Origin of the sequence: Mediterraneibacter hominis, assembly GCF_014287475.1 — a bacterium.
Lineage (GTDB): Bacteria > Bacillota > Clostridia > Lachnospirales > Lachnospiraceae > Mediterraneibacter > Mediterraneibacter hominis.
The window spans coordinates 1-57,671 of sequence record NZ_JACOPF010000005.1 but is presented as its reverse complement, the minus strand read 5'-3'; the positions used below and the strand labels follow the sequence as shown (position 1 = coordinate 57,671).

General features: G+C 43.6%; 56 protein-coding genes (1 of these 56 running past the window's edge). 9 read left to right on the top strand and 47 right to left on the bottom strand.

Annotated features, from left to right (window positions below):
* Positions 1–226 carry the end of a DUF975 family protein gene (locus H8S37_RS16135; RefSeq protein WP_186877094.1) on the top strand. It extends 1,322 nt beyond the left edge of the window, so the window shows 226 of its 1,548 coding nt (coding positions 1,323–1,548); its start codon lies off the left edge, out of view; its stop codon occupies positions 224–226.
* Between the two features lie 3 nt (positions 227–229).
* Here the strand turns inward: H8S37_RS16135 and H8S37_RS16130 are convergent, their stop codons facing one another.
* The 19 genes from H8S37_RS16130 to H8S37_RS16040 form a co-directional block, all read right to left on the bottom strand.
* On the bottom strand, positions 230–1,159 hold the full coding sequence (locus H8S37_RS16130; protein WP_243207231.1) for a metallophosphoesterase: 930 nt from the start codon (positions 1,157–1,159) through the stop codon (positions 230–232).
* 459 nt (positions 1,160–1,618) lie between these two features.
* Positions 1,619–2,764: a 1-propanol dehydrogenase PduQ gene (locus tag H8S37_RS16125; protein ID WP_186877092.1), complete on the bottom strand. Its 1,146-nt coding sequence runs from the start codon at positions 2,762–2,764 to the stop codon at positions 1,619–1,621.
* A gap of 13 nt (positions 2,765–2,777) precedes the next feature.
* Positions 2,778–3,548, bottom strand: a complete 771-nt coding sequence (locus tag H8S37_RS16120) for a DeoR/GlpR family DNA-binding transcription regulator (RefSeq protein ID WP_186877091.1) — start codon at positions 3,546–3,548, stop codon at positions 2,778–2,780.
* Positions 3,549–3,568: 20 nt separating this feature from the next.
* Positions 3,569–4,117, bottom strand: coding sequence for a BMC domain-containing protein (locus H8S37_RS16115; protein ID WP_186877090.1), 549 nt, complete (start codon positions 4,115–4,117; stop codon positions 3,569–3,571).
* Positions 4,114–5,457: a 4Fe-4S dicluster domain-containing protein gene (locus tag H8S37_RS16110; RefSeq protein WP_186877211.1), complete on the bottom strand. Its 1,344-nt coding sequence runs from the start codon at positions 5,455–5,457 to the stop codon at positions 4,114–4,116. Before H8S37_RS16110 ends, H8S37_RS16115 begins: the two co-directional genes overlap by 4 nt.
* 7 nt (positions 5,458–5,464) lie before the next feature.
* Complete coding sequence (locus tag H8S37_RS16105) at positions 5,465–5,731, bottom strand: EutN/CcmL family microcompartment protein (protein ID WP_178058519.1); 267 nt, start codon at positions 5,729–5,731, stop codon at positions 5,465–5,467.
* Positions 5,732–5,765: 34 nt separating this feature from the next.
* A complete protein-coding gene (locus H8S37_RS16100; RefSeq protein ID WP_186877089.1) occupies positions 5,766–6,413 on the bottom strand; it encodes a phosphate propanoyltransferase in 648 nt (215 codons plus the stop codon).
* Between the two features lie 88 nt (positions 6,414–6,501).
* Complete coding sequence (locus H8S37_RS16095; protein ID WP_044954962.1) at positions 6,502–6,780, bottom strand: BMC domain-containing protein; 279 nt, start codon at positions 6,778–6,780, stop codon at positions 6,502–6,504.
* A 233-nt stretch (positions 6,781–7,013) separates the two neighbouring features.
* On the bottom strand, positions 7,014–7,298 hold the full coding sequence (locus tag H8S37_RS16090) for a BMC domain-containing protein (RefSeq protein WP_186877088.1): 285 nt from the start codon (positions 7,296–7,298) through the stop codon (positions 7,014–7,016).
* Between the two features lie 56 nt (positions 7,299–7,354).
* Positions 7,355–7,630 carry a BMC domain-containing protein gene (locus tag H8S37_RS16085; RefSeq protein ID WP_009003872.1) on the bottom strand — a complete coding sequence of 92 codons (276 nt, stop codon included), beginning with the start codon at positions 7,628–7,630 and terminating at the stop codon, positions 7,355–7,357.
* An 18-nt stretch (positions 7,631–7,648) separates the two neighbouring features.
* Entirely contained in the window at positions 7,649–8,002 is a 354-nt protein-coding gene (locus tag H8S37_RS16080) for a BMC domain-containing protein (protein ID WP_186877087.1), read from the bottom strand.
* A gap of 30 nt (positions 8,003–8,032) precedes the next feature.
* Positions 8,033–9,244 carry a zinc-binding dehydrogenase gene (locus H8S37_RS16075; protein WP_186877086.1) on the bottom strand — a complete coding sequence of 404 codons (1,212 nt, stop codon included), beginning with the start codon at positions 9,242–9,244 and terminating at the stop codon, positions 8,033–8,035.
* 15 nt (positions 9,245–9,259) lie between these two features.
* Positions 9,260–10,648, bottom strand: a complete 1,389-nt coding sequence (locus H8S37_RS16070; RefSeq protein ID WP_186877085.1) for an aldehyde dehydrogenase family protein — start codon at positions 10,646–10,648, stop codon at positions 9,260–9,262.
* Positions 10,639–11,160 carry a GlcG/HbpS family heme-binding protein gene (locus tag H8S37_RS16065; protein WP_186877084.1) on the bottom strand — a complete coding sequence of 174 codons (522 nt, stop codon included), beginning with the start codon at positions 11,158–11,160 and terminating at the stop codon, positions 10,639–10,641. Before H8S37_RS16065 ends, H8S37_RS16070 begins: the two co-directional genes overlap by 10 nt.
* A 52-nt stretch (positions 11,161–11,212) precedes the next feature.
* On the bottom strand, positions 11,213–12,034 hold the full coding sequence (locus H8S37_RS16060) for a class II aldolase/adducin family protein (RefSeq protein WP_186877083.1): 822 nt from the start codon (positions 12,032–12,034) through the stop codon (positions 11,213–11,215).
* A 114-nt stretch (positions 12,035–12,148) separates the two neighbouring features.
* Positions 12,149–12,610, bottom strand: coding sequence for a EutP/PduV family microcompartment system protein (locus tag H8S37_RS16055; protein ID WP_186877082.1), 462 nt, complete (start codon positions 12,608–12,610; stop codon positions 12,149–12,151).
* 4 nt (positions 12,611–12,614) lie between these two features.
* Positions 12,615–12,977, bottom strand: coding sequence for a BMC domain-containing protein (locus tag H8S37_RS16050; protein ID WP_186877081.1), 363 nt, complete (start codon positions 12,975–12,977; stop codon positions 12,615–12,617).
* A gap of 6 nt (positions 12,978–12,983) precedes the next feature.
* A complete protein-coding gene (locus H8S37_RS16045) occupies positions 12,984–13,778 on the bottom strand; it encodes a glycyl-radical enzyme activating protein (RefSeq protein ID WP_186877080.1) in 795 nt (264 codons plus the stop codon).
* Positions 13,779–13,799: 21 nt separating this feature from the next.
* Complete coding sequence (locus H8S37_RS16040; RefSeq protein WP_186877079.1) at positions 13,800–16,331, bottom strand: glycyl radical protein; 2,532 nt, start codon at positions 16,329–16,331, stop codon at positions 13,800–13,802.
* 305 nt (positions 16,332–16,636) lie between these two features.
* Here H8S37_RS16040 and H8S37_RS16035 point away from each other — a divergent pair, with 305 nt between their 5' ends.
* On the top strand, positions 16,637–17,356 hold the full coding sequence (locus H8S37_RS16035) for a phosphatase (RefSeq protein WP_186877078.1): 720 nt from the start codon (positions 16,637–16,639) through the stop codon (positions 17,354–17,356).
* Positions 17,357–17,424: 68 nt separating this feature from the next.
* Complete coding sequence (locus tag H8S37_RS17755; RefSeq protein ID WP_408631380.1) at positions 17,425–17,928, top strand: DUF6512 family protein; 504 nt, start codon at positions 17,425–17,427, stop codon at positions 17,926–17,928.
* A 78-nt stretch (positions 17,929–18,006) separates the two neighbouring features.
* Here H8S37_RS17755 and H8S37_RS16030 read toward each other — a convergent pair whose 3' ends face one another.
* The 4 genes from H8S37_RS16030 to H8S37_RS16015 form a co-directional block, all read right to left on the bottom strand.
* A complete protein-coding gene (locus H8S37_RS16030) occupies positions 18,007–19,398 on the bottom strand; it encodes an SLC13 family permease (protein WP_186877077.1) in 1,392 nt (463 codons plus the stop codon).
* A complete protein-coding gene (locus tag H8S37_RS16025) occupies positions 19,399–19,956 on the bottom strand; it encodes a chorismate mutase (protein WP_186877076.1) in 558 nt (185 codons plus the stop codon). It abuts the gene before it with no gap.
* 62 nt (positions 19,957–20,018) lie between these two features.
* Complete coding sequence (locus H8S37_RS16020; protein WP_186877075.1) at positions 20,019–21,278, bottom strand: FAD-dependent oxidoreductase; 1,260 nt, start codon at positions 21,276–21,278, stop codon at positions 20,019–20,021.
* 47 nt (positions 21,279–21,325) lie between these two features.
* Positions 21,326–22,792 (bottom strand): SLC13 family permease, encoded by a 1,467-nt coding sequence (locus tag H8S37_RS16015; RefSeq protein WP_186877074.1) that lies wholly within the window; start codon positions 22,790–22,792, stop codon positions 21,326–21,328.
* Positions 22,793–23,024: 232 nt separating this feature from the next.
* Here H8S37_RS16015 and H8S37_RS16010 point away from each other — a divergent pair, with 232 nt between their 5' ends.
* Positions 23,025–23,960, top strand: a complete 936-nt coding sequence (locus H8S37_RS16010) for a LysR family transcriptional regulator (RefSeq protein WP_186877073.1) — start codon at positions 23,025–23,027, stop codon at positions 23,958–23,960.
* Between the two features lie 132 nt (positions 23,961–24,092).
* Here the strand turns inward: H8S37_RS16010 and H8S37_RS16005 are convergent, their stop codons facing one another.
* The 4 genes from H8S37_RS16005 to H8S37_RS15990 all read right to left on the bottom strand — a co-directional run bounded on the left by H8S37_RS16005 (position 24,093) and on the right by H8S37_RS15990 (position 31,144).
* Positions 24,093–25,511, bottom strand: a complete 1,419-nt coding sequence (locus tag H8S37_RS16005; RefSeq protein WP_186877072.1) for an arabinose isomerase — start codon at positions 25,509–25,511, stop codon at positions 24,093–24,095.
* 58 nt (positions 25,512–25,569) lie between these two features.
* A complete protein-coding gene (gene rhaB, locus H8S37_RS16000) occupies positions 25,570–26,964 on the bottom strand; it encodes a rhamnulokinase (protein ID WP_186877071.1) in 1,395 nt (464 codons plus the stop codon).
* A gap of 130 nt (positions 26,965–27,094) precedes the next feature.
* A complete protein-coding gene (locus tag H8S37_RS15995) occupies positions 27,095–29,788 on the bottom strand; it encodes an alpha-L-rhamnosidase (protein ID WP_186877070.1) in 2,694 nt (897 codons plus the stop codon).
* A 12-nt stretch (positions 29,789–29,800) separates the two neighbouring features.
* Positions 29,801–31,144: an MFS transporter gene (locus H8S37_RS15990; RefSeq protein ID WP_186877069.1), complete on the bottom strand. Its 1,344-nt coding sequence runs from the start codon at positions 31,142–31,144 to the stop codon at positions 29,801–29,803.
* A 219-nt stretch (positions 31,145–31,363) separates the two neighbouring features.
* On the opposite strand from H8S37_RS15990, the gene H8S37_RS15985 reads away from it, so the two are divergent.
* A complete protein-coding gene (locus H8S37_RS15985; RefSeq protein ID WP_186877068.1) occupies positions 31,364–32,434 on the top strand; it encodes an AraC family transcriptional regulator in 1,071 nt (356 codons plus the stop codon).
* Here H8S37_RS15985 and H8S37_RS15980 read toward each other — a convergent pair.
* Genes H8S37_RS15980 through H8S37_RS15965 form a run of 4 tightly spaced genes read right to left on the bottom strand, consistent with a single transcriptional unit; the run spans position 32,379 to position 35,094 of the window.
* Complete coding sequence (locus H8S37_RS15980) at positions 32,379–32,717, bottom strand: hypothetical protein (protein WP_186877067.1); 339 nt, start codon at positions 32,715–32,717, stop codon at positions 32,379–32,381. The genes H8S37_RS15985 and H8S37_RS15980 overlap by 56 nt on opposite strands.
* A 42-nt stretch (positions 32,718–32,759) precedes the next feature.
* Positions 32,760–33,719, bottom strand: a complete 960-nt coding sequence (locus H8S37_RS15975; protein ID WP_186877066.1) for an AraC family transcriptional regulator — start codon at positions 33,717–33,719, stop codon at positions 32,760–32,762.
* Positions 33,720–33,727: 8 nt separating this feature from the next.
* Complete coding sequence (locus H8S37_RS15970) at positions 33,728–34,513, bottom strand: ParA family protein (protein WP_186877065.1); 786 nt, start codon at positions 34,511–34,513, stop codon at positions 33,728–33,730.
* Between the two features lie 23 nt (positions 34,514–34,536).
* Positions 34,537–35,094 (bottom strand): HD domain-containing protein, encoded by a 558-nt coding sequence (locus H8S37_RS15965; protein WP_186877064.1) that lies wholly within the window; start codon positions 35,092–35,094, stop codon positions 34,537–34,539.
* A gap of 262 nt (positions 35,095–35,356) precedes the next feature.
* Between H8S37_RS15965 and ymfI the strand changes: the two genes are divergently transcribed.
* The 4 genes from ymfI (at position 35,357) to H8S37_RS15945 (ending at position 39,858) form a co-directional block, all read left to right on the top strand.
* Complete coding sequence (gene ymfI / locus H8S37_RS15960) at positions 35,357–36,088, top strand: elongation factor P 5-aminopentanone reductase (protein WP_186877063.1); 732 nt, start codon at positions 35,357–35,359, stop codon at positions 36,086–36,088.
* Between the two features lie 44 nt (positions 36,089–36,132).
* Positions 36,133–36,858, top strand: coding sequence for a microcompartment protein PduB (gene pduB / locus H8S37_RS15955; protein ID WP_186877062.1), 726 nt, complete (start codon positions 36,133–36,135; stop codon positions 36,856–36,858).
* Positions 36,859–36,956: 98 nt separating this feature from the next.
* Positions 36,957–37,859 (top strand): ABC transporter ATP-binding protein, encoded by a 903-nt coding sequence (locus H8S37_RS15950; protein ID WP_186877061.1) that lies wholly within the window; start codon positions 36,957–36,959, stop codon positions 37,857–37,859.
* Positions 37,834–39,858 (top strand): DUF6449 domain-containing protein, encoded by a 2,025-nt coding sequence (locus tag H8S37_RS15945; RefSeq protein ID WP_186877060.1) that lies wholly within the window; start codon positions 37,834–37,836, stop codon positions 39,856–39,858. Before H8S37_RS15950 ends, H8S37_RS15945 begins: the two co-directional genes overlap by 26 nt.
* Before the next feature lie 360 nt (positions 39,859–40,218).
* Here H8S37_RS15945 and H8S37_RS15940 read toward each other — a convergent pair whose 3' ends face one another.
* The 16 genes from H8S37_RS15940 to H8S37_RS15865 all read right to left on the bottom strand — a co-directional run.
* The gene (locus H8S37_RS15940; RefSeq protein ID WP_243207230.1) at positions 40,219–41,670 is read right to left on the bottom strand and encodes an MATE family efflux transporter; all 1,452 of its coding nucleotides are present in this window, start codon (positions 41,668–41,670) and stop codon (positions 40,219–40,221) included.
* A complete protein-coding gene (hflX, locus tag H8S37_RS15935) occupies positions 41,657–42,898 on the bottom strand; it encodes a GTPase HflX (protein ID WP_186877209.1) in 1,242 nt (413 codons plus the stop codon). Before hflX ends, H8S37_RS15940 begins: the two co-directional genes overlap by 14 nt.
* Positions 42,899–42,945: 47 nt before the next feature.
* Positions 42,946–43,512 carry a tRNA (mnm(5)s(2)U34)-methyltransferase gene (locus H8S37_RS15930; protein ID WP_186877208.1) on the bottom strand — a complete coding sequence of 189 codons (567 nt, stop codon included), beginning with the start codon at positions 43,510–43,512 and terminating at the stop codon, positions 42,946–42,948.
* Positions 43,513–43,694: 182 nt separating this feature from the next.
* Complete coding sequence (locus tag H8S37_RS15925) at positions 43,695–44,237, bottom strand: tetratricopeptide repeat protein (RefSeq protein WP_330605028.1); 543 nt, start codon at positions 44,235–44,237, stop codon at positions 43,695–43,697.
* Between the two features lie 9 nt (positions 44,238–44,246).
* Positions 44,247–46,106 carry a heavy metal translocating P-type ATPase gene (locus H8S37_RS15920; RefSeq protein ID WP_186877059.1) on the bottom strand — a complete coding sequence of 620 codons (1,860 nt, stop codon included), beginning with the start codon at positions 46,104–46,106 and terminating at the stop codon, positions 44,247–44,249.
* Positions 46,107–46,132: 26 nt separating this feature from the next.
* On the bottom strand, positions 46,133–46,492 hold the full coding sequence (locus tag H8S37_RS15915) for an ArsR/SmtB family transcription factor (protein WP_186877058.1): 360 nt from the start codon (positions 46,490–46,492) through the stop codon (positions 46,133–46,135).
* A gap of 189 nt (positions 46,493–46,681) precedes the next feature.
* Positions 46,682–49,045, bottom strand: coding sequence for a heavy metal translocating P-type ATPase (locus H8S37_RS15910; protein WP_186877057.1), 2,364 nt, complete (start codon positions 49,043–49,045; stop codon positions 46,682–46,684).
* Between the two features lie 229 nt (positions 49,046–49,274).
* Entirely contained in the window at positions 49,275–50,024 is a 750-nt protein-coding gene (locus tag H8S37_RS15905; RefSeq protein ID WP_186877056.1) for a GTP pyrophosphokinase, read from the bottom strand.
* A 251-nt stretch (positions 50,025–50,275) separates the two neighbouring features.
* Positions 50,276–51,331: a PTS transporter subunit IIC gene (locus tag H8S37_RS15900; RefSeq protein ID WP_186877055.1), complete on the bottom strand. Its 1,056-nt coding sequence runs from the start codon at positions 51,329–51,331 to the stop codon at positions 50,276–50,278.
* Positions 51,332–51,530: 199 nt separating this feature from the next.
* The gene (locus H8S37_RS15895; RefSeq protein ID WP_186877054.1) at positions 51,531–54,080 is read right to left on the bottom strand and encodes an ABC transporter permease; all 2,550 of its coding nucleotides are present in this window, start codon (positions 54,078–54,080) and stop codon (positions 51,531–51,533) included.
* Positions 54,073–54,753, bottom strand: a complete 681-nt coding sequence (locus H8S37_RS15890) for an ABC transporter ATP-binding protein (protein WP_186877053.1) — start codon at positions 54,751–54,753, stop codon at positions 54,073–54,075. Before H8S37_RS15890 ends, H8S37_RS15895 begins: the two co-directional genes overlap by 8 nt.
* A gap of 172 nt (positions 54,754–54,925) precedes the next feature.
* Positions 54,926–55,774: a sensor histidine kinase gene (locus H8S37_RS15885; protein WP_186877052.1), complete on the bottom strand. Its 849-nt coding sequence runs from the start codon at positions 55,772–55,774 to the stop codon at positions 54,926–54,928.
* Between the two features lie 21 nt (positions 55,775–55,795).
* A complete protein-coding gene (locus tag H8S37_RS15880) occupies positions 55,796–56,488 on the bottom strand; it encodes a response regulator transcription factor (protein ID WP_186877051.1) in 693 nt (230 codons plus the stop codon).
* 199 nt (positions 56,489–56,687) lie between these two features.
* Positions 56,688–57,011, bottom strand: a complete 324-nt coding sequence (locus tag H8S37_RS15875) for a helix-turn-helix domain-containing protein (RefSeq protein ID WP_186877050.1) — start codon at positions 57,009–57,011, stop codon at positions 56,688–56,690.
* A 23-nt stretch (positions 57,012–57,034) separates the two neighbouring features.
* Complete coding sequence (locus tag H8S37_RS15870; RefSeq protein ID WP_186877049.1) at positions 57,035–57,268, bottom strand: hypothetical protein; 234 nt, start codon at positions 57,266–57,268, stop codon at positions 57,035–57,037.
* 15 nt (positions 57,269–57,283) lie between these two features.
* A partial coding sequence (locus H8S37_RS15865; protein ID WP_186877048.1) for an LCP family protein occupies positions 57,284–57,671 on the bottom strand: 388 nt, incomplete at its 5' end.

The following is a 57,671-nucleotide window of genomic DNA, read 5'->3' as shown; positions in this document are numbered from 1 at the left end:
CCTTCATGGAAGAATCTGCGCAGAAGGTCTTCTGATTTTCGGTTTAGGCGGCTGTGCATTTATCTATATTCTAGCCCCGTTTTTTGATGAAATATTTAAAAAAATTCCCAAAAAAATTGCGATTATCATTTGTGCTGTTTTACTGACTGTTTTTGCCGCAGATACGGCATATTCTATGATTCATCCCAATAGTGGTGCCGGTATTACCGATTACGAAACTCATTAGAATTTAGTGGAAATCAATATTGATTTCCACTATTTCACTTTTAGTTCCTACACGCATATAGGGACCAAAAATCCCCACTCCAGAAGTGACAATGTTATGCATCTCACCCTTTTTTAAATACCCATAGGAATTTTCCCACATAAGATCTGTTAAAAGGTTACCGGGAAACATCTGGCCATCATGCGTATGACCACATAAATCCAGATCTACCCCTGCTCTGGAAAGTTCTTCTAGTTCTCTTGGCTGATGATCTATCACAAGAATCGGCTTCCTTTTATCCAGATTTTGAATCAGCTCTTCCGGTGTCTTTCTATAAATACCCGACTTCTTCTTGGAAGAATAATCTTTTCTTCCTACCACATAAAACTGATCATGGATGAGTACTGCCTCATCTTCCAAGGTCTGAATATCCGCATCCTCCAACAGCTTTTTCATCTTGTCTCCCACATAGACATCTTCACCCTGTGAAAAAGTAAAGCCGGCCAGAATTTTTTCTTCATAATCATGATTTCCATAACATGCATAAACACCATAACGCGACTGAATACCTTGCAAAGCGTTCTTAATTCTTTCCGGATTATCCAGCGATTCATAGTGATTATCAAAAATATCCCCTGCAATACACACCAAATCTGGCTCTCGTTCATTGATCTTATCTACCATTTTTTCTATCTGACGATACCCGATACTGTAACCCATATGCAGATCCGCTATGAGTACAACTTTCATCTGTCCATCCGCATAAGACTCTGATTCTATCTCGATATTATAGGTGGTTGTTTTGATATTTCTTGCTTCATATATTCCATAAAAACTGATGAATACAACTAAAGAGACACACAAGGTTCCAACACGAATAAAAGTCTTTTGAGTAACAGGGAAACATCTTTGCAGTGTCTTACTTCTTTTTACCGCTATATGAAACAGCTCCAATATTGCAGCTGTCAAAAATATGTACAGAAAAATTCCCAGCCAGTAATTACTAATTCTTGCTATATGTCTTTGAAAAGAGGAAAGGGGAATAAAAAAGGCTATAAGTGGAGATGTGCATAAAAAGAGATAGCCTGTTCCTGCTATATTTTTCACTATCCTATTATTAAAGCGCCTAAAGCAGGCTGCCAGAAAACGAAAAAGCCAACGTAAAATATAGAAATTCACCAAAAGATAAATAGGGGCCAATAAAAATGCAATCATACTCTTACCTCTGCAAATTATGTTTTGCTTTTACTTAAATAGTATTCTATCATTTTCCCAATGCATCCACAATAAAAAGTAATAGTTATGAAATCATTGTAAAGCAAAACCGGAGTTATGCAACACCTGCCATTGGCATCGCACAACTCCGAATTATCTTTCTTATATCTATTTTTTCTAAATGATTTTTCCGATTATTTACCACAGTTTTTTGTATATCTCGATCACATCTTTTTTTCTCGGCACTCTTGGATTTGTCTCTGTGCAGCCGTCTGCCATGGCGGCATCTGCCATCCTGTCGATTGCTCCGAAATATTCTTCCTCCGTAACTGTCCCCATCTGTGAAACAGAAAGTGGAATATCCATTTCTTTCAGCATAAACTGTACCCAGTTTACCAGAGAGCGCACTGTCATAATCTCATTATAGCTGCTCAAGCCGAGAATCTGTGCGACTGTGGCATATCTTTTTACTGCCGGCAGATATTCTGTACGGCTTTTGCTGTGCTTGTTAATATCACTGTTAAATTCAATGATATGTGGAAGCAGCATTGCATTTGCCCGTCCATGCGGAATATGGAACGTTGCGCCAAGCTGGTGCGCCATGCCATGATTTAATCCCAATGACGCAGAGTTAAAAGCAAGTCCAGCCAGACAAGAAGCAGAATGCATTTTCTGCCGCGCGTGGGTATCGTTTCCATCCAGATATGCGCGAAGCAGGAATACACCGCAGATTTCAATCGCTTTCTCCGCCAACGCCGTAGAAAAGTCATTTCTATTGATACTCACGCATGCCTCCAGGGCATGTGTAAATACGTCCATTCCTGTGTCTGCCGTAATAGAAGGCGGAACACTCTTTACCAGTTCTGCATCTAAAATTGCTTCATCTGGAGTAAGGGAACGTGATACAAGCGGATACTTCATCTGGGCTGCCGGTTCAGAAACTACGGCAAAGGAAGTTACCTCTGACCCAGTCCCGCTTGTCGTAGGGATCGCAATCAACCCGACCTCTGCGTACTGCTCTACCCGGAGAGCAAATTCGCGGATAGATTTAGAAGAATCTATAGCAGAGCCGCCTCCTACCGCAACAATTGCGTCTGGTTTGTATTCCAGCATTTTCCGGACACCCTCGCTGATTTTTTCAATCGGAGGATCCGGCACAACATCTTTAAAAATCTCAAATTCTTTGTTTCCCCGTTTCAGAGGTTCTGTCACCAGGTCAATCATGCTACCTTTCGCCACAAATGGATCTGTGACGATCAATACCCTATTGTAAGGTATTTCGGCAAGGCGATCCAACGCCTGGTCTCCAAAAAATATTTTTGTCTTAATATCAAAGCTCTTCATAAGCGCCCTTCCTCTATTCAGGATAAATACACTCTATCCCCAATTCTTCAAACTTCTGAAGCCAGCTTGCTTCAGGTTTTTCATCCGTAACGACAGTTGCGACGTCCTCCAGAGAACCTATTGCCGTGAATGCTGTTTTATCGAATTTACTGCTGTCCACCGCCAGAATCCTCTGTTTTGCGGATTCCAGCATTGTCTTTTTGTTATTTGCATGCAGTTCATCTGAATCCGTAATTCCGGAAAACAGGTCAATTCCTTTACAGGAAATAATTGCTTTATCCACATGGTATGAACGCAGCATTTTATCTGTCTGCGGCCCTACCAGCGCAAATGTCCCTTCTCTCGAGACACCGCCCGTTGAAAGAACGTTCCACTCCGGCGCATCAAACAATTCAATGATAATCTCAATAGAATTCGTGATAACCGTCAGGTTTTTACGTTCTTTTTCTTTCAACATTTTTGCGATATAGACCGCTGTGGAGCTTGCGTCCAGCATGAGACTGTCTCCATCATGCACGAGCTTTTCAACCTGCTCCGCTATTCTCTGCTTTCCTATTACATTCCGGTTTTTTCTGACATTGAAGGGCAGATCAATATTTACATTCTCATTGATCACTGCTCCCCCATAACTTTTGATGGCATACCCATCATTAACCAGTTTCTCCAAGTCTCTTCGGATCGTCTCTTCAGACACATCATAAATACGACTCAGTTCACTTACAACTACACGTCTTTCAGCCTGCAGTTTATCCAATATTTCATTCCGTCTCTCTATTGCAAGCATCGCACTGCCTCCCGGTAATTTTACAAAATAGCGTCTCGAATCTGAGCATCTGGATGTGCAATAACAGAAGAATCAAGGAACATCCCTCTGTCTGCTATCGACTCCTTCGCTCTTTCGATTGCCGCTTCTACAGCTGCAACTTCTCCTGTCAGCATAAGATAAGATTTTCCACACATACCTCTTGCGATTCTAAGTTCAATCAAATCTACAATCGCCGTCTTTGCAGCTTCATCCGCCGCTACAATAATAGAAGAAGCATCATAAGTTTCTAAGATTCCCAGAGCTGAAACATTTTCAATATTCGCAGCTCCATAGATAGCCGGGAAAATGGACTCGTGTGGGTTACCGAGCACAAAACTGTCAATCAGGTGCAGGCCATGCAGAGCTTTTGCATTATCAACAGCCGCTTTTACCGCGCTTAAGTCACCTGAAATGATTGCGATATATTTTCCCGGACATACTGTCTGTGCTTCGATGATATTGACTTCAGAGGTTTTTACCATAGCGTCCACCGCTGTAACACCCGCTGAAACAGTCTTATATTCTACCATTCCAATTGCCTTACTCATTTACCTGCACGTCCTTCCTGAGTTTCTATGATTATATATTTCTCATTTACTTCACTTACCGTACCATTTACAGAAGCGTGTATTCCTACACTCAATCCCTTCCCTGGTTCAGCAATCATCTGTCCCTTTGTTACCTTATCCCCCTGCTTTACAATCGGCATAGCAGGAGCACCAATATGCTGGCTCAGCAAAATTCTTACTTTCTTTACAGGCACTTCTGATTCATCCAATGGCGCTTCCTTGTTGTATTTTGTCAAATCCAGTCTTGCCATCAAACGTTCCATAGGAACTTTGCGGAACTCTCTTTCCGGCCCTACCGGTTTTGCCTCCACCTTAGGAGGACGGATTCCGTTTGCCCGAAGTCCTGCCTTATATTCTGCCATCAGGCTTCTAGGAGAAAGTCCCTGGAAGCAAGAGTACAATTCACAGACACCACAGGAGGAACAGAACATTGTATTGATGAAAATATTCGGCTCCTGTACGTCCTTGCAGGTAGCTGCCAGCATAAACTTATTCGGTTCAATCGGATGTCCCAGCAGATGTCTTGGACATAGATCCGTACACATCGAACATTGACAGCAACAGGCTGCCGCCCGTTTCATATCAATGGAATTTTTCTTTAACTTTTTCTGAATAATATAATGATCCTCTGGAAGAACCAGAATCGCATTCGTCGTCTTGGTCACCGGCTGTGCTCCGGTTCCGATATTTCCCATCATCGGCCCGCCGACAAAATATACCGGATTCGGTGTCGTCACCCGTCCTGCAAGCGCTACGACTTCATCCAGCGGTGTCCCTATCGGCACACGCACTGTCACCGGATGCTCTACCTCCGCAACAACAGATACCAGTTTATCTTCTACAGGCATCTTATCATTGAGCGCCCTGTATACATTGTATACTGTCTCTACATTGAATACGGCAACGCCGCTTTCTATAGGAAGCCCGCCTGGTCTTACGACCTTGCCTGTGACTTCATAAATTAAAACCACTTCATCACCTGCCGGATATACTTCATCTAAAAGTCCCAGCTTTACTTCCGGATATTCTCCGATTACAGCCTCTAACGCCGCAATTGTCTTTTTGTATGCCTTCTTGATTCCAATAATTACTTCTTTTGCACCGACTGTCTTTCCAATCAGATGGAAAGTGTCTACAATTTCCTGTGCGTATTTTTCCAGAAGCTGTCTATGTAATCTCAGTAGTGGTTCACATTCTGCACAATTTAAGATAATCGTCTCTGCACGTTCATCTAACTTTGCATATGTTGGAAAGCCTGCACCACCTGCACCAACAATACCGTTTTGTTGCAATATGTTGCTTAATTCTTTCATATCCATAATTTCACTACTCCAGTCCTGTTCCATCGTCAATAATTCCAACGATTGCCGCATCGACAGGCGCGTCCGGCATGCCGCTTCCAATCCGCGCCGCACTGCCCTGTGCCACCAGCACAAACTCACCTATTCCCGCACCAATCTTGTCAATCGCAATGAGTTGTTTTGCACCGGACTGCATATGCTCTAAAACATCCACAATCATAAATTTATTGCCGACTAAATTTTCACATTTCCGTGTTGAAACAACACTTCCTACTACTTTTCCTACCAGCATGTCATCCTCCCTATTGCGATTGCTTTCATACCATTTACTTGATAATTGTCACTGTATCCCCAGTCGCAATTTTTGCTGCGTTTGCTTCATCTGTATCGATATGCATTTCCAGAGTAAAGCTGTCGTCCACACGGATTTGTACATGATTGAATATGGTTCCTCTCTCGTTATCTGCCTTTACAGATACAATGTCCCCGTCATGTACGCCTGCTGCCATCGCATCCTTCGGAGCCATATGGATATGTCTCTTTGCAATGATGCAGCCTTCATTTAAATAAATCGCGCCTTTCGGTCCGACTACCGCAACCGCTGCGCTGCCAGCAACATTTCCAGATTCTCTGATTGGTGCTTTCACCCCGAGGCGAATCGCGTCTGTCGCTGAAATTTCTACCTGTGATTTTTTTCTTACAGGCCCTAAAATTCTTACATTTTCTATCGCACGAAGCTTCAGACCTACAATTGTCACCGTCTCATTGGAGGCAAACTGTCCGCCCATCAGCTCTTTTTTCTTAGTCAGTTGATACCCTTTTCCAAACAAAGCTTCCACATGTTCCTGTGTCAAGTGAATATGTCTTGCAGAAACACCGATCGGTACGACAAATCCACCTTCATCCGAAGATTTCTGTTTTTCTACCGCTTCCAGCACAAGCTTTGTAATTAACGCTACGTTATTGTTATCCATATCAATTCTCCTCATTAAGTATTCACAAGCCTTACGGCCGCCTGCGGCGGACGTAAGGCCGTAAATATTGTGTCAAACAAATGTTTTATTATTTGATTGCCGGAAGAATTTTCTCTACATCTGTGTGTGGTCTTGGGATTACATGTGTTGCAACTAATTCCCCAAGTCTTCCTGCTGCCTCTGCACCAGATTCTACTGCGGATTTTACTGCTCCGACATCTCCGCGTACCATTACAGTTACCAGTCCGGAACCAATCTTCTCTGTTCCTACCAATACTACGTTTGCAGCCTTTAACATTGTATCTGCTGCTTCAATAGATGCTACTAAACCTCTTGTTTCCACCATACCTAATGCTTCCTGTGACATTCTTCGTTCCTCCTTTTGAATTGTTGGTTGCTCTTGTTCTGCCTGATGTGCCGCCTGTTTCACTCTCTGTACTGTCTTTGACGGCGCTTTGGCTGTTGTTGTTTTTGTTGTCTTCTTAGCGGATGCAGCTTTTGCAGTACTGGTTGTCTTTTTTGCCGCACCTGCATTCTTGGATGTGCCAGTGCTCTTTGAAGCTCCGGCCGTCTTTTTTTCCTCTGCCATCACACTGCCTCCTAATTTACCCTGTTCACGCTCTTTGCGATAATCTTCAGTATCTCTTCATGAGGACTTGGAATTACCACGTGGCAGGCAGGTTCTTTGATTCCATTTGCTGCGGCAGTTTCAATGGCCTGCGTGACCGCGGATACATCCCCTCGGATGATAATCGTGACAAGTCTTCCGCCTAATTTTTTCTCCCATGTGACCAGCTCGACTTCTGCTGTCTTGCACATGATATCTATGGCAACCACTGCTGCGGTTACACTGGGGATTTCAAAAAATCCATACGCTTTTCCCATGAGACTGCTCCCTTTCATTCATTCGCAGTTAAACCCTTCTCTATTTCAGAACTCTCCTATACTGTAGGAAGGATCTTCTCTACGTCGTTGTGTGGTCTTGGAATTACATGTGTTGCAACTAATTCTCCAAGTCTCCCCGCTGCGTCAGCTCCTGTCTCAACAGCAGCCTTTACTGCTCCGACATCTCCGCGCACCATTACAGTTACCAGTCCGGAACCAATCTTCTCTGTCCCTACTAATGTTACTTCTGCTGCCTTTGTCATTGCGTCCGCAGCCTCGATTGCTGCTGTAAGTCCTCTTGTTTCTACCATACCTAATGCTAACTGTGCCATTGCCATTTTATTTTCCTCCTAAATTTCTTCAATTTCTTTTTCGTTGATTAAATGTGGTTTTCCTTTATCTAACCCGCTAAGCTTCAGCATCTTTTCTGTATCCTCTGTAGGTCTTGCAATCTCATATTCAGCTACAACTCCCGCAAGCTCCTCTGCTCTTCGTTTTGCCGCATCTAACGCCGCCGTAACATCGGATACGCTGCCGCGGAATTTAATCATTACAATCAGTGGTACAGGTAATTCATCTGCATTTGCCGGTTTATTTTTGTCAAAGGTCTCCAGACGGACATTTCCTGCCTTACAGCCTGCGTCTGCCGCTGCAAAGGCAGTTGACAGCCCGAATACCTCCAACATGCCTACTGCTTCTCCCATAACATTTCTCCTTTAAGGGGACTGGCTTCATTATTTATTAATAATTGCAATCTTTAAGCCCTTCATTGCCAGGTTCGTCTGGTGAGCTTCATTGATCTGCTCCAACGGGAACTCATGTGTAATCAATTCATCCATTGGGAGTCCGATTCCTTTTGCTCTCTTTAAGAAATCAAATGTTGTCGCATAATCTCTCAATGTATATACCCAGGAGCCTACCAATGTAATCTCTTTGGAGCACAGATCAAAGTGTGGATTGATGGTTGCGTCTCCACCGTTGATAAAGAATCCAAGCTCGCACAGACCGCCGCCATTTCTGATAAATTTATAAATATTGGCATGTGCTACAGGAGAACCTGTACACTGGAATGCGAAGTCTGCCGCATATCCGCCGAACGCATCCTTTACTCCCTGCGCCAGTGCTTCAATGCCCTGGAAATCTTTGAAGTTTACGCTCTTTTCTGCACCCATTCTCTTTGCGAAGTCGAGACGTTTCTGTTCGCCATCCACCGCAACAATATTCTCAATACCCATTGTACGCAAAACTGCGATACAAATCAAGCCAATCGGCCCACATCCTTGTACGACAACTCTGCTGTTGAATCTCAAGATGCCTGTTGTTTTTGCTCTCTCTACTGCGTGTACAAGCACTGCACATGGTTCAATCAGAATACGGGACTTCAAATCCAGGTCACTTACATTAAATACCGTAGAGCCTTCCCGAATCAATATGTAGTCTGAAAACCATCCATTCAAGTGAATATCATCATCCGGAAGAAGTCCGTATACGTCTGCTCCGCCGACATTCTGCTTATTTAAGTCAAACATTGTGATATCCGGGTCGTCCTTGAAAATCATACAGGTTACAACCTTGTCGCCTACCTTCAGCGGCTTTCCTGCGCTGTCCGCTTTTACGTTTTTACCCATTTTTACGATTTCTCCGGTTCCCTCATGTCCGAGCGCTACCGGAATCAGTCCGAATGGATCTCTCTTAAATTCGTGTGCATCTGTCCCACAGATTCCACATCCCTCTACTTTGACGAGAATATCGCCGTCGCCGACCTCCGGCATCGGGAATTCTTTTACATCATAGTGTTCCAGAGAAGTCAGCATCGCAACATGTGCGGTCTTTGGAACTGCCTGGCTTCCTGCGTTTGCTGTCTGTGCAGAAGGAATTGGTTTTTCCAGCATACTTTCCAGCACCTGTTTTACAACCGCTTCTACATTTGCAGAATTCATTTCCATGTTTTTTGTCCTCCTCTATCGAATACATAAACTGTCTGTCATTACGCAGCGTCTTCTCTTTGTAAAGGTGCTTGCGCTTGTAAGTCCTTCACCTGTTCTGCTGGCGATAGTAAATGTACAAAATCCTTCGCCGCCGAATCCAAGAGCCGCATAAGACGGTCCGTTTTTCACAAGTATTGCAGTATCGATTGCCTTTGCATATTTTGTGATGTTATCTACATTCTTAGAATGGATATGTGCAGAATGTCTGTTTCCATGCTCCAGCCACACCGCCTGCTCCACTGCGTCGTCAAAATCCTTTGCTCTTACTACGCCGAGAATCGGCATCATAAGCTCTGTCGCAATCAGCGGATGTTCCTTCGGCCCTTCGAATGTAATGCAGCGGATATTGTCCGGCACTGTCACGCCGATCATGCCGAGCAGCGTCTTTGCGTCACGTCCTACACATTTTCTGTTTAAGCGTCCGTCCTTTAATACAACTGCTGTCAAAGCGTCCTGCTCCTCTTTCGAAGCAAGGTAGCACCCTTGTTCCTCTATCATATAATGCATCAGCTCATCTGCCACGCTGTCCACTGCCACTATCTCTTTTTCTGCAATACATGGAAGATTGTTGTCGAATGTACAGCCATTTACAATATCCTGTGCAGCCTTACGGATATCTGCTGTCTCGTCCACCAGCGCCGGCGGATTTCCTGCACCTGCTCCGATTCCTCTTCTTCCTGAAGAAAGAACCGCTGTCACAACGCCTGGCCCTCCAGTCGCAGCAATCAGTTGAATCGCTTTGTGCTTCATCATCACATTACTCGTCTCCAAAGTCGGATGCTCTACTGTGCATGCAATGTTATCCGGCCCGCCTGCTTCTACAGAAGCTTCATTCAGCAGATTCACAGCATAGATAGAAGTTTTAATCGCCGCTGGATGCGGGTTAAATACAACTGTATTTCCGCCTGCAAACATTCCGATTGTATTGCAAAGCACCGTCTCACTCGGGTTTGTACACGGTGTGATTGCTCCGATTACCCCGAATGGGCCCATCTCGATAAGGGTAAGTCCTCTGTCTCCAGACCATGCCGTTGTTGTAATATCTTCTGTTCCCGGTGTCTTTTCTGCCACCAGCTGATGTTTCAAAATCTTATGTCCAACATTTCCCATGCCGGTTTCTTCCACACCCATACGTGCAAGAATTTCCGCATTTTCTTTGATTTTTTTACGGATGTTGGAGATTACTTTTTCTCTGTGGTCCAGGGTCATTCTCGCAACAATCTTCTGTGCTTTCTGTGCGGCTGCAATCGCCTCGTTCATGTCGGCAAACACACCTCTGTTTCCTGACACGTCAGATGCTATCTGCATTTTTGCAAGCACTTCCTGCACAATGTCCTGCACCATCTGTTCATTTACAGACACGCTAATACCTCCTTAAAAACGTCCCTTCCATAAGCGGCAATCTTCGTATCCTGCTGTGCTGTACCGCCGCTTACCCCCAGGGCACCTATTATTTTTCCATCTGCTTCTAACGGTTCCCCTCCGCCGAAGATAACAATTTTACCTCCGTTTGTAAACTGGATTCCGTATAAAGACTGTCCCGGCTGGCTCAAATGGCTTAACTGCTCCGTAGACATCTTGAGGCTCGCTGAAGTAAATGTCTTATTGATTGCAATATCAAAGCTTGCTATGTAGGCATCGTCCATACACTGGACGGCAACAGGCCTGCCCGCCTTGTCTGAAACAGCAATTACCACATTGACCCCTATTTCTTTCGCATATGCCTTTACCTTTTCTATCAGTGCATTTGCAAGATTTAAAGTCATCTCTTGTTTTTTGCATTTACAGACATGCCTGCCAATCTGATTGGAATGTTTTTCTTCCATCTCTTCCAGCACAGCTTTCACTGCTCTGGTAATATCCTGTTCGTTCATAGCAGTCCTCATTTCTATATGCTCTATATGCTCTATATGCTTTATGCTTGTCTTAGTTCATTCCTAATTGATCCATAACCTTCTTTGTAATAGAAGCAACCAAGTCTGCGTCTGCATTTCCAATTGTTGCAGAAGCAGCTTTTGCAGTGCCGCAGCCACCGCCGCAGGTATGGCAGCTTGGTTTTCCTGCTTTCGCATTTGGACACAGATTTGCAGGATGTTTTCCAGGAAGCCCGAACTGTCTTCTGATCTCATACAATCTTTCTACCTGTTCTTTGGAAAGCTCCTGCGGCCCGCCAATCTGCATACTCTGCCATAACAGACGTGCATAGAATTCTACGGATTCCATCTTATGGTAAGCGTTCAATAAAGAATCGGAGTAGGTCAGCGCTCCATGATTTTCCAGCAGCACTGCATCAAAATACTGCAGGTGTTCTTCTACTGCATCCGGAATCTCTTCTGTTGACGGTGTACCATATTTTGCAATCGGAACACATCCTAATGCAATTACCGCTTCCGGCATAATTGGCTGTGTCAGCGGAATTCCTGCAATCGCAAATGTCGTTGCATAGAGAGGATGCGCATGTACAACCGATTTTACGTCCGGTCTTTCTTTATACACGCGCATATGCATTTTGATCTCTGATGACGGCTTGAACCCTTTATTTGCCTGGATTACATTTCCGTTTGCATCCACCTTACAGATATATTCTGGTGTCATAAATCCTTTGCTAACCCCTGTCGGTGTGCACAAGAATTCATTATCGTTGAGTTTTACAGAAAAGTTGCCGTCATTTGCTGCAACCATTCCGCGGTTATAAACTCGTCTGCCGATTTCACACATCTCTTTTTTAATCTCATATTCGTTTTGCATTTCTTCTCCTCCTTGGATTTCTGAACAAAACAGCATAAAATATTTGTTTTGTGTTGTTTCTAGTTGAATATTACCACACAATCCCACATTAGTCAACTAATTTTCATGTTGGTTTTATTGGAAATCTTCTTCCCAGGGAAGCACATCTCCCTCCTCTTTTAAATACTCCAAAATTTCTGGAATTCCTTCGTATTTTTTAGAATCAACATAAAAAATTTTCTTGCATCCGGCAAGTCTTAGCCACCTCTCTGCACGTTCTACATTCGCGTTTTCATCGTGGATTTTTGTCACAATGCCAACCACCTCTCGGTTACACATAGATGTGCAGCAGGGGGGATACAGAGAATAGGGCTCTGTCGCCGATAAAAGCAGTCCCACAATATCTGCTTCATAAGCGTACAGTGCCAGTGCATACCCCAGATGTTTTGTCTGTGCATATTCTCCCGGTGTATCGATAATCACATCAAAATTGTTGACATACTGAGTCTTGTGATAGTGTATCTTTTCTCCCTTGAGAGCCTGCGTCAATGTAGTTTTTCCACATTCGCTGCGCCCCATTAGTACAATTTTTTTCATAGAATCAAGTCCTTGTTATCTCGCATACAGAGAAGCCCATCTTCTCTTTTACATAGGAAAGAACTGCCCGAATCGCCGCTTCTGTCTCGGAAATTGTCCCTGTTACAATCAGTGTCCCGCTAAAGCGATCTACAAACCCCAATTCAATTCCTGCCGCTTTGATGGCAATATCGGCGGCAATAATGGCTGTTTCCGCCGGACTGATTGTCAGAACTCCTATCGCAGATTTACTGTATTCTACTCTTGGATCCAGTCCCAGCTTTTCATACAGTGTAATATCTGGACTGGCAATCAGATGTGCAATCGTAATTTCTTTTCCTGGAACCAGCTCTTGTACAATTCTCTCCGGCATATGTTCTTGTGCCATCTTCCTTTAACCTCCTATCTGACATTCCATCTGTGATACTTCTTTTGCCGTCTGCAAAAGCATTTCCATCTTTTGATTCTCCGGCGGCTCTACATCTCCCATCAAATACTCTCTTCCAAGTCCGGCATATTTATCCTGTCCAAGCCGGTGATAGGGAAGCAAATGGATTCTTTTTACATTTCCTATCTCTTTCGCATATCGGGCGATGTCTCTAATCTCCTCTTTCGTATCATTGAATCCGGGAATCACCGGTATGCGGATACTTAATTCTGTCTGTCCGGACGCCGCTATCTTCCTTGCATTTTCCAACATCAATTCATTGCCTCTGCCGGTAAATTCCTTATGTTTTGCAGAATTCATATGCTTAATGTCGAGCAGATACTGATCCAGCCAGGGAAGAATTTCTTCTATTACCCGATAGTCCGCGCATCCCATACTCTCCATTGCTGTATTGATTCCGTTTTCCTGTGCGGCGCGAAGCAAATCTCTTGCAAATGCCGGCTGGCAAAGGCTTTCTCCTCCTGACAGGGTAAGTCCTCCGCCGGTTCTTCTATAGTATACCCTGTCTTTCTCCACTGTCTCCATCACTTCTTTTACTGTGACGTCTTCTCCAATGATCTTGGGCTCGCCCTGTACATACATAGTCTGAATTTTATATTCCTGGGACTCCGGATTACAGCACCACCTGCACCGCAGTACGCACCCCTTCAAAAATACAATCGTCCGTATTCCCGTACCATCATGGATGGAATATCTCTGAATATCAAAAATTCTGCCCTTTGTCTGTAAATATTCTTCCATGTCCTTTCCTTTCTTCTCTATTTAGAAGCCTTGCTCTGTCCTGCGGATAATATCATCCTGCAATGACTTGGACAATGTTGTAAACAGCGCACTGTATCCCGCAACCCTGACAACAAGGTGCTTGTACTGTTCCGGATGCTTCTGCGCATCCAGAAGTGTCTCGCGGCTGACTACATTAAACTGCATATGGCTTCCTTTCTGATCGAAATAAGAACGGATCAGGCCGACAAAGTTTTCGAGTCCTCTTCTGCCGCTCAACGCAGAGGGATGGAATTTCTGATTGAACAACGTTCCATTGGACGCAATATAATGATCCAGCCGGGATACGGAATTTGCCGTTGCTGTCGGTCCATGCGTGTCCTTTCCTGCTGATGGAGAAACACCGTCCGCAACAGGTGTATGTGCAAGTCTCCCGTCCGGTGTCGCCCCAGTCTGCGCTCCCAAAGGAACATTTGCCGATACAGGATACAGACCTGCCTGGAACATTCCGCCGCGCGGATTTTTATATTTCTCGAGTGGTTTTGTATATGTATATGCTACATCTCTGGCAAACGCATCTACTTCCGGCAAATCATTTCCAAACTTCGGCACTTCCTCTATCAGCTTCAAAATTCGTTCGCCGTTTTCCTTCGCTTCTGCTGACTCTGACGCAGCTACCACGCTCTTTAAAATAGCCTCCACCGTCTGTGCATTTACTGTTTCTCCGGCCTCCTGCATGCCTTGTGCAACTTCCTTTGTAATGTCAGCCACATCTTCATCACTTAGACCTTTGCCATAGTTCGTAAGCAATGCTTCTTTTAATTCCTTCATGGTAATCTTCTTTTCGTCGTACACCAATGTCTTGACTGCATAGAGCGCGTCCGCCATATTTGCGACGCCGAATCCCTGAGGGCCTGTGAAATTATAGACAGCGCCGCCCTCCTGTACTGTCTTTCCTCGTTTCATACAGTCATCTACCATAGAGGACAAGAAGGGAAGTGGACAGCGTTCTGCGTGCGCTACATCAATCGCATTGTCTGCGTTGACGAGCAGCTTAATAGCATATTCCATCTGGATTTTATAGGCATGGTAGAATTCTTCAAATGTTTTCATGTCCTCTGCCTCACCAGTCTTTGGCCCAACCTGTACGCCCTTGTCTTTTCCATTATGGAAAACCAGCTCCAACGGACGGCACATGTTGAAGAATGCCGCGTCATGCCAGCCTTCTGTCTTTCCTGCCTTCTGCGGCTCCACACAGCCGATAATATTGTAGTCCCTTGCGTCCTGAAGTGTAAGACCGCGGCTTACCAGCGCCGGAATAATCACTTCGTCATTATAATACGCCGGAAGCCCGATTCCTGTACGGGTCAGTTCTGCTGCTCTTATCAGAAATTCGTGCGGAGAACCATTCCACACCCTTACAGACAGAGAAGGCTGTGGAAGTGCAACATGCATAGATGCATTGATGCACATAAAGGACAAGTCGTTTGTCACATCTACCCCGTCCTCATTTACTCCTCCGGCTATCAGATTTTGAAACAGACTGTAACCGGCAAATCCTTCCGCGGATACTGCGTCGCGGCATTTATTTAAGTCATTTAATTTCACCCATACACAGTCCATCAGCTCTTGTGCAAATTCTCTTGTAATTTTCCCGTTTTCTATATCCTTTTTATAATATGGATACATATACTGGTCAAAACGTCCGGGAGAAATAGAATGTCCGCTGGACTCGATCTGAAGAAGCTGCTGTACAAACCAGAAGGACTGACATGCCTCATAGAAACTGCTTGCCCCTTTCTCCGGTACATTCGCACAGTTCTGCGCAATCTGAAGCAATTCCATCTTGCGTGCAGCATCTTTACAGCTTTCCGCTTTTTCAAGCGCAAGACGGGCATATCTTCTCGCATAGGTAATCACTGCGTCGCAGCTTATCATTACCGCTTCTAAAAAACGAGATTTCTTCTGGTAATTCCCATCAGCCAGGCTCAAAGACGCAAGCTCTTTTTCCGCTTTCTCTCTAATTCCCGCAAAGCCGATAGAAAGAACCTCTCCATATTTTACAGTGACATGTCCCACACCATTGTAGAAATAATTTCCCGGTGTAAACATATTGTGCTCCATCGCAAGCAATGTCTCCGGCTCCATGTAGGAGGTCGCCAGCTCGCTTGTTGTACGGCCCTTCCAATATACGTCCGCCTCTTTTAATTTTTGTTTTGTTTCTTCTGAAATATAGAACGGATCTGCAGTTCTAGTCTCTACCGTGTCAAATTCTGCCTCCAGCCATTCATACGAAAACTCCGGATATGTCTGACATCCTCTCGGCGCGATCGTAGTGCTGCCCACAATCAACTCTAAATCCCGGATGACAATCGGAATGTTTTCCAGAATGTGCGCAAATGCCTTTGCCCTGCGAATCACCATGGGTTCTTTTTCTGTCTGCTTATAGGATTCTGTAAGCAGGACTGCCCTGGCCGGTTCAATCTCCGGCATCTTTGCATACAGATTTTCCACCAGACGCGGAATTCTGTCTGACTTTGGAATCTCTGTAGTGTCATATGTATATAATCCCATTTTGACCCATTGCTCCTTTCTTTTCTCTTCGTGAAGTATAGGAAAAATGACTCTCCACCCAGTTTGTCCTTATTATACTTTAAGTCATATATCAAGTCAACATAAAACAACACAAAATCAGTTGGTTATTTTCTTAAAAATCAATAAATCCCACTATTTTTATATTGTTTTTTATTGGTATCACACAAAATCCCATTGACAAATCTATAAAAACTTATCATACTATAGAAAGATAGAGTCACGTCCTCTGTACAATGGCGCTATCTATCTTTTATTGCTATCTATCCAGTTGAAAGGTGATTTTTATGCATTCCTATGAATTCGATATACATACACATACGATTGCCAGCGGACATGGCTCTCATGCTACCATTTCCGATATGGCGAAAGCCGCACGCGCAAATGGTTTAAAAATGCTGGGCATTTCCGATCATGGCCCTTCCACACTAGGCGGTGGTAAACCTTCTTATTTCCGCAGTCTGCCGCACGCGGACAGGAAACGCATGGGCGTGCGTATGCTCTACGGAGCTGAGGTCAGTATTTTAGACTGTAAGGGAACGCTGGATTTAGATGATGAGCTCTTATCCCGCCTTGACTATGTGATAGCGAGTATACATCCCCCCAGGAAGTCTGGCACTATAGAGGAAAACACTGCCTCCTATATCGAAGCAATGAAGAACCCTTATGTGACAATCATCGGACATTGTGATGACACAAAGTATCCAGTAGATTATCTTGCCATTGTAAAAGCCGCGATAGAATATCACGTACTTTTGGAAATCAACAACAGCTCTTTAGCCCCAGATGGATACAGAGGAGATACCCGTTTTAATGATTTGATGATTTTAAATCTATGTAAGCATTTTCAGTACCCTGTTATTTTTTCCAGTGACAGCCACGGAACCGCACATATCGGAGACTTTACATACGCCGCTTACCTGGCGGCAAAAGCCGGTATGCCTGAAAATTTGATTCTAAATCATTCTGTAAAGGCTTTCTTTGGATTTTTAGGTGAAAAAGGCTGACTTCATTTCCTTTGTTTCCCGTATATATTTTCATAGAATCTGGGGCAGATTAACTGTGGGGTGATTCTATGAAAAAGATTAAAAAATCTATGTTATTTGGTGTTGTATTCTGTATTATAGTGGGTTCTCTTAGTCATTTTTTCTATGAATGGGCACACTTTCATCCTGCTGCCGGTTTCATTTCTCCTGTCAGTGAATCCACCTGGGAACATATGAAACTCATATTTTTCCCTGCGCTTTTCTATTCTCTCCTTCTGTTTATCCTATTCAGAAAAAAATACCCGACGCTTTTTCCTGCATGTCTGGCCGGTCTGCTTTGTGGTACTCTCTTTATTCCGGTTTTCTTTTACACGTATACAGGGATTCTCGGTTATCATCTGTTTTGGCTGGACATTGTAACCTTTCTGCTTGCGGTCTTTCTCACCTTTTTTCTTTCTTTCCGCCTTTTCTTTTGTCAAAGAATCCGGCGCTTTTTCCCGTTTCTCCTTATCTTGTCATTCCTGTTCTCGTCTGCCTTCTTCTATTTTAGTTTTCACCCTCCAAGTCTGGGAATCTTTTCTATTCCCCAGTAAATGACAACTCGGTTATCGCAGCAAAGTAAAACTGCCACAGCCAGTATTCTCATACCGCTATGGCAGTTTTTCTCTCTTCTAAATCAACTGTATAAGCTTCCAGTACGGCAAAAATAAGCAAATCGCCGCCAGGTATACAAGCACAGTCACAGGAATTCCTAATTTTGTCACATATTTAGACGGGAAATAGCCGTCCGACGTACCAATCATCAAGGACACAGAGTGAAATGGCAGAACAGCATGGAAGGATACGCTGATAATGCCAATATAAACTATGACCTCCTCTGGTACCAGTCCGCCGCATATAATCATCATTCCCGGTACAATCACAGACAGGGTCGTCGTATTACTTCCCAGCACCATATGCAGTGCCATTCCTGCGAAAATCATAATCAGAAAGTATGGCACAGACAACTGTTGGGGAAAGAACCCCTGCAAAGCTCCAAACACCTTATCTGCAACTCCGCACGCCTCCATTACTCCACCGATAGAAAACGCCGCAGTCAGAAAAATCAATGTCGTCACATCAATCGCTTTGATGTCCTCTCTGTGTAAAATCCTTATGCCATACAACAACGCTGTGGAAACCGCGCTTATCAGTGTATTATTCACACCATGCAGTCCCTGGGTCATCCACAACAGTACCGTCATACAGATAATCACCATGGCTGTTTTTTGCTGTCTGGTAAACGGTTGTTTTTCTGCCTTTTCTTTTACCACAATCTTATATCCTTGCAGTTGTTTTCTAAATAGAAGCAGAAACAGCCCCAGTATAAAAATGCATAAGATAAGCGTAGGCAGAAACATTGCCTTTACCCACATCCCGTTTGTAATTTGCTGTTCGGCAAATCCCGCAGCCACATAATTCATGATCATGTCCGCGTCTTTTGCAGACATATTTACCATAGCATAGAACAGAAATACCCCGTACATCAGCACAGAATAGACCTGCCTGGGTACTTCCGCCTGCTTTAAAAATCTGTCAAACACTGCCGCCACGATAATCAGCCGCGCCAGAGGCTGCGGGATCACATACATAGTCAGATAGAACAAGGCGATCACCGCCAAAAGACACTGAAACGGCGTATGTACGACTCTTTCAAGCAGCGGACTGCATATCCGGTCGATCATTCCCGCATTGGAGATCGCCCTGCTGAACAGATAGGTAATCACCAGCATGGGAAACGTTTCCGACAGGGGAAATGAAAATACGGTTTGATACCCTGTCTGGCTTACCAGCATGAACAACAGCAAAAGGAACACAGCAGCCGGAATTTTCTTTACGATTCCGCTGCTCCACCAGATGATCGCCAAAACCACTCCCGCAGTCACCGCAGACTCCCTTAGATCCATACCGACAGGGCGTAAGAAAAAGAGGACTGCCGGAAGCACAAAGCTCATAAAAAGACGGCTGTACCATTGTCTGTCCGCCCTGTCCGGAAGGACATATTCTTTCCATATCTCTTTCATTTATTCGCTCATCACCGTTATCGAAAAATCAAATGCCTCTTTTCCAATCTGGCACAGCGCCCGCCGCATTTCACTGTTCTCAAGGTTTCCCTCCAGTAGTATAACAGCGGTCTGTATCTGCCCTTCACTTTCCAGAGACAGCTTCTCTATCCGGATGCCATTCAGATGAAGGACATTCAAAAAATGGTACAAATTATTCTTCTCTTTATCCATGCGGAAGGTAATTTCCACCCTGTTTCCCTCGACCGCCTTCTCTTTTTGCACCTTCAGAGCCTTCTCTATCACGCTGTCCTGCATACCAGACAAGAAACCATATTGATATTTTCTGCTGACAGTCATCAGGTACCGGAGAAATTCTATATATTCCGACTGTACTTCTTTTACATCCTCCGTACGTTTTCTGATGATCTCTTCCTCCCTCTCCGGTACATATACGTCGCCCCCTGTCCGGCTTTTCTCCTGTGCCACATTTCTTGCACATTCCATACGTTTTAGAAAGAGCTCTTTCATCTGTGTGTCTACATTGTCTATTTCACATCTTATTTCTTCTAATGTCATTACCTTTATCACCCTTTTCTATTTTTCTATGGAGCCCCAAATGTAGAGCTCCACCTTTTATTTTATACCAACGCTTTCTGTCTTTTCAATTCTGCGCGTACATTCTCTACGTCCGCCGCGCCATATAACGCCTGCAGGGCTGCTGCCACTCCCGCCGCATGTCCCGTTGCAAAGCAGGTTCCCATGACTCTGACTGCCGCGAATGCTGTCTCATCTGCCGATACCATTCTTCCTGCTCCATATAGATTGTCTATATCCGCTGACTGTAATGCCCCCAGGGGAATATCAAAGTAACTCCCCTTCTCTACTTCCAGATAGGTACCCATTTTATTCACATCCTTATGTATCTCCGGCTTCCAGCCACCGCGTGCCACTCCATCCTCATATTTGCGTCGTGTCAGTACATCCTCCGCGGTGATCGTCTTGCGCCCTTTCATCTTCCTCGTTTCTCTAAAACCGATAGACGGGCCAATGACAGAGAGCTCTCCCAACTCCATTCCATGCATATATTTTTTTAATGCCTGTACATAATAGAGCACTTGTTTCCTCGTCTCTGTCTCAAGTCTGGTCAGTTCTTCTGCGGAAAGTCCCGTTGGCAGAACGCTAGGAAGCAGTACAGTCACAATATCCGATCCTTTATTTTTCAAAATGAATCCTTTTTCCTTTGTAAGATGTGGAATTCCTTCTTCTTTTGCTTTTAGAATCGCTTTTTCCACCGCGGCAGGAGACATATCGCAGGAGGTGTCCACTCCACTCATACGAAATGGCATTGTCGCCGCCTGTACCTGTTTCTCTCTATCGCCCCAGATCGTCTCTGCTCCGGACAGATGTGCCAGATTAGCATCTCCGGAAGCGTCTACAAAGCAAGCCGCCTTTACCTCGAATTCTCCTTCATCATCCATGCACCTAAGCACTTGTAAATTTCTTCCCTCTTTTTTTGCCCCGATCACGTAGGCATGGAGGAAGAAGTCTGCCTTTTCCCGCATCATAAGATTATCCAATGCACACTTTAAATACTCTGGCCGGAAGTTAATATTCCTGTTTCCAGACGGGGAAATAACATCATCTGTTCCTACTCCCAGATGCTTCATTTCTTCCAGCACCAAGTCCCCAACACCTTTTACTACGCGAACCGGATCTGCCCCACAGGAATAGAAGCCACAAAATGCGCTCACCCCCGAATGTGTCGCTTCACCGCCCAAATATGGATTGCGCTCGATAAGCAGTGTCTTCGCCCCTGCCTTAGAAGCGCCTACCGCAGCCGCCACGCCTGCCGTCCCTCCGCCGGTAACTACTACGTCATACATATATACTCTTTTCATATGCGTCCCTCGCTTCTTTTACTTTTTTACATCTTTGTCTCTTTCCTTTATCCAATTACAACGGAACCGATCGGATAGGAAATGAAAGTCAATACGAGAATCGCCATTACCGCAAAGATTCCACCCCATATAAACATGGATTTCGTTGTCGTCCAGCCGGAACCAATCGCCACCGTATTAATTGTACTCTGTCCTGCCGGCGTCATGTTGCAGATTGCCGCACATACGCCTACCATGCAGACTACCGCACCTACGTGAACAGACCCTGCCGGAAGCGCCGTCAAAACAGAAAGAGCAACCGAACTTACCACCGTAGTTGTCACAATATTGGAAGAAAAGTTTGTCTCTATGATCGCCCATGTCATAAAGAACAGAATCATGCCTATCACAGGCAGGTTTGCCGTCAGCGGAGACAATGTATCTGTCAGCCACTGGCTTACTCCAATCTCTTCGTTTGTAAGGCAGGAACCAAGCCATGTCGCTGCCCCTGTCATCAGCACGCTGCCCCAAAGCACACCTTTAGTTGATACTTCTTTAAAGTCCAAAATCCGCTTTCCGTCTGTTTTTGTAATAAAGAGGATAATGCATCCTAAAAGCGGCGGCATTGCTGTTGACCAGCTATTTATCGTCGCGTAGAGTTCCGGCATAGGTCCTTTTAACAGACTGGGTGCCACCCATAAAAATACAGTGAAGAACACAACCCCTAAAATAATTTTTTCTTTTAAATCTGCCGCCGGAACCGTTCCTTTCAAGCCCATCGCCTTCTCCGGCCTTAACTGTTCTATATCGTCGGGACGATAGAAAAATTTAAAAACAAGAATCAAAAGTGTGATTAAAATGATACCGGTCGGGATACCCATTGCCATATACTGAAATTGATTCACATCATTTCCCGTTGCCGCTGTATAGTATCCAATCGCCATCGTCGGCCACACATGGCCGATTGCCGTCATACCGGAGGACAAGCTGATACAAAACGCAGTTCCCATCATAAGCATATTTCCTGTTTTGCCGCCTTTTTTCACTTCCAAAACGCGGAAAATATCCTCCAAAAACGGCATGAACGCTACAAACAGTACAGACGGTGAGACAAATAATCCCATAAATGTCACCGCGGCAAGCAGAAAGCAGACGAAAAACCAGGGGCCTTTCCGCGCAATCCTGTTTGTGATGAACAATACCGTACATCTTCTTACAAAATTTGTCTTTGCCAGTGGATAGACCAGCATAAAGGTAAAAATCAAAAATGCAACAGTCGAATTTCCAAACGCCCCCGCAAATGTCTGTGTAAATCCAAACACGGGAATGAATCCCAGCGCGAGCAGAGTAAGCATACTCGGCCAGTCAATAGAAATCGTAATCCACATAACCAATGAACCAAAAAACACTCCTAATACAGCGATTGCATCTGAAGAAAGCCCCCCAAATTCAGGCACCAGCCTGGAGCCAATGATAATCGCTAACGATAAAATCAAAAAAAATATTTCCTTACTTTTCACAGCTTTATCAGCCATCTTGCTACTCTCTCCTTTCATAGGGCCTGGCAAAAACCTGTCCGTTTCTTGCTGCCCTTTACGCAAAACACTGTCGACATGTTTTTCATTTATTTATATCTTATGAATGAAATTGACATTTGTAAAATATAATTATATTATTATATCGATAGGTTTTTCCTATAACACCTCCATTTTTTGTACTTGTTTTATATTTTTTATATCTATTTATAACAGCAGAAAGGAGAATTTTATGCAACTTCAACAATTACGCTATTTTCTTGAAATTGCAAAAGAAAAAAGCATTTCTGCCGCCGCTAAAAATCTATACATTTCCCAGCCCTCCCTCTCCCAGCAGATTATCAATCTGGAGAAGGAGCTTGGAATCTCCCTGCTTATCCGACATTCTAAGTCTGTAAGCTTAAGCGAGGCAGGAGAGCAATTCCTGGTTCATGCACAGCGTATTGTAGGTGAAACCACGCAGCTTTCCGAATTAATGCATAAACACAGTATTTTACAGGAGGGTACTCTTCGTATCGGTATGCTCTGGATTGCCGGTTACATTAACCTTTTTCAAGTATTGGCAGACTATCGAAAGCTTTATACTAATTTAAAGTACGACTTGAAAATTGACGGCACCTCTATTTTGCTCGAGCAGCTTTTAAAGCGGAAGCTGCACAGCGCTTTCATCATTGGTTCTGACGAGCAATTTGAACTGCAAAAGGATTTATTCTTTCGAAGGATCATGATGGATCGCTACGTTGCCGTTGTTTCTTCCGGGCATCCTTTTGCCGGAAAGAAGTCTCTCTCCCTCAGGGAGCTTCATAATGTACCAGTTATAATGCCCTCCAGAGCTTCCGCTTTTTACCGCCAGCTTGTCCAGTATTTTGAACAATATCACATTACACCTGCGTGTATCTGTGAAACAAGCCAGTCAGATGCAGTCGTCCGGCTCGCCGCGCAGAATTTCGGCGTTGGTTTTTCCTCGGATTCTATCGCCCGTTCCATGCAGACAAAAGAGTTTCGGATTATTCCCCTGGAAGAAGTGATTGTCCGGCGGATATACTATGTCACACTAAAAGAGCTTCTCGACTATCCTTCCATTCGAAGCTTCACACGCTATGTTACGCATTATCCGTTTGATCGCCTTAACAGCGAAGAAAAAGAACCCCGTAAAATCACAAAATGATTTTACAGAGTTCTTTTTCTTTGGGTTAGGTTTTTATTTTTCTAACTTTTTTGGAGGAAAAATTGAAAAATAATTTTTTATATTCCAAAAGGCTTTCGCCTTATTGGCTGTTTTACTGCGGAATCTCTTCCTTTATCTAGTTACAATATCAACCGGAACATTAAAGATCTTCGCTACCTTCAGTATTGTATCGATATGTCTGCCTGTAGCGGCCGCAAAATGATGTGTCGGTCCACATTCGCTCCAGCGGTTTACAAATTCTCTTGCTCCGCAGGTAAAGCGTGTTCTCATATTTGTATCGCCAAAGGAAAGAATCTTGCCTTCCTCATTCACGCCTTCTGCAACAATGAACTTAAAGTGTCCGTCTCCATCCTGTGTAATAGCCAGATAGGTAACAGGACCTGTGTATGGATAGAACTGTGTCAGATAGCCGCCGCCTGTTTTACCGTGGAATACTTTCACAATCTTCATAGTCGGTTTCTTATCGGAAATATCCGCATCACCAGATCCACTGTGTCCGATGATGGCAATATCGTCGTTAAAGTCAATAGAGTACATCTCCGCAAGCTGTCCTGTTCCGGAGATTGTCTTTAAGATGCTCATTGCCATAGCAACCTTCATATCTCCTTCTACCGCACATGCCGTCCCCTGCTTAATCAGCATGGAAAATGCAGGAATGAGCATACTGTCAAGAACGCCGGCTTTTCCCTGTGCAAAGCCGTCATAGTGGGAAGCAATCAGACCAAGCTTTTCATCTTTCACCCACTGCTCAAAAGCTACGACATATTTTGCCATCTCCCATACTTCTTCAATGCTTCCGCCGCCTTCGATATCGAATGTATCCAGGATGTCCTGTGCCTTTGCGCGGATCGCGTCTTCGTCTGTAATGTCATCCGCAATCGCCCACATCTTCTCCCAGTCGAACTGTTTCGTATACAAATCCATTCTTCTGTACAGATTGGACTCATCAATGTAGAGATCCATCATACCCGGATAAGGTCTTCCGATCTGCGCAATATTAGTGTCGCGGAATCTTCTTCTTACCTGTGCAGCGCGGCACCAGCTCTCAATTTCTGACTGAACAGCCGGATCGCCTCCTTCGACAACACCGGTAATCACTGCGTGTCTCTTGCCATATCTCTCAAGGTCTGCCACCATCTCGCCGACAGCGCCGCATGCATAGCCTTCTCCAAGCCAGGACGCAATATCTGTATGATCGTAATCCAATGCTTTTAATTTCTGTACATTGACAAGTACAACCGGAACATCCAGATCCTTCACTGCCGGAAGCATGTTATAGGATGTTGCATAAGTAAGCAGCTGCATAAATACAAGATCTACATCTGCCGCGCGGAATAAATTGCCCGCTTCCTGGGACTGCTCCTTTGTTGTTACCATTCCGCCGTCAATAATTTCCACTGTCTCGGGAAGTGTTTTCTTAAACGCATCATACTGTGCCTCAAATTCTGGTACTAAAGACGGGAACTGCGGCAGGTATGCTCCTAACGCGATTGAAAATACACCTACTTTTGCTTTTGTCTCAACTAACATTTTTTCTCCTCCTTCATTTCCAAACTTGTCTGGGAATCCTCTCCCGTATTTGACAGTTCTAATACATCTTTATATCAAATGACTCTCTTACACACTCTCTTGCCTCCGGCAAGTTCTTAAACACGCCGTCATGTAAAAGCTGCACAATCACATTTCCGATTGCAGTGGCTTCTCCCGGTCCCGCAGATACTTTCTTGCCGGTATACTTTGCTGTCAGTTCATTTAAGTATCCCGCGTTGGAGCCGCCTCCTACCACATAGATTGTATCATATGTATTTCCGGTGATTTCTTCAATCTCTTTGATGGTATCACCGTAGCATTTTGCCAGACTGTTATAGATAACCGCAGAAATCTCCGCCACACTCTCCGGAACCTGCTGGTTTGTATCCCTGCAGAACTTCTGTACTGCTTCAATCATACTATCCGGTGCCAGGAAGCAGTCGTCATTACAATCTACGATTGACGGGATCGTTTCTTTGGAAGCTCTTGCACAGATTTCTGCAAAGGATAAATCTTCTGTAAATTCTTTCTTTACAGACTGGATCATCCACAGACCCATAATATTCTTCAGAAAACGGAAGCGATGATCATAACCGCCTTCATTTGTGAAATTTGCCTTCATGCTCTCAAGAGAGCAGTCCGCTTCTTTCCGTTCAATTCCCATCAATGACCATGTCCCAGAACTGATATAGATCGCGTTGTCGTCGTTTGTCGGTACTGCGAGCACTGCCGAACCTGTATCGTGAGTTGCAGGAAGTACGACGGTACAGTCAAAGCCAACTTCCTCTTGAATCTCCTTTGTAAAGTTTCCAACAACGGTTCCCGGCATAGATACCGGCTGGAACATTTTCGTATTAAATCCAAGCAGTTCCATCAATTCGTAGTCCCAGTCATTTGTCTTAGGGCTGATGAGCTGTCCTGTAGTCGCATTGGTGTATTCGTTCTTCTTCACCCCTGTCAGCAGGAAATGGAAGTAATCAGGAATCATAAGAAGCGCTTCTGCCTTCTCCATATATTCCGGATGTGTCTCTTTCACCGCCATCAGCTGGTAAATGGTATTAAACATCTGCTTTTGAATTCCCGTTCTCTTATATAAATCTTCCAGGGAAATTTTTTCGTATACTTTCTCGTCCATACCATTTGTGCGGCTGTCGCGGTATCCGACTGTATCTCCTAAGATATTGTCATCCTTGTCCAGCAAAACATAATCCACGCCCCATGTATCAATGGACATAGACACCGGAATCTTGCCGACTTCTTTACATTTCTTCAGGCCGTTTTTGATCTCTGTAAACAGTCGGTCTACATCCCAGCACAGAGTACCGTCCTTATTATCCATCCCATTCGGAAAGCGGTACACTTCTTCAAGCTGCATCTTCCCATCCTGGATAGATGCCAGCATGTGACGTCCACTGGATGCCCCAATATCAATGGCTAAATAATATTTATCCATTTTTCGTGCCTCCTTCGTATTTTTTCAACATATTTATATTATAAAAGAAAAACAAGGACAAAAAAAGGACGCTATTTATGAAAAATACCGTCCTCATTTGCAGTGTCAATCCTATTCCTTATATTTTTCTTTATTGAATTATAAAAGAGTAACTTCCACTTCCAACCGTCTTGGCTTCCATTCCCTCTATCGCAATATCCGCTGTCGTATTTACCGGAATTTGAACCTGTACATTTTTACTTCCTGTGCTGGTAATTTCCCATTTCACAGAGATCAGACCGTATGGACTGTAAAAACTTGTCTGCGCACTTGTAAGACCGCAATCCATATGCGGGGAAATTTTGATTTTTTTATACCCCGGAGCTTCCATATTAATTCCGCCAATTTCACGATACAGCCACTCACCCACGCAACCGAAGGCGTAATGATTGTAGCTGTATGTACTGACGGTTCCGTCCTCCGAAATCGCTCCCCAGCTTTCCCACATAGTCGTTGCACCCTTTTCCACTTCATACAACCAGCTCGGGCATTTGTTCTGATACAGCAAGCTGTACGCTACATCGCGCATATCGTTTTCACACAGCACATCCATAAGAAAAAGAATACTCAAGAACCCTGTATCAAGACATCCTCTATTTTCTGCAATCATTTTTCTTAGGTGTGCCGCCATTTTAGGTCTGATTTTCTCCGTAACCAAACCATTTTTCAAGGCTATCACATAAAGCCCCTGTAAATCCTCCTCAATGGTTCCGTCTTCATGGACATATTCCTCGATAAATGCCTTTCTGATTTTTCTATTCAAAGTTTCAAAATATTTTTTATCCTGCTCTTTACCGAGTATCTCTGCCATTTCTGCCATGAGGCTCGTGCTATAAGCATAATATGCCGGCGCAACAACTTTTTTGGTCTTGAATGCTGTTTCTATCATTGCGCCGCCGTCTGGATTATTTAATACCATACTCGGCACAAGCCAGTCCCCAAAATGGAAACCTGTATTCCAAAGGTATCTGCTTCTCTCTTTATGTGTTTCATCCCAAGTATCATATTCCTCTGGATGTTGGTTCTCGGCAGTTCTTTGGATATAGGCAAGCCATTTTTTCATCGCATCATAATTTTCTTCCAAAATCTTTCTGTCTCCATATGCCTGATATACCGCCAATGGGACTCTGAGTACCGCGTCCCCCCAGCCACAGCTACTGTTCGTACCAAATAAATTCTGCACCGCCTTATAGGCTTTCAAATACGGAACAACACTTGGCACCTGTCCGTCCTCTAATTGATCTGCTCTAAGCGACTGCATCCACCTTGTCAAAAAGGCATTGCTCTGTCTTAAAAATACCATAGTCGGCGCGTACGCCATAATGTCTCCAGTCCAACCCGCCCGTTCTCTCTGGGGGCAGTCTGTTGGAATTGACAGTGTATTCGCAATCTGGCTCCACCAGATATTTTTTTGCAGGCGATTGATTCTTTCATCCGAAGTTTCAAAGTTTCCAATATCCTGCATCTCCGACGTCAATACATAGGCTTTAAAATCCTCTGCCTTCGGTTCTCCTGGCCATCCACTCACCTTTACATAACGAAAACCATGATACGTAAAATAAGGCTTATATGTCTGCTGTCCTTTCTTTGTGATATAAAAATCCGTCTGCTCCTTATTTATTCCGAGAATATTATTATAGTAGTTTCCGTCCTTATCCAGCACTTCAGAATGCTCTAGACGGATTACCCTGCCTGCTTCGCATGTCACTGTAAATTCCATCTGTCCGGCGATAACCTGCCCCAAATCTACAACCATTTCGCCTTTTGGTGTACGCAGAATACGCTCCGGTTTTAACACTTGTATGGGTCTTACCGGTTCCCCGTACTGCCCTGCTACATTTTCGGTTGTATAATCTGCCGGATTTACTTTTTCCCAAGTGCTGTCATCAAATCCAGGACGATTCCAACCGTCCATCTCTTTTCCTGCATCATATTTTTCTCCCACAAAAATATCGGAAAATACAAGTGGCCCCGTGGAAGATAACGCGTTTTCCGCAGTGATAGTCTGCACCTCTCCATTTTCATATGTAATTTCTGCCTGGAACAAAAGTCCCACTTTATCACCATACTGGCAGCTATCACCGCTTGCTCCCACTCTGCCACTCCACCAACCGTCTGCCAGCATAACTCCAAAGATATTTTCCCCTGTAAAAAGCTGCTCTGTTACGTCATATGTCTGGTAATATAGAACCTTTTCGTATGCGCTGTTTTCCGGAGCAAACTCTCTATTATCCGGCCGCGCACCGTTTACTTCCAGGCGGTATACGCCGTGTGCCGTCATATAGACCCGCGCTCTTTTCACCTTCTCTTTCACTGTTGTCGGGATACGAATATACTTCACAGGCTGAAATTCTTTAAAGTCTCTGTCTGGATTCGACTCTGTCACAATTTTAAATTCACTCACTGTATCGAAATCCGTAGTCGGCTCTGTCGGAATCTGATTTGGCTCTATCCAGCCCGCCTTCCATTTTTCCTCAAGCAACCCTGTTTCAAAGACTGTGTTTCCTTTTGCAGTATTCCCTTTATTGTCCCAGACAACTACTTTTACGTCATAGCGCGTTTTAGGGCGTAAACACAGAGCATCTACTGTAACTTCAATACTCTGATCCGTTTCAATCCTACCTGTGTTGCAGATGCACACTCCCTCAACAAACACTTCTATCTGGTACGCCCTCTGCAATACATTTTCCTCGTCACTTACGATCACCCATGCGAAACGGGGTGTTTTCACATCGATACCTAAAGGTTCCCTCTGATGTTCTACTGTCAAATTTTCTAGCCTCAAAGCCTTGTCCTCCTATTCTGATTTTGCCCTAAGCTCTGCAAGATACTGGTTCTGTTCTTCCAGTTTTTCCTTGTTCAGCGGATAAAATCTTCCGAAAACGATCACCGCAACAAAGGTAAATACAGCCGGAATTACAGCCAGACAAATCATAATTACATGGATTACCGCCTCCGGCTGTGTCGCAGCCGCCGCGTCAAAACCTGCGAACGCCAATAAGTATCCCGGGATTGCCCCTCCTACTCCCATCGCAAATTTCGTGATAAAGCTGGAAAGGGAAGAAACAGCTCCTTCTGCTCTCTGTCCAGTCTTAACCTCTATGTAATCCGTATTGTCCGCCTGGATTCCATACAGCAAGGCCATACAAAGCCCCTGTCCAAATCCGATCAGAAGTGTTACTACCATCAATAGCGGAATGCTGGTAGCGTCAAGCATACGCATAATTGGAAGGATACCGAATATCCCCAGTCCTGCCAGATATAATTTTTTCTTTCCGAATCGCTTGATAAGCGCACTCAGCAAAAACATAGACGGAAATACCGCTATCGTTTGTACCATGGAAACTACACTGAACAACTGAAGATTTCCCATAACATATGTATAGTAATACGCGTTTACCGTGTTCATAATAGTAAAGCCTACCATATACAAAAGAGAAGCCAGAAAGGTTGACCAAATTGGTCTCTGCCCCATGATTTTAAATAAATCCTTCACACCGTATCTCTTGCCCGGCTGCGGTTTGACGCGTTCCTTTAATCCGACAGTACCTCCGATTGACAAAACGGCTACAAACGCTGTGACAATCAATACCAAGCGGACATATCCTGCCTGATTAGAGGTGTCACCTAAAATCATAGGAGCCGCTGTGCTGATTCCCAACACACCTAAAGTATAAAACAGACCTTTGATCGCGCTTAAGGAATTTCGTTCGTTCATATCCGTCGTCATAACCGGAAGCATACTGTTCAGGGAAATATCCATAACCGGAAACAACACGCCGATCAGAAGATAAGAAATATAAGCAATCACCAGTTTCCCACCTTCTGCCATCAACGGGCCAAACCAGATCAGCAAAAAGTTCAAGCTGCACAAAATCGTTCCTACTACCAACGGAGGACGAAAATGTCCATACTTTGTATTTGGCAGATGATCAATACAAAAGCCTACAATAGGGTCATTTAAAGCGTCTACGATTCTCGCAATCAAAAACAGAGTTGCGCAATCTGCCGGATCTAACCCGACAATATTCGTGTAGAAAATCAATAAATATGTACTCATAAGAGTTGTAATTGGAATATTTCCCAAATTCACTGCCACATAGGAGATTTTCTCTTTCAGCGTTACTTTGTCCTTACTCATAATTTTCACTCCTTGTCTTTTCTTCAATATGTCCCCATTTTAATGTGTTTTTCCTATCTATAAAACAATCTGACCAGACAAAATCAGCTACTTTTCAGACATTTTTCTCTTAAAATCGTTTACTTAAAAGCTATCCTTTGCTATACTCTTTTTAACCTGTCAGGTCAGGCACGACGTATAATCCAATAAACTCTTACAGAATCAGGAGAAGAATACACAATGTCTGAATATATCAGTCTCACACACACGTTTCGGATAGATTCCCTTACATTAGAGGAGGAAGCATACAATAAAGCTTATTATCTAGAACATCCAGAGTTCCACTTAGACTCGCCTTGCAGACAATCTGACGTTCTTTCTCTGTTCAAGGCAGAAAATTCCCCTTATTTCAAAGATAAATCCTATCAGGTGTCTACCGTCTTTCATAACAATATTGACGACAGTATTTTAAATTATTTCCATACAGATATTTACGCCCACGTTCCGCCGAATTATATGCCCACTTTACTCCACGGCCATACATATCTGGAAATCGTATTTGTTTTGACCGGAGAGTGTAAAAATTATTCCGGCAATCAAATCCTTCATTTGTCCGAAGGCGATTTTCTCATCATGGGACCAAATACACAGCACGGGATCTCCGCTTTCAACGACAGATGCCGGATTGTAAATATTATGATCCGTTCTTCCATTTTTCAAAAAACATTTTTTTCGAATTTTACTGAAAATGATATTTTACATACTTTCTTTAGCGACGTACTCTACCGCTACAAGACAAACTCTTATCTATTATTTCATACCGAAACGGATACACTGTTAAAAACCCTGGTTATAAATCTACTGGAAGAAATCCGTTACCGCCGTCCTTATCACGAACAGACAAAGGAAGCCTACTTAAGGCTTCTCTTTGCCCGACTGTTAAACAGGCATACTGTGCATGCCAACGTATATCACGATGGGATCAGTAATAGAAATCATGATGTGACACTCCTTCTGGCATATATGCAGGAGCATTATCAGACATTGAAGCTTTCAGATTTGGCCTTATTTTTTGGATATAGCGAGAGACAGATTTCTCGTATTCTTATAAATTATACACAGAAAAATTATCAGGAAAATATGCTGGAAATTAAAATGCGTAAAGCTGTCCAACTATTACTGGAAACAGATTGTTCTATCGATAAGATTGCAGATATGCTGGGGTATGCTACACCTTTCGGTTTCCGAAAAAAGTTTAAGAAGCGATATGGAACAACCCCCTTTGCATTTCGAAAAGCAAACAGAAAATAAATATATACGGGTAGCCCGACACAATTTCAGGGGTAGGCGTGATACGAGTCACGCCTACCCCTGTTTGGAGCTCTCTATTTCCCTCAGAAAAAATATCTTTATTTCTTTCTTCTTTTTTTACCGTTATGATTGCATCCACCATGATTATGATCAAGTCTATAATTATAAAGATGATAAAAACCGTATCGATTTCGCTGTCTATATACCAAAACCAAAGTAACAAGACGACAGATGTAATTAATCCAATGAATTCTTTTTTCTCTTGTTTCAAGAAATCTTTCATCCTTCCTCCCCTTCCACATACAATTATATAGCGCTGCATTTATCATTGTCTCTTGCGGTACTCCTTTGGGCTTAGCCCGTATTTTTCTTTAAATTTCCGGTAAAAGTAACTGCTGTTGTCGTATCCCACCAGCTCGATAATATCCGTCACCGGCAGACTGCTCTTTGTCAAAAGATAGGAGGCCTGCTGCATCCTTTTAGAAAGCAAAAGCTCTTTGTATGTCTTTCCAGTCCTTTTTTTTATCTCCCTGCTCAGCCAGTATACGTCATATCCCATCATCTCTGCCAATTCTGACAAGGTGCCGTTTTTATAATGTTCATCTACATAGCTCAATACATTTCCTGTCAGCTCTGTGTCAAACTGCCGGTTGCCTACCTCCATCTTGTCCATATAATTCAGAAGCTGCAAGAGAAGAAGCCCCATGGTTATCTGGTTACAGCTTCTTTTATTAGAAGAATCATAGAAAATCGTCCAGACCATATTTTCTATCAAATTCTGTACCGGCAGAATACCTGCCACATGGAAATACAGGTATGCAGTATCTTCATCTCTTCCGCACAAGGCTTTGATAAGAAAATCTTTGAGTAAATTTTCCTCTTCGCCCATCATAGAAAATGCCGTATCAAAGAACTCCGGCAAAACGATAAAATTTACGGCTATGTCATCTTCCCCTGCTGGAAGGATTTCCTGCACCGCATTCGGATTTAAAAAAAGCAGGTCGCCCTCTTCCAGAACGACCTTATTTCCATTCAGAATATGGGTGGTGGATCCCTGGCACATGTAAATCACTTCCACATAATTATGTCTGTGCTTTGGAAAACGAACAAACCTGGTATGCGGCCGCACCTGAATCAGCTTTCCCTTCTGCAAAAGCTTTTCACAGTCAATCACCATATCCTTTTTCTCTGTATAAATATTGGGATCAATCCCCTTCCTCTCGTCCAGTATCTTCTTCTCTTCCTCCGTAATAACGGATAATTCTTTTAATAATTCGGCATCCATTCCATCACCTAACTTTGCCCTGTGATTTCTTTTGCAAGTTCCATATATTCTCCGGCGCTGCGGCTGTTTTTCTTATATGCGATAACCGGCGCGTTATTATCCTGCGACCACTCAACTGCACTGTCCACTCTGATATAAGTGTCAAATACTTTTACGTTCTCTAATTCTTTTAATGTCTCCAGCGTCTGTTTAAAATAGTTCTTTCGCGTATCTACTTTTGTAATCACAATCCCGCCTAATTTTAAGTCCGGCGCAATCTGACGCACTTCTTCCAGAAATTCAAACATGTTGCCCAGTCCAAAGAGCCCCCAGGGAGTAGATTCTACCGGGATAATTACTTCATCTGATGCACAGAGCACATTCATCACCCATCCCCCAAGTGTCGGCGGCGCATCAATCAATATATAATCATAACTGCCCGATTCTACAATATTTTTCATTCCTTTTTTTAATATATATTCTCTCTGCCATTTCGTAAACAATTCATATTCTATAGAACTCATTAGTGTAGAGGAGGGAAGCAAATCCAGGTTTTCATAAGGAGAGTGCACAATATAGTCCCTGAGGTCATCCTGTCTTTTGATTCCTTCATAAAGGTTCCTGCTTCCCTGTGCAAATTCCAGCACCTTCTCTTCATCAAAAAGAGATAAGGACAGGTTCATCTGCATATCTCCGTCAATCAGAAGCACTCTATTCCCCAATTCTGTCATACCGTACCCTACGTTCGAGCAGGTCGTTGATTTACCACTCCCGCCTTTATTATTTGCAAAACAGATTACTCTTGTTTTTCTCATGCTGCGCCTCTCCTTTTCACTGTCTATATAAACGGTTCTATATCAGAACCAAAATTCTTCTCTACCAGCCTGCAGTACTCCTCATATGCTTCCACTCCCGCGAAGTCCTGTTCCAGCGCCTCTTGTACCCCCCGGTAATACCATGCAATCGCTGATTTACTTTGCATCCGAAACCGTTTCCAAAGGTTCTCTCCTTCTGCCGGATAATCCCGGTCAATATCTCTCATATTCGACAGCTTGTCCGCTAATCCTATCATCTGTATCGGTCTGGGCGCATTTTTCAGCCGGATAATCGTCGCGCCTTTTCTCTCCTCCCAGCTTTTGGACTTATCTTCGCTTTCCAATGCCACCATAGATGCCACACGCTCTCCGAATTTTTCTTTCAGTATGTCTTCTGTAACCTCCCGGCAGTCCTCAATCGTATCATGGAGTACCGCCGCGCTGATAATTTCTTCATCCTGCGTCATTGTAGCTACAATGTCAGCCACCTCTATCGGATGTACAATATAGGGTCTTTTTGTCCCTTTTCTGAACTGCCCCGCATGTGCTTTCGTCGCAAATTCTATGGCTTCATCTATCATCTTTTATCGCCGCCTCCTTGCCTCAAACCTTCAATAAAATCATACCATATGCCCTTTGGAATCACAATGAAAACAGTATACAAATTTTATCGGATACGCTATACTTATAAAATAAGATATACCTTATCGGGCGAAGCCCGTCCTCCCGAAGGGAATGAATTACGGTATGCCCTTCAGGGTATACCTTATCGGGCGAAGCCCGCCATCCCGAAGGGAGTAAGTTGCGGTATGCCCTTCAGGGTATAAAAAATCGAGGTAGCCTATGAACAAAAAAAATGTTTTAATAACAGGCGCGTCCCGCGGGATCGGCCGTGCCTGTGCTTTTGTCTTTTCAAAAGCAGGATTTCATGTATTTTTAAACTGCCGGAAATCCCTTGATGATCTGGAAACCGTACGCCGCGAATTAGAAGCAATCGGCGCCTCCTGTACAATCGTTCCCGGTGATGTAGGAAATCCTGAGAATGTGGATCAGATATTCGATACCATTTCACAAACCTGTTCCGGACTGGACGTCCTCATTAACAATGCCGGCGTATCGCACATAGGTCTGTTACAGGATATGACTAATCCGCAATGGGAAGAATTAATGCGCACGAATCTTTTTTCCGTATTCTACTGCTGTCGTGCTGCCATCCCTTATATGGTCAGACAAAAACAGGGGAAAATCATCAATATTTCTTCTATGTGGGGAACATCGGGCGCCTCCTGCGAAGCTGCCTATTCGGCGGCAAAAGCTGGAATGAACGGACTCACAAAAGCACTGGCAAAAGAGCTGGCCCCTTCAAATATCCAGGTAAATGCCATTGCCTGCGGTGTTATTGACACATGTATGAACGACCAATTTTCAGAAGCTGAACGATTTGCACTGAAAGAAGAAATTCCCGCCGGACGATTTGGCACACCAACAGAAGTAGCAGAGCTTGCCCTCTCTCTTGCCTGCGGGCATCCTTATCTTACCGGACAGATTATTGGACTGGACGGGGGCTTTTTATAAATAATTTTCCAATACATTCAAGACAATAAAGGAGTATCTTCGATATGATAAATGTAAATGAACTGACAAAAATCCCCATGGACTGTACACTTTCTGAATTTGTAGGAACCACCGTACTTGACACCATCGGTCTTGTCATACCAGGAGTGGAACCCTCCTTGTTGGCGCAGATGCACCTGGATAAACCATACAAAAGCCTCGGCATACTAAGCTCCCGCACCGGAGCTGCCGGACAGATCAACGCAGTGGACGAAGCAGTCAAATCTACCAACACAGAAGTTATATCTATTCAGCTTCCAAGAGATACAAAAGGATGGGGCGGCCATGGTAATTTCATCATCATTGGCGGTGAGAATGTCTCCGACGTGCGGCGTGCTGTGGAAATCTCACTGGAATTTACTGCAAAATATGCCGGTGAGCTTTACATCAGCGAAGCCGGACATTTGGAATTTACTTATTCCGCCAGCGCGGATCAGGCTCTTTCTTTCGCCTTTGGTGCCCCGCTTGGCAAGCCTTTTGGTTTCTTCTGCGGCTCCCCTGCCGCCATTGGGCTTGTAATGGCAGATCTTGCTGTAAAATCTTCTCCCGTCGAGATAATCCGTTATATGACGCCGGATATAGGAACCAGTCATTCTAATGAAGTAATTGTAGCCGTCACTGGTGAGGCGAGCGCTGTCAAAAATGCTGTCCTCACTGCACGGGACATTGGCTTACAGCTTCTCGTGTCTATGGGAAGCTGCCCTGAAACTCCCACTCAGCCATATCTGTAATTAAAAAGGCGAATTGTTTGTTTTTTGTGCACAAAATTTGGCGTACCCGACATAGGTGCCAGCCTGGTGTTTCTTCCATATATTCTAGGAGGCGTGCTATGATTGAACTTTATAATCTTACAAAATATTTCGGCAGCCTTTGTGCTGTAAATCATGTTTCACTTACCATACCGGACGGAAATTTCTTCGGACTTCTCGGCACAAACGGTGCGGGAAAAAGTACCCTGCTTAAAATCCTGTCGGGTATTCTTACCGCAGATGAAGGGACAGTTAAAATAGACGGTGTCTCCCCTTCTCTCTGTGCAGATTCCAAGCAATCTTTTTTCTGTCTTCCAGATGAGCCCTATTACTTCCCAAATGCTTCACTGGAAACAATGGCACAGTTTTACAAGCGCCAATATCCTAATCTAGACACAGATTCCGTCTCCTATATGGCGGAGGCTCTGAATCTGGATATGTGCTTTCCCTTACGCACCTTTTCCAAAGGCATGAAGCGCCAGGCATTTCTTATCCTTGCCTTATGTGCAGGAACCAGATATGTATTTTGTGATGAAGTATTTGACGGCCTTGATCCGATTGCCACAAAACTTATGAAGAATCTTTTCAGGCAGGAAATGACGCGCCGGAATTTTACTGTCCTTGTAGCTTCTCACAAATTGGATGCTTTGCAAGATATTTGTCAAAATATAGGAATCCTCCACAAAGGGGGACTTATCACCTCCGCCGATATATCCCATAGCACAGCAGACGTCTATAAAATGCAATGTGTATTTTCTAGTAAAGAATCGATCGAAGAACTCCGAAAAGAGCTATATGTCATACACTGCCATACGGACGGATATTTTTCCACGATTATCGCAAAAGGAGACCTACAGACAATACAGCAGAAAATTCAGGAAAAGCACCCTGTTTTCTCTGAAAATATTTCTTTGACGCTGGAAGAAATTTTTATGACGCAGATGGAGGAAAATGGTTATGACATCCGCAAAGTCTTTCTTTAATTGGATAAAAGAAGCCGAAAGAGGGCATCTTACCGCATTTCTCTCTTGGAGCGCTTTCTGTATTTACTGTATTATAAAAATAACTGTCTTAAGTGTTGATACAGAATATACTTTTTTCGGTATCGGAAGCACAGAACTCCTCTATATATGCACTGGGCTTGGGGTCGCTTTAGGATTTACCGAATTTTTCTATTTATTGCAGCCTAAGAAACTGGCCCTTTACTACAGCCTCCCTGTCACGAAGACATGTATCTTCTGGACACGCTATCTGCACGGGCTTTTCCATTTTCTTTTGCCGCTGTCCCTTTCTATGGCAATATTAAGTATTTATCAGAGTAGTGTGGATCTTACATTTTATCCATATATTCTGTCTTACACCTCCAAGAGTATCTTGGTCTATGCAGGCGTTTTTCTTCTGTTGTACCACGTTGTCATCTGTTCTGTCGTTCTATGCGGCGGCCTCATTCCTGCCGCACTTCTGTCTACAGGATTTTTATGCTATTTTCATCTTCTGATAAATCATGTATTTCTGCCGCTGTCTCAAAATTGCTTTCAGACATATTATAAATCTCCTCTTCTTGAATCCTTATATGCGTGCCTGGTTCCCTTTGAGTTCTGCCGCACCCTGTGCGGTACCTTTCTGTTTGATAAAACACTTGTCCTTACCTATACCCCTGCCGGCAGTCTGCTTTTGACGGCAGCTATATGGATTCTTTTGCTATTTTGCCTTTTCGCACTGGGACAGAAAAAACGAAAACCAGAAATGGCCGGCAAAATTTTTGCTTTTACTCTGGCAGAACGAACTACAGAAATTCTTCTTACTTTCCTTGCCGGACTTTTATGTACCAGTTTTCTGTTCCATATAACCAATGTTACACAGACAAACTTAGGTTTGGCAGTTCTGTTCTCTTTTATATGTATTGCAATCGTCTCTTTTCTGCTGCATCTTCTCCTGGAAGCGCTCGTACAGGATTCCCATAGAATCCTTCTGCGCCGTAAAATGCAGCCTTTCCTTACCGGAGCAGCCGCTGTCTGTACAAGCTGTGCTTTCCTTGCAGGTGCTTCTGCTTATGATTCTTATTTCCCCCAAAGCGAACAGGTAGACTCTCTAAGTATCAGTATTGCAGGACTTGACATGGACGAAGATATGTACTCAGAAATAATGTACGGCAATTCTTATGCAACAGATAAACAATTAGATCTTTATCGTTTTTCAGGAGAAGCCAAAGCACTCGGTATGTCCTGGCTCCAGTCCCTTATTGAATCAAAGGAAGCTTCTTCCAGACAGCCTGCATATGAAGAAGCCTCTTACACTACCGCAACCGTCTGCTATCACTTAAAGAATAAAAAAGAACATTACCGCGTTTATGCACTCAGTAAGGAAATGTTCTCCTCCTTTTCCTCTGTCTATGAAACGAATGAATATAAAGCAATCGCCTACCCTGTCTCTAACCCCGATTATCTCGGAGATACCAGCAAAGATCTGTTCACCTGGTCTGACGGGATCACAGATATACCCCTTTCATTATCTTCTGATGACAAAAAAAGTTTATTGGACGCCTGTTCCGCAGATGTATTACAGATGAAAATGGAATCTCTTTCAGAAGATTTGCCTACAGGAATTTTAACTATTGAGTCACAAAAAAGCGGTACTGCGACAGAAATTTTAGTTTATCCATTTTTTACACAGACAAATGCCCTGCTTCAGTCCATAGGAATAGACACAGCTAAGTCTATTGCTGACTATCCAATCATTTCCATAGAAATTTTCACCCACTATTCTGTCCCAAATGGCTACAACGGTGGAGTAATAAGAAACGTCTATGAAACTCCAGAAGAAATTGAAGCATGGAAAAACAGGCTGGTTCCAGAGGAATTTGATGTACAGCCCCTCCTCTATCCCCTGTCTGAAAATCCAAAGGTAAAAATCGAAAATAAAGAGACAAACTCCTATGCCGAAGTAAAATGCCGCCTAAAAGAATACCACAAAGTTAATTGACGAAATGGTTCACGTTGTTATAGCCCTTCAATTAGAAGTATCTATACTACTTCCGATTGGAAATGCATAGAAGCGTGAAGCCGATTTTTTCCGTTACGAATTATAAACTTAAGCTGGCGAAAGTGTGCGTGTGAAAGAGATGCTTTGCATAAGTGAGGAATTTCGGCGAAGCCCTGACGAACGTTGCAAAGCCTCTCTTTCACACGTCCCTTTTACCAACTTCTGCAGTGCCAGCTCAATTTCGCATACGCTCCATTTCGCTATCGGCAGCCGCCAAATGAAAAGAAGCAGACAAACTTCTGTTTACATGCGAGCATGTCACAGAGTTTGCCTGTTCTTTTCGCACTGCTTGTTGCTTCGTTAACTTTCTATTTTCATCTTTTTCAGTTCTTTTCTTGCGAATAGTACTGCGAGTGTAAATGCCGCGGCGTCTGCTATCGGCCCCGCGAACATCACGCCATCAATTCCCATAAAAATTGGGAAAATGAGAATCAAGGGCAAGAGAAAAATGACCTGCCTCGTCAAAGACATCACAATTCCAAGCCTTGCTTTTCCAATGGATGTGAAAAATCCGGAGGACATCGGCTGGATTCCATTGACAAAAGTCAGCAGCATAAAAATCTTTAGATAATGTTCGGCAAACTGGAAATACAGTTCACTTCCACTGCCAAAAAGCCCCACAATCTGATGTGGAAAAAATTGAAAGCATACAAAAAAGAGAACGGCTACCATTGTACATAGAGTAACAGAATAACGATATGTCCTTTTCACCCTGTCATACTTTCCCGCTCCGTAGTTAAATCCCCAAATCGGCTGACATCCCTGGGAAATCCCGATACAGATTGCCAAAAATACCTGATTTACTTTTGTAATAATCCCTACACAGGCAATCGGAATATCACTGCCGTATATAGAAGCTTCGCCATAATACCTTAAAATATTATTCATTGCAATCTGTACAGCTGCCATTGCTATCTGATTAATGCAGGATGCAAGCCCAAGTGAGGCGATTGCCCTCAGACATACGGCATCAGGACGCAGCATCTGTCTTATTAGCTTCATCCTCTTTAGCTTTGCAAAATACACAATCACAAGAATGCCTGAAGCTGCCTGTCCGATTACTGTTGCCCACGCCGCACCTTTTATTCCCCATCCGAATCCAAATATAAAGAGTGGATCCAGAATGGTATTTATCACCGCCCCTGTCAGCATACATGTCATTGAATATGTAGGACTCCTGTCTGCTCTTACCAGATGATTCCCCCCTGTAGTCAAGACAAAAAACGGTAGTCCAAATGCTGTAATTCCCACATAATCCACCGCATAAGGCATAACGTCCGGTGTTCCCCCAAACAGATGAAGAAGCGGTTCCAAAAATAACACGATAATGATTGCAATTCCAGTTCCGCATATACCGAGCATTCCAAGCCCTGTCCCCGCTATCCTGCATGCTTTTTCTTCCCGTCCTGCCCCCATTTCCAAATTATAGTTTGACGCACTTCCTATTCCAAGAAGCAATGCCGTCGCCGTTGAAATAATGGTAACCGGAAATGCAATATTCGTAGCTGCATTTCCTAACATTCCAACTCCCTGTCCGATGAAAATCTGATCGACAATATTATACAGAGCGCTTACAAGCATGCTGATGATTGCCGGAATCGCAAACTTTGCAATCAACCCGCCCAGTGAAGCACTTCCCAGTGGATTTCCCGCCTGTATCGCTTCCTTTCGTTTTTCCAATATTTTATCCTTCTTTCCCCTTTGTCTTCCTTCCGGATTTTCCTGCACTCTTCCCTCTCTATACCTGTCCATAGATTTCTTTGGGAACGTATGCCTTCGTCATAATTCCCTCTGGGGTATATTCTTCCAAAAGAAGCTCTCCATTCTTTCTGATAATCTGAATTCTCCATGCTTCTGTAAAGGGATATAAACGCTCAATATAAATCTGCTCCCTGCGTATAATTTCCATCAATACTTCTTTTAATTCTTCCATCCCTTGTCCGGTTTTCGCAGAACATAAAATAGAATAGTCCGCAGCTCCATCCCTGATACTGCTCTTTGCTTCTGCCTTGTCCTGTTTGTTAAACAATGTAATAATCGGTTTTCCCTGTACCCCTAATGTCTGCAGCGTATCATACACTACATGCATCTGCATGTCCATCTGCGGGTTGGAGGTATCTACTACATGTATAATAATATCCGCATATTTTGCTTCCTCCAGTGTACTCTTAAATGCTTCTATCAAATGATGCGGCAGTTTACGGATAAATCCCACTGTGTCCGTCAGCAGAATCTTTTGAGTACGGCTTAGATACAGTGTCCTTGTCGTTGTATCCAGTGTAGAGAAAAGCATTGCATCCTCTAAAATTTTTGCATCCGTCAATCTATTTTCAATGCTGCTCTTTCCAGCAGAAGTATATCCTACCAAGGCTGCCACTTTCAGACTGGAGTCCTTTCGCTCCCTGCGGATTAAATCCCTGTGTTTTTCTACTTCCTTTAATTCTCTCTTTAACCGGCTAATTCTCTCGCGAATCAGTCTCCTGTCTGTCTCCAGCTTCTTTTCCCCTGGCCCGCGTGTTCCTATCCCGCCTCCTAAACGAGACAGAGAACTGCCAAGTCCTGACAGACGCGAAGCACGATAACGAAGCTGTGCCAATTCTACCTGTATCTTTCCTTCCCCCGAAACAGCGCGCGCCGCGAAAATGTCTAGAATTAGGAGAGTTCGGTCAATAACTTTACACTGCAGCTCTTCCTCTAAATTTCTAAGCTGCACACTTGTCAGCTCATCATCACAGATAATCCCGTTTGCATCCGTTTCCCACAGAAGCTCTTTTAGTTCTGTCAGCTTTCCCCTGCCAATATAGGTTGCCGGATGCACTGCTTCTCTTGATTGAATAATTCTTCCTTTGACCTCTGCTTTTGCTGTCCTGGCAAGCTCCTCTAACTCATCCAGAGAACATTTTGCATCCTCTGCTCCATCCAACTGAACCCCTACAAGAATGACCTTTTCTGTTGTTTCCCTCAAATCAAAACCTACCATCATTTCTCCTCTTATCCGTCTTTTTAATTTCCTCTTTTCCGTCAGCGCTACTTTAAGCGAATAACAAACACAGGGAGAGGCGGATTATTCTCGCGATTATAATAACAGTTTAAAATTACCAGCCATTTTTTAGAATCAAGTCTTTTCAAAAAATTCAGCAATGCTTCTTTCTCTTCATATCCTGTATCCTTTCCACTGTAAATACAAAGACTCATAATTCCACCTTTTTTCAAAAGCTCCATTCCTTGCCTTACCCCTTCTACACTTGTCTTTGCTCTTGTGGCTATCCGGTGATCCCCTCCCGGCAAATACCCAAAATTAAACAGCACTGCCGATACTTCTTCCTCTACATAGGAAGCCATCTGCTCGTGCCCTGCCTGAAAAAGTACAGAGCGCTCTATATATCCCGCCTCTTTCAGCCTCATCCTTGTGTGCTCTATCGCTGTCTTTTGAATATCAAATGCATAAACCTTTCCCGTTCTTCCCACACATCTGCACAAAAATTCCGTATCACCGCCGTTCCCGGCAGTAGCGTCCACACAACAGTCTCCTTCTGTGATATATTCTTTCACGAAACGGTGGCAGTATTCTGTAATCTGATAACTCCTCCCCATTTTTCCTCCTTTTTCGGCAATACCGCCGCCAGCTTGCAGTGCCGCTGTTTCCTGTCCTTTGTCCGGCAAATGTACGCTCGTGCGAGTACGTCATGTCTTCGCTTCACCGTCAGTCCGCGCCACCGGCACACAGCACCGCCTGCCGGATGTATCACGCCAAAAAGAGGCAGGTCTTCCTGCCTCTATCTTGTCTTTAAAAATTCTGCTTCTTTCACTGCTCTCTCATCATCTGGATAGGTTTCGAGATATTCTGCTATTTTTTCCTTTGCTGTATCCCAATCCGCAGATTTCTCGGCGCATACAATCCTATTGTACCGCATTTCCTGAAGAAGTCCTCCATCGATTGTTTCCTCTGAAGCTCTGGCGTCAGCCAGCGCAAGACCTGTTTCAAAATATTCAGAAGCACCTGCATAGTCTTCTGTCTGCATCGCACTGATTCCCATAAGGTTATACAATTGAGGCGTCTCCTTTACGCCTTTATCCAGTGCGTTTTGAAATGCTTCCAAGGCCCCTTTATAATCCTCCTGTTCATACAGTGCCATTCCCAGTCCCCTATATGCCTCTGCTGTATCCTCTTCTTTTTGTACTGCTTCTTCAAAGCTTTCCGCTGCCTTTTTATAGTTTCCTTCTTCCAACTGTTTTGTGCCGTCCTTCAATGCATTCCCACATCCTGTCAGCATACAGACAACGAGAATCACCGGCAGGATTTTTCGTATTTTCATCATCTACACCCCTTACTCTGGATATTTAATTACCCAGAAAGAATTCAATATATTCAGTAACATAACCCCCATATCCGCAAAAATTGCATTTTGCATAGTTACAAGTCCAAAAAAGGCAAGCACCAGCAAAAATACCTTCATTCCGACTGCAAATATCATATTCTCCTTCACAGAACGCAGCGTTCCTCTTGAAATACGAATTGCATTGATAATTCTAGAAGGCTCATCCTCCATCAAAATAATATCTGCTGCTTCCAATGCAGCGTCGGCGCCCAGACCTCCCATAGCAATTCCTATGTCTGCTCTTGCAAGTACCGGAGCATCATTGATGCCATCTCCTACAAAAGCCAGTTTTTCTGACTCCATCTGGCTGTCTATAAATTCTTCTAACTGCTCCACCTTATCCTCCGGCAAAAGCTCTGCATACACATAGTCCATCCGCAGTTCTTTTGCAACTGCATGTGCGGTCTCTTCATTGTCTCCTGTCAGCATAACCGCTTCCATATTGTGCTTATGCAGCCACTGCATCAGCCGCCTTACGTCCTTACGGATCACATCATCAATCAAAATATAACCGGCATATTCTCCAGAAACCGCTACATATACGGCTGTACCGCTTCTATTTGCAGGGGCGAAGAAAATCCCCTCCCTCACCATAAATTTATAATTTCCTACGATTACATCTTTGCCATCTACTTTTGCCTTAATCCCAAACCCTGAAAATTCCTGAACCGCATCTACTCTCCCCAAGTCAATCTCACTTTTACAGCTCTCTCGGAGCGAAAGCGCAATCGGATGCGTAGAATAAGCCTCCGCTGCCGAAGCAATATCCAACAATTCCGCTTCTGTCATATTTTTAGGCTCTATCGCACGTACATGAAACACCCCTTCTGTCAATGTCCCTGTCTTGTCAAATACAAATGTTTCCGTCTTTGACAGAGCCTCCACATAATCGCATCCTTTAATTAATATTCCTTGCCTGGACGCTGCGCCGATTCCTCCTAAAAAGGCAAGCGGTACAGAAACCAAAAGACCACTTGGACATGCCGCCACCAGAAATATGAGTCCCCGGTATATCCATTTCTCTGTTTCATGCCCTGGCAGCATCATCGGCGGCAAAATCATGACAAGAATCCCTAGAAGAATCACCACTGGCGTATAATATTTTGTAAACCGTGCTGCCAGATTCTCTGTCTCTGCCTTTTTATTGTTGGCATTTTCCACCAAATCAACAATTCTAGAAGCGGTTGAATCTCTGTACAGCTTCTTTACTTTCGCCTCAAGTCCCCCGCTCAAATTAATGCTTCCGCTGTAAAGTCGGTCTCCCGGCTTCACTTCTACAGGTTCATATTCTCCTGTAAGCGCCTTTTTATCAATGGTACTGTTGCCAAATGTAACCACCGCGTCCACAGGAATTCTGTCTCCTGGCTTAATGATAATAACGTCGCCTATATTTAACTTTTCCGGCAGAACTGACTCTTCTTCGGTATCTGTTTTCAAATTTGCAGAATCTGGACGTATGTCCATAAATTTTGCAATCGATTTCTTCGTCCTTCCAAATGCTATTTTCTCTATCAAAATTCCAATCTGAAAGAACAGCATTGCCCCTGCCGCCTCTGCGTTTTTTCCAATACAAAAGGCGCCGATAGTAGCAAGTATCATCAGCAGATTTTCATTAAAGAACTGAAACTTTCGGATACCTTTGAGCATTTCCCAATATGTCTCAAAGGAAATAATTATATAAGGTATTAAGTATAGAATACACTGTATTGTTTTCTCCTGGCTCTGATACTTTCTGGTACTTAATGCCGCCAGATAAAAAAGTGTTCCAACACCGATTTCCAGCCACTTTCTCTTTACTTCCTTCCCCATCACGCACTACCTTTTCCGCTTTACTTTTATTCCCTTATATGCTCCATTCCTTGATTCATAATTGTCTTGATATGACTGTCTGCCAGTGAATAAAACACGGTCTTGCCTTCTCTTCTGTTTGCCACCAGCTTCATCTGTTTAAGAACTCGGAGCTGATGAGAAATTGCAGACTGTGTCATATCTAGTGTCTGTGCCAGATCACAGACACACATTTCAGACTGGAACAATGTATATAAAATACGAATCCGCGTCGTATCTCCGAATACTTTAAAGAAATCCGCCAAATCTCTTAATTCTTCTTCCTGCGGCATATGTTCCTGGACATTTTTCACAATATCTTCATGCACATGTATATAGTCACAGTGCTCCACTTCTATTTTATCCATAGGTTCTTCTCCCTTCATATGAGCAGCCGTTCAAATTTTATTATACGTGAAACAGGTAACATGGTCAAGCTTTGTGGACGTAAGAAAGCACAGGAAATCCACATTTTCATGGGTTTTCCTATGCTTTTTACACTTTTCACCATATTTTTACATTTTTATATCAGATATGCCTGTTTTTCATATCCTTATTTAGAATTTTTTATATAAAACCCGTATAGAATTCAAAATGCAAAGCACTGCTACTCCCGTATCTGCAAACACTGCCATCCACATGTCTGCCATTCCCGCAAGTCCAAGTATCATAACAAGCGCTTTAATTACTAAGGCAAATACTATATTCTGCTTTGCAATTGTCCCTGTTTTCTTTGCAATCGTCAAGGACTGTGGTATCGCCTCCATCGCAGAGGTCATAAACACTACATCCGCAGCTTCGATTGCCGCGTCCGCCCCGCTTCCCATCGCTGCTCCGACATCTGCCCCTGCAAGTACAGGGGCGTCGTTAATACCGTCGCCGACAAACATTACACTTCCATGTTTCTCCCGAATAGAGATTAATTTCTGTACTTTATCCTGCGGCAGAAGTCTTGCATATATTTCATCCACACCTGTCTTTTCTGCCACTGCACGTGCATTTTCCTGCGCATCTCCGGTCAGCATTGCTGTAAGTATCCCTTGTTTTTTCATTGCCCCTATCGCCAAAGAAGCATCCCTTTTAATTTCATCAGCAATCTGAATTCTTCCGATATATTCTCCGTCTGCCGCCAGAAATACTTCTGTTCCGTATGTGCCCCTCGCCTTTTCCGGAAGCTGAATCTGAAAATCTCTCATTAATTTTTCATTTCCGCAGAGTATCTCTTTTCCTTCTACCTTTGCTCTAACACCTTTTCCGGAAATTTCCTCCACACTTTCCGGTCTGTCAAGTGCAATGTTTCTCTCTTTAGCAACCATTAAAATACTGCTTGCAATAGGATGTGTTGATACCTGCTCGCAGCTTCCCGCATACGCAAGTAAAGTTATCTCATCTTGCCCCTTTTCCGGTACAATTCCCTGTACTGCAAAGTTTCCTTCTGTTATTGTTCCGGTTTTGTCCATAACCACTGCTTTTACTTCATTTAATGCTTCCAATGCAGCTCCGCCCTTAAAAAGAATTCCTTTTTTGGAGCCTGCTCCAATCCCGGAGAAGAAGGCAAGCGGAACGCTCAATACCAGCGCGCACGGACAGCTGATTACAAGAAATGTCAATGCTGTATATACCCAGTAATTCCAGTTACCTGTCACAATAGATGGGACCACTGCGGTCAGTACCGCTAAAGCAACTACAAATGGAGTATATACTCTGGAAAATCTTGTGATGAATCTGTCTATCTTCGGTTTGCTTGCTGCAGCATTTTCAACAGAATCCAGAATTCTGGTCACCATGGATTCTCCCAGAACCTTCTCTACTTTTATTTTCAACATTCCTGATGTATTGACACAGCCAGAAGTAACCGCATCCCCTTTTTGTACAGAAACAGGCACCGGCTCTCCCGTAACAGGAGATGTATCAATCCTGCTCATTCCCTCTGCAATAACAGAATCCAGAGGGATCCTATCGCCAGGGCGCACAAGAAGTATATCTCCTATTTTGGCGTCTTTTGCAGGAATTTCTTCTGTATGTTCCCCCTGCACCAGATTTACAACCTCCGGACGCATATCTACTGCGTCCATAATCTGGCTTCTGCTTCTTGCCACTGCAATTTCTTCAAACAAATCCCCTACTCTATAGAACAGCATAACGCCGACTGCCTCAGAATATTCCCCAATAATAAAAGCACCCAGAGTTGCAATGCTCATAAGAAAATTTTCATCGAATATCCGCCCTTTTCCCAGATTTCTAACCGCAGTCCACAATACAGACCGCCCCAACACAAGATACCCAACGACAAATAAGACTGGAGAAATATAGCCCCCGAAAGTCTCTGTCATTTTCCCAGCTATCAGAAGCACTGCTCCGATTCCAATCTCACAAAAATCCTTCTTATTTTCTGCAAAACGCCCTCTTTTTTCTTTCTCCCTTCCAGCAGTTCCTTCTTCTCTTTTTCTGACAACTACTTCACTTTCAATTGAAGAACAAATTTTCTGAAATTCCGGAAGCAAATCTTCAGAAGTATTTTGAACGATCTGCAGCTGCTTTGTTGCAAATACAATGTTCGCAAAATCAACCTGCGGCATCTCCTGTATCTTTCTCTCCATTTTTGCCGCACAGTTTGCACATCCTAAATTTACTAATATATAAATGTCCTTCTTCACATTGTCAAATGCATGATTAAATACTCTGCGTTCTACTTCTTCATGGCGATGCCCATTATGTGCGTGGTGATCGTGTCCACATTCACAGTGTTCTCCGTGTTCGTGATGATGTTCATGGTAGTGCTCATGTCCTCCATGTTCATGGTGATGCTCACACTCTGCGTCATGGTGGTGATGTCTATGCTCTGCATGGTCATGCCCGCATCCACAGTGTTCCTCCGGCGCTTCTTCATATATTTTTTCTTTTAATGCTGCTTGTGCCATAACCTTTCCCTCCTTGACAAATTCTTCTATTTACTTTCAAATGACTGCATCTCTATCATATGAATCACTGTTCATATGTTCATATAATCACAAAAATGATACTTTGTCAAGAGGTTATGTAAAAAGTTGTATATAAATATGCTCCTCATACGATAGTCTTTCCTATTTCCATTATCTATCGTATGAGGAGCATATGCTTACACTTTCTCGTTATAAACTTTTCAAACCATTACTTATGCGCGAACTGTAATGCTTTTTGTTTTTCCCTGCTTCCAAGAACATGTTCCGCGACATCCTCCACTGCTACATGTTCTTCCTCCTGCACATCATTCATCGCGCACTCCAGAATTGCGTCATTTAGAGATAACATTTTATCATCCAGCTCGGAAACCATCTGTGCGCACTCTTTTAACTCCCGGCTTATATATTCCGGAGCATTTCCTTCAAACTTATAATAAATCTTATGCTCCAGACTCGCCCAGAAATCCATCGCTATAGTCCGAATCTGTATTTCTACTTTCGTATCCACCACACTGTCCGAAAGAAAAATCGGTACAGACACGAGCATATGGTAGCTTTTATAACCACTCTCCTTCGGATTCTTAATATAATCCTTAATAGAAAGAACCTTTAAGTCACTCTGGTTCCCTATCATTTCAGCCAGACGATAAATATCCGAGGTAAAAGAACAAATCAGACGGACCCCTGCAATATCATTGATATATTTTACCATATTTTCTATAGAAGTCTCATAGCCATTTCTTTTTAACTTCTTTACGATACTTTCCGGAGTCTTAATTCGGGTTTTTATATGTTCAATCGGATTATACCTATGTACATGCTGAAACTCTTCGTTTAATATTTCCAGCTTCGTTCCGACTTCCTTTAATGCTGCATTGTACAGGAAAATGACTGTTTTCCAGCTATCAACATCTTCATAATTTCTCAACGCATCCTGAATCTGCTGTTCACTTCTCACCTTGGGGCTTCCTCCTTTCCTGCTTTGTCCAGTATACCATATTTTGCCCTTTCTGTCACAGAGTTCACTCTTTTTTTATAAATCAGTTCAGCCATACAGGGTGCGGGAAGTATAAAACATGCCTGCGTGTTTTTGCGAGCGTACATCTGTATGAGCTTAAGCGCCCATCAATGAGTAAAACGGTGGCGGCAGCCACGATAAGCACGCAGTGCGGTTTTACGAATGGCGCGGGCTGAACTGTTACATCTATATCAGTCTGTAAGTCTCATATCTCCATACCGGATCCATTTTTTCTTACGCATAAACTCTGAGATAAGCAGCGTCAAAACTGCCGGAAGAATAAACTGAATGAGAAGAATTTTTACAAATACAACCATCGCAGGCTCACTGGCAGTCATAACCTGCCATGTCATGATCGGCCCTACCAGGCCGGCAGTCCCCATTCCGGAACCTGTCGCATTATTCGTCATATGCAGAAGCATAGTCCCTACCGGACCCAATATCGCACTGGATAAAATCACAGGCAGCCAGATAACAGGCCGCTTTACAATATTGGGAACCTGTAGCATAGAGGTTCCAAGTCCCTGTGCCAGCAAACCTCCCACCTTATTTTCCCTGAAACTCGCCACAGCGAAGCCAATCATATTACAACAGCAGCCAACCGTTGCTGCCCCTGCAGCAAGACCGGACAAATTTAAAATGACTCCCAGCGCCGCAGAACTGATGGGCAGGGTTAATATCATCCCCATAAGCACAGACACGACAACTCCCATCAAAAAAGGCTGCTGCTGTGTCCCCCAGTTAATCAAAGAACCAAGCCACATCATAAATTTGGATATAGGCGGCCCTAAAAACAGGCCCACAGCCGTCCCTGCTCCGATACATACCAGAGGAGTCAAAAGAATATCCAGTTTTGTTTTTCCCGAAATCAAGATCCCGATCTCAATCGCAATATATGCCGCAATAAAAGCTCCAAGTGGTTCTCCGGGGCCTGTAAGGACAATACCACCGTCTTTCAGCACACTTCCGGCAAGCAGCTTGTCTGCAAAGGCGCCTGCCATACCTACTACAGCCGCCGATATAATTACCAACTGCGGCGCTTCTAATTTTCTTGCCACACCGATTCCGATTCCCGCCCCAGTCAGCGCTGCGGCTACTTTACCAATAAGAAAGATGAGGTTTCCTGTTTCTCCGCCCATAAATGTACCGGCCTGCTGAATGATCGTTCCGATAATTAAAGTAGCGAACAAACCATGTGCCATTCCACCCAATCCATCAATAAAAATTCTGTCTAACAGCTTTTTCATCTCCATGCACTCCCTGTATACTATGTTTCCCTCTGTAAACTCTGTGCGCTTCGCTCTGCAAAGGCACACATTCTTGTCTATTTTAGCATAAATAAACAGAAAAGTATATCACTGTCCATCAGAATCCTACGACCGAGCGGTTACAGCAAAACAGCCGATGTACTACATTTCATACATCGGCTGTCTCTTGACAGACGGCTCAATCCTCTGCTGCCCGAAGTCGTTCCACAACTGTATTTCTACACATATTCCAATAGCACATTTCCGGAACAATGACAGAAATCAAGAGAAGGAACGGAATACATATCACAATCGGCAGAAGTGTGAAATGCCAGCTAAACATCCACATTTGTCCTGCCACTGCCTCAACGAGAAAATACCCGATTGCGGTTCCCGCGCTGGCGCTTACTAATATGGTTAAGACTCCATAGACAATCCCTTCGTCTCTTAACATTCTCCGTAATTGTTTTCCTGTCATCCCGATTGCCGCAAGCATAGCAAGTTCCTGTCTGCGCGAAAGAATCGAGGTCACTGTCACATTCACGAAATTCAAGATTCCTATCAATGCAAGCACCGCGCTTAAAATTCCTCCGGCAATGACAAATACCTGCTTCACGCCTTCAAATTCTTTCTGATAATCCGCTTTTGTTCTCTGTGCCAAATCTGGATTGACTTTTTCACAGTAGTCTGCCAGCCACTTTGCGATCTCTTCTTTTTGCCCGTCCTCCGCGTCAAAAACTGTCCGCATGGGTTGTTTTATTCCAGACTGCTTTTTCAACTCTGTGTCCGGCAGTATAAAGCTTTCCGGTATCAATGGAAAATGCTGCGTTCCAAGCGCCATTGGCATCTGCCCTACATAGAGCACCTCATATTCCTTAGACTTTCCTTCCTCAAATTCCAGCGTCACCTTATCTCCCGCCTTTAGAAACGGACTGTTGAAGGATACCTCTGTCTCTGTACTGTCCATTGCGTTGACAATGACATAATCTCCGGTACAAAATTTTTCCCAGTCTATCTCTTCTCCTCCGGAAAGCTGTATTTTCTCTGCAGCTTCTTTATTTACCCCATAAATGTCTATATCTGTTGCTTTTTCTTCTCTGACATAATCGAAGGATTCTTTGAGCATGCTGTCTCCAAACCAGTCCGCATAAGCCGGATCCGCCATGATTTCTTCCAATCTTTCCCATTCTGTATCGGAGTAATAATGGTAATTGCCGCAGACATAAATATTGCCGATATTTTTTACTCCGTCCTGTTCTTTTAGCTCTGTAAGAAATTCTTCCGTCACTCCCTCATACTCCACATAGGAAGCGCTCAGATTCACCATACTGGAATCTGTTACCATGTAATCAGAGACCATATACGAGGAAAGAAACTTATCCATGTCAAATCCAGTCACAATTGTATATGCGCTGTTTAGAAGAATCAAACTCAATGACAACGAAAATACAACCAATACCAATTTTTTTGTATTTCGTTTCAGGTTTGAAATCGCCATATGAAACGCGGTTGCTTTCTTTGTTTTTTTCGTTTTCTTCCTTTTTCTTTTCTCTGTAAAGCGAACTGCTTCAATCGGAGACACTTTCGCGGCCATTCTGCATGGCTTGATACAGCTTATATAGACTGTCAGAATCGTAAATGCCGCAGAGCCCAAAAAGATCAATGGATTAGCGGAATAATACATCGTTATTCCGTCCAGCATATTGACGACAAAGGGAGTAAAAAATCTCCCCGTCAGCCATCCGATAAGAAGCCCTGCCGGAATCCCCAGAAGGCAAAGCTGCCACGCCTGCTTTCTCACGATTTTCTTCAACTGTCTTCCCGTTGTCCCTATCGTTTTAAGCAGCCCATAAAAACGAATGTCACCAAAAATACTCAAGTAGAAAATATTATAGATAATCAAATATCCGGAGAGCATAATTACTCCAAGCAGAACAACGATAAGCAGAATGGAACCTGCATCTACAGAAGAGAACCCATATGCCCAGTTAATCCCTGCCTTTGTCTTATCCGCGTCAAAGCCACAGCGCTGCGTCAATTCCTCTGTCTTCTTTTCAATGTCAAAAGAATTAGAAAAATTAAAGTTTACATTCATATAGCCGCTGTAATCCGTCTGGTCTGTCTCATAGAAGGGAGTTGTCTCTACAGGCGCCACCTTGTCTGCCCATTTTCTCGACACTAATATCTCCTGTGCATGGGAAACCGAATCCCCCTCCCAGTAACCGCACAGCACAAATGTTTTCGTCTGTACGGCGCCATGTATCTGTATGTCCAGAGTCACTTTCTCCCCCAGTTTATGCTTTATTCCCAGCGCGTCCAGTACAATCGTACTCATCGCCGCCTCATCTTCCTTTTCCGGCATATTTCCGACTGTAGGATAGGAAAAGCTGTGCTTTGCATCCAGAGGCTCAAAGTAACGTACCTCACCTTGGATTTTGTTCAGCTGCGGGTTCGTTGTAAAGCCTACCATAATATTGTAGGATACATCCTGTATTTTCTTATCCTGCTTTACAATCTCATATTCCTCCTGTGTCATGTTTTTATATCCCGCATGGGTACTTCCGCCAACCTGACGCATAGTAGACTCGGTATTGCTTTTTATCAGGCTGCCTCCTACAGAGAATACCGTTGTAAACAGAACCGTCGTCAAAAGAATCGCCGCAAGGCTGATCATGTTTTTCTTTTTCCTGGACTTTAGAATCCTCTGTGAGAGTTTTTTTAAGACTTTCTGATTTCTCACTCTACTCATAGGATTCACCTCTTATTCTGCCGTCTTCAATTCGAATAATCCGATCTGCCATCTGTGCAATCTCTTCATTATGTGTAATCATAACAATTGTCTGTCCAAACTGCTCACTTGTCACTTTCAAGAGACTTAAGACGTCCTGGCTGGTAACCGAGTCCAAATTGCCGGTCGGTTCATCGGCAAGCAAAATCGCCGGTTTTGCGGCAAGCGCTCTGGCGATTGCAACTCTTTGCTGCTGCCCGCCGGACAACTCACTTGGCAGGCTTCCCAGTTTATTTGCCAATCCTAATACCTGGACAATCTCCTGGACAAACATGGTATCTATATGGTTTCCGTCCAATTCAACCGGCAGTGTAATATTTTCCTCTACATTCAACACCGGAACAAGATTGTAGCTTTGAAAAACAAAACCAATCTTTCTTCTTCTGAAAATGCAGAGAGCATCATCCTTCAATCGAAAAATATCCTTTCCATCCACCAGCACCTTTCCGGAGGTTGGTCTGTCCAGTCCTCCCAGCATATGCAGAAGTGTTGACTTACCGGAACCGGAAGTTCCTACCACCGCTACAAACTCTCCCCGACGGATGGATAAAGATACCCCATCCAATGCACGAACCTGGTTTTCCCCACTTCCATAGTATTTTTTCAAGTCTCTTGCCTGTAAAATTGTCTCCATTCTTTTCGCCTCCTTGATGTAAAAAAGCCAGACGCCGGCGAACACGCAGGCAGCTCCCATGCAGTGTACGCCGACGCCGTCTTCTATTATCTGACTTTATCACAGCAATCTTTCTGTGTACTTTCTCAAATCTGTCATTTTCGAAAGATTTCCCAGACAGACTCTTCTACATTCAATAACATTTCAAAAATACAGAAAATTCCGTTCCGCCTTCTTTTGGAGAAGTTACTTTGATGTAGCCCCCTTCTTTTCTTAAAATCTCTCTCGATAAATATAACCCCAGTCCCACACCCTCCTTTTCGCTGAATCTGGGACTTCTGTAAAACCGTTTAAACAACAGAGGGGCTTCCTCCTCTGTCACTCCAGGCCCTTCATCTTTTATACAAATCCGCACAAAAAATTCATATGGTACGATCCGAATGACTATCTTACTGTTTTCTTCTGTATATTTCAAGGCATTATCCAAAATATTATAGATCGCCTCTTCAGTCCATTTCTTATCAAAACACGCCAAAAGCGTATCCGACCACCCTGTCTTTTCTATCTGAATTCCTTTTAATTTTTGTTTCTTCTCCCCTCGCTCCACTACCTCCTCGAGAAGTGGAATAAGAGACTGTACCTCCGGCAGCACCTGAATAGTATTAGTTTCAAGCCGGGACATTTTTATTAGAGACTGTATCAGAAACTCTAACCGTTCTGTCTCTTTTAAAAGGTGTTCCGCCAGTTCTTTCTCCTTGCTGCCCTCAAGCCTTTCCTCTAAAATCTCTCCATACAAAAGAATATTTGCTATCGGTGTTTTCACTTGATGCGAAATGTCTGAGACAAGCTCCTGTATGGACTGCCGTTCCTTTTCGATCGCCTCTCTGTTAAGCACAGAGGTACTCAAAAACCGCATCCACTTTGATTCTAATTTTGACAATTCACTCTCATCATAATCCGATTCCGTAAATGTCCCTGCCAGCGCTTCATCCACCATTTTATTCAGGATCTCAAATGTCTTTCTCCTAACGAACCCGTCCATAGCTTCTTTCTTATTCCCTTTCTATCTCCATACATATCCAATCCCATAGACATTCAGTATGTGCTGCGGCTTAGAGGGATTATCCTCTATCTTTCCCCGCAGTCTGCTGACTGCTACAGAGAGTGCGTTTTCTTCCACAAATTCCGTTCCGTCCGGCCAGATTTTTTCCAGCATCCGTTCTTTTGGAATTGTATTTCCCCTGTTTTCAAGCAAGATTTTTAAAAGCTTTTGTTCTGTCCGGCTTAGAAGCACTTCTTGTCCCTCTTTTATGAACTTCATTTCATTTGTATCCAGATATAATTTCTCATCTTTGTATCTTCCTCTTGCGTACTCCGCATTTTCTCTTTCTCTGCCAAGCTTTATCAGATTCGAAATCCTCGCTCTTAAAACAGCAAGGCTAAAAGGTTTTGTCACGTAGTCATTGGCCCCCAGCTCGAACCCCATTACTTCATTCATTTCCAGATCGTTTGCTGTCAAAACCAACACCGGGTGATCTGTTATACTTCTGTATTCTTTTAGAAATTCATACCCGCTGCCGTCTGGAAGGTTTAAGTCCAGTATCACAAGGTCGAACCTCTTTTTCTCTTCATAGATGCTTCTCCTGGCTTCGGCAAGGGTACTGCACCCTGTAAAATGATAGTCCTCTCCGCCAAGCCCGATGGCAATTCCCTCATTCAATCCTTTGTCATCCTCTATTATTAATATTTCTGCCATTTTTCCTTCCTCTTTTTACTGCATTTCCAATAATCTTGTCAGGCGAAGCCCGCCTTCCCGAAGGGGATGTATTACGGGATGCCCTTTAGGGTATACCTTAGTATATCATGTCAGACAGTAAAAAGCTAAAGAAAAAGGCTTTGGGGCGCCTTCCTTACGGAGGGCGCCCCAAGACCATCTGTCATTCATTTAAGTTTCCTTATCCGCTTCCTTTATTCGCCGCCAAATCACTGATAATACTAGAAAGACATTCTATTTGATTCTGGCTTAGGCAGTTTAGATTTTCCACGATTTTCTTTATTAACGCCGTAGAATTCTGCCCTGTATCAAAGAACTGCTCAGGAGTAATATCTAAATACTCGCATATATTAAAAAATACATTCAATGACGGAAGCGCCTGCCTTCTTTCTATATGATTTATGTATCCTGCATTTTGTCCGAGCGAAAGGCTCATATCCCGGGCAGAAACACCTTTTTCAGTACGCAGGGCCAAAAGTCTGGAACAAAAGTCTTCCTCGTACAAAACATCACCGCCTCTCTTTTATCCTATTTCAGCATATCTTTTACCGCATGAAAAAAAACTTGTTCCGATTCTTTTATTTCTATTTTTATTTTTTCTCCGCTTTCTTCTCCTGGTTCTTTGACCGCTATTTCCAGTACCGTTCCCTTCTGGAGGTCATTTCCAAACCACTTTTTTATAAATGGATATAGATCCGGATGATTTTCCAAAAACACCTTTCTCTCACTTAATACTTTCATCACCGTCACCGGATTTATCATCTGTGTTTCTCCTCTCTATTCCTGCGCTTTGCTTCCCATCGTCTCACTTACCAGCCGTTTCGCTTCTTCTATTGTCGCCTGATCTGGCTCAATTACATACAGGTCTTGTCCCGGCATAGAATAGGTCTGCGCATACATACTTTTCCCGCTCACTGTATAAGAGGTAATATTCCACTGCGCCATATCGGAAAGTTGCATCCTTACAAGCGCGGCAATCTGATCCTGCGGCATATTTGTCTCAAAACTTCCTGCCACTGCATCCATGACAGAGCTGTAGTTTGCAGGCAAAGACGAGGACGCACATTTCTGTATCACTGCACGTATGACCTCCATTTGATTTTTTGCCCTCTGGTAATCTCCGTCCTCAAAGCTGTACCTTTCCCTTGCAAATGCCAGCGCCTCG

Excerpts from the sequence above, each read along its gene's own strand:
- H8S37_RS16040 (WP_186877079.1), bottom strand. The coding sequence starts at position 16,331 with ATGGGATTATATACATATGACACTACAGAGATTCCAAAGTCAGACAGA.
- H8S37_RS15990 (WP_186877069.1), bottom strand. The coding sequence starts at position 31,144 with ATGAGTAAGGACAAAGTAACGCTGAAAGAGAAAATCTCCTATGTGGCA.
- H8S37_RS16015 (WP_186877074.1), bottom strand. The coding sequence starts at position 22,792 with ATGGCTGATAAAGCTGTGAAAAGTAAGGAAATATTTTTTTTGATTTTA.
- H8S37_RS15880 (WP_186877051.1), bottom strand. The coding sequence starts at position 56,488 with ATGGCAGAAATATTAATAATAGAGGATGACAAAGGATTGAATGAGGGA.
- H8S37_RS16120 (WP_186877091.1), bottom strand. The coding sequence starts at position 3,548 with ATGCTTGCAATAGAGAGACGGAATGAAATATTGGATAAACTGCAGGCT.
- H8S37_RS15890 (WP_186877053.1), bottom strand. The coding sequence starts at position 54,753 with ATGGAGACAATTTTACAGGCAAGAGACTTGAAAAAATACTATGGAAGT.
- H8S37_RS16055 (WP_186877082.1), bottom strand. The coding sequence starts at position 12,610 with ATGAAAAAAATTGTACTAATGGGGCGCAGCGAATGTGGAAAAACTACA.
- H8S37_RS15950 (WP_186877061.1), top strand. The coding sequence starts at position 36,957 with ATGATTGAACTTTATAATCTTACAAAATATTTCGGCAGCCTTTGTGCT.
- H8S37_RS15895 (WP_186877054.1), bottom strand. The coding sequence starts at position 54,080 with ATGAGTAGAGTGAGAAATCAGAAAGTCTTAAAAAAACTCTCACAGAGG.
- H8S37_RS16100 (WP_186877089.1), bottom strand. The coding sequence starts at position 6,413 with ATGGATAACAATAACGTAGCGTTAATTACAAAGCTTGTGCTGGAAGCG.
- H8S37_RS15930 (WP_186877208.1), bottom strand. The coding sequence starts at position 43,512 with ATGGGGAGGAGTTATCAGATTACAGAATACTGCCACCGTTTCGTGAAA.
- H8S37_RS16095 (WP_044954962.1), bottom strand. The coding sequence starts at position 6,780 with ATGTCACAGGAAGCATTAGGTATGGTGGAAACAAGAGGTTTAGTAGCA.
- H8S37_RS16110 (WP_186877211.1), bottom strand. The coding sequence starts at position 5,457 with ATGGATATGAAAGAATTAAGCAACATATTGCAACAAAACGGTATTGTT.
- hflX (WP_186877209.1), bottom strand. The coding sequence starts at position 42,898 with ATGGTAGGTTTTGATTTGAGGGAAACAACAGAAAAGGTCATTCTTGTA.
- H8S37_RS16060 (WP_186877083.1), bottom strand. The coding sequence starts at position 12,034 with ATGCAAAACGAATATGAGATTAAAAAAGAGATGTGTGAAATCGGCAGA.
- H8S37_RS16075 (WP_186877086.1), bottom strand. The coding sequence starts at position 9,244 with ATGGAAATGAATTCTGCAAATGTAGAAGCGGTTGTAAAACAGGTGCTG.
- H8S37_RS16065 (WP_186877084.1), bottom strand. The coding sequence starts at position 11,160 with ATGAACGAACAGGATATTACCAGAGCAGTGAAAGCTGTGCTGGAAGAG.
- rhaB (WP_186877071.1), bottom strand. The coding sequence starts at position 26,964 with ATGGATAAATATTATTTAGCCATTGATATTGGGGCATCCAGTGGACGT.
- H8S37_RS15925 (WP_330605028.1), bottom strand. The coding sequence starts at position 44,237 with ATGATGAAAATACGAAAAATCCTGCCGGTGATTCTCGTTGTCTGTATG.
- H8S37_RS16010 (WP_186877073.1), top strand. The coding sequence starts at position 23,025 with ATGCAACTTCAACAATTACGCTATTTTCTTGAAATTGCAAAAGAAAAA.
- H8S37_RS15965 (WP_186877064.1), bottom strand. The coding sequence starts at position 35,094 with ATGATAGATGAAGCCATAGAATTTGCGACGAAAGCACATGCGGGGCAG.
- H8S37_RS16025 (WP_186877076.1), bottom strand. The coding sequence starts at position 19,956 with ATGACATTAGAAGAAATAAGATGTGAAATAGACAATGTAGACACACAG.
- H8S37_RS16045 (WP_186877080.1), bottom strand. The coding sequence starts at position 13,778 with ATGGAAGAATATTTACAGACAAAGGGCAGAATTTTTGATATTCAGAGA.
- pduB (WP_186877062.1), top strand. The coding sequence starts at position 36,133 with ATGATAAATGTAAATGAACTGACAAAAATCCCCATGGACTGTACACTT.
- H8S37_RS16005 (WP_186877072.1), bottom strand. The coding sequence starts at position 25,511 with ATGTTAGTTGAGACAAAAGCAAAAGTAGGTGTATTTTCAATCGCGTTA.
- H8S37_RS16105 (WP_178058519.1), bottom strand. The coding sequence starts at position 5,731 with ATGCTGGTAGGAAAAGTAGTAGGAAGTGTTGTTTCAACACGGAAATGT.
- H8S37_RS17755 (WP_408631380.1), top strand. The coding sequence starts at position 17,425 with ATGAAAAAGATTAAAAAATCTATGTTATTTGGTGTTGTATTCTGTATT.
- H8S37_RS16115 (WP_186877090.1), bottom strand. The coding sequence starts at position 4,117 with ATGAGTAAGGCAATTGGAATGGTAGAATATAAGACTGTTTCAGCGGGT.
- H8S37_RS16125 (WP_186877092.1), bottom strand. The coding sequence starts at position 2,764 with ATGAAGAGCTTTGATATTAAGACAAAAATATTTTTTGGAGACCAGGCG.
- H8S37_RS15940 (WP_243207230.1), bottom strand. The coding sequence starts at position 41,670 with ATGGACAGGTATAGAGAGGGAAGAGTGCAGGAAAATCCGGAAGGAAGA.
- H8S37_RS16020 (WP_186877075.1), bottom strand. The coding sequence starts at position 21,278 with ATGAAAAGAGTATATATGTATGACGTAGTAGTTACCGGCGGAGGGACG.
- H8S37_RS16030 (WP_186877077.1), bottom strand. The coding sequence starts at position 19,398 with ATGAAAGAGATATGGAAAGAATATGTCCTTCCGGACAGGGCGGACAGA.
- H8S37_RS15945 (WP_186877060.1), top strand. The coding sequence starts at position 37,834 with ATGACATCCGCAAAGTCTTTCTTTAATTGGATAAAAGAAGCCGAAAGA.
- H8S37_RS16035 (WP_186877078.1), top strand. The coding sequence starts at position 16,637 with ATGCATTCCTATGAATTCGATATACATACACATACGATTGCCAGCGGA.
- H8S37_RS15870 (WP_186877049.1), bottom strand. The coding sequence starts at position 57,268 with ATGATAAATCCGGTGACGGTGATGAAAGTATTAAGTGAGAGAAAGGTG.
- H8S37_RS15920 (WP_186877059.1), bottom strand. The coding sequence starts at position 46,106 with ATGGGGAAGGAAGTAAAGAGAAAGTGGCTGGAAATCGGTGTTGGAACA.
- H8S37_RS15975 (WP_186877066.1), bottom strand. The coding sequence starts at position 33,719 with ATGGATGCCGAATTATTAAAAGAATTATCCGTTATTACGGAGGAAGAG.
- ymfI (WP_186877063.1), top strand. The coding sequence starts at position 35,357 with ATGAACAAAAAAAATGTTTTAATAACAGGCGCGTCCCGCGGGATCGGC.
- H8S37_RS16085 (WP_009003872.1), bottom strand. The coding sequence starts at position 7,630 with ATGGCACAGTTAGCATTAGGTATGGTAGAAACAAGAGGACTTACAGCA.
- H8S37_RS15900 (WP_186877055.1), bottom strand. The coding sequence starts at position 51,331 with ATGAAAAAGCTGTTAGACAGAATTTTTATTGATGGATTGGGTGGAATG.
- H8S37_RS15910 (WP_186877057.1), bottom strand. The coding sequence starts at position 49,045 with ATGGCACAAGCAGCATTAAAAGAAAAAATATATGAAGAAGCGCCGGAG.
- H8S37_RS16050 (WP_186877081.1), bottom strand. The coding sequence starts at position 12,977 with ATGGCACAAGAACATATGCCGGAGAGAATTGTACAAGAGCTGGTTCCA.
- H8S37_RS15980 (WP_186877067.1), bottom strand. The coding sequence starts at position 32,717 with ATGAAAGATTTCTTGAAACAAGAGAAAAAAGAATTCATTGGATTAATT.
- H8S37_RS15985 (WP_186877068.1), top strand. The coding sequence starts at position 31,364 with ATGTCTGAATATATCAGTCTCACACACACGTTTCGGATAGATTCCCTT.
- H8S37_RS16090 (WP_186877088.1), bottom strand. The coding sequence starts at position 7,298 with ATGGGAAAAGCGTATGGATTTTTTGAAATCCCCAGTGTAACCGCAGCA.
- H8S37_RS15970 (WP_186877065.1), bottom strand. The coding sequence starts at position 34,513 with ATGAGAAAAACAAGAGTAATCTGTTTTGCAAATAATAAAGGCGGGAGT.
- H8S37_RS15885 (WP_186877052.1), bottom strand. The coding sequence starts at position 55,774 with ATGGACGGGTTCGTTAGGAGAAAGACATTTGAGATCCTGAATAAAATG.
- H8S37_RS16080 (WP_186877087.1), bottom strand. The coding sequence starts at position 8,002 with ATGGGAGAAGCAGTAGGCATGTTGGAGGTATTCGGGCTGTCAACTGCC.
- H8S37_RS15915 (WP_186877058.1), bottom strand. The coding sequence starts at position 46,492 with ATGGATAAAATAGAAGTGGAGCACTGTGACTATATACATGTGCATGAA.